51 protein-coding genes and 1 tRNA gene (1 of these 52 running past the window's edge) are annotated in these 55998 nt (G+C 73.3%); 18 read left to right on the top strand and 34 right to left on the bottom strand.

Annotated features, from left to right (window positions below; translation table 11 throughout):
- Positions 1 to 564 carry the 5' portion of a GntR family transcriptional regulator gene (locus H299_RS0129020; RefSeq protein ID WP_027751287.1) on the bottom strand. 195 nt of this gene lie to the left of the window's left edge, so only the first 564 of its 759 coding nucleotides appear in the window; its start codon is at positions 562 to 564; its stop codon lies off the left edge, out of view.
- Between the two features lie 21 nt (positions 565 to 585).
- A complete protein-coding gene (gene hmgA, locus H299_RS0129015) occupies positions 586 to 1914 on the bottom strand; it encodes a homogentisate 1,2-dioxygenase (RefSeq protein ID WP_027751286.1) in 1329 nt (442 codons plus the stop codon).
- Between the two features lie 190 nt (positions 1915 to 2104).
- Between hmgA and H299_RS0129010 the strand changes: the two genes are divergently transcribed.
- Positions 2105 to 2734, top strand: coding sequence for a TetR-type transcription factor C-terminal domain-containing protein (locus tag H299_RS0129010; RefSeq protein WP_037761140.1), 630 nt, complete (start codon positions 2105 to 2107; stop codon positions 2732 to 2734).
- Positions 2735 to 2864: 130 nt separating this feature from the next.
- Here the strand turns inward: H299_RS0129010 and H299_RS0129005 are convergent, their stop codons facing one another.
- Positions 2865 to 3323, bottom strand: coding sequence for a MaoC family dehydratase (locus tag H299_RS0129005; RefSeq protein ID WP_027751284.1), 459 nt, complete (start codon positions 3321 to 3323; stop codon positions 2865 to 2867).
- Positions 3324 to 3467: 144 nt separating this feature from the next.
- Positions 3468 to 3935 carry a hypothetical protein gene (locus H299_RS36850; protein ID WP_051262951.1) on the bottom strand — a complete coding sequence of 156 codons (468 nt, stop codon included), beginning with the start codon at positions 3933 to 3935 and terminating at the stop codon, positions 3468 to 3470.
- 233 nt (positions 3936 to 4168) lie between these two features.
- On the opposite strand from H299_RS36850, the gene H299_RS0128995 reads away from it, so the two are divergent.
- The 3 genes from H299_RS0128995 to H299_RS0128985 all read left to right on the top strand — a co-directional run bounded on the left by H299_RS0128995 (position 4169) and on the right by H299_RS0128985 (position 6637).
- Positions 4169 to 4960, top strand: a complete 792-nt coding sequence (locus H299_RS0128995; RefSeq protein WP_027751283.1) for an SDR family oxidoreductase — start codon at positions 4169 to 4171, stop codon at positions 4958 to 4960.
- Positions 4957 to 5565 (top strand): TetR-type transcription factor C-terminal domain-containing protein, encoded by a 609-nt coding sequence (locus H299_RS0128990; RefSeq protein WP_051262950.1) that lies wholly within the window; start codon positions 4957 to 4959, stop codon positions 5563 to 5565. Before H299_RS0128995 ends, H299_RS0128990 begins: the two co-directional genes overlap by 4 nt.
- A gap of 85 nt (positions 5566 to 5650) precedes the next feature.
- Entirely contained in the window at positions 5651 to 6637 is a 987-nt protein-coding gene (locus H299_RS0128985) for an NADPH:quinone oxidoreductase family protein (RefSeq protein ID WP_027751281.1), read from the top strand.
- 37 nt (positions 6638 to 6674) lie between these two features.
- Here the strand turns inward: H299_RS0128985 and H299_RS0128980 are convergent, their stop codons facing one another.
- The 5 genes from H299_RS0128980 to H299_RS0128960 all read right to left on the bottom strand — a co-directional run bounded on the left by H299_RS0128980 (position 6675) and on the right by H299_RS0128960 (position 10397).
- A complete protein-coding gene (locus tag H299_RS0128980) occupies positions 6675 to 7889 on the bottom strand; it encodes an acyl-CoA dehydrogenase family protein (protein ID WP_027751280.1) in 1215 nt (404 codons plus the stop codon).
- A 6-nt stretch (positions 7890 to 7895) separates the two neighbouring features.
- Positions 7896 to 8918 carry a phosphotransferase family protein gene (locus H299_RS0128975; RefSeq protein WP_027751279.1) on the bottom strand — a complete coding sequence of 341 codons (1023 nt, stop codon included), beginning with the start codon at positions 8916 to 8918 and terminating at the stop codon, positions 7896 to 7898.
- 144 nt (positions 8919 to 9062) lie between these two features.
- Positions 9063 to 9416: a DUF202 domain-containing protein gene (locus H299_RS0128970; RefSeq protein WP_027751278.1), complete on the bottom strand. Its 354-nt coding sequence runs from the start codon at positions 9414 to 9416 to the stop codon at positions 9063 to 9065.
- Positions 9413 to 9811 (bottom strand): DUF202 domain-containing protein, encoded by a 399-nt coding sequence (locus H299_RS0128965; RefSeq protein ID WP_027751277.1) that lies wholly within the window; start codon positions 9809 to 9811, stop codon positions 9413 to 9415. Before H299_RS0128965 ends, H299_RS0128970 begins: the two co-directional genes overlap by 4 nt.
- 28 nt (positions 9812 to 9839) lie before the next feature.
- The gene (locus H299_RS0128960; protein ID WP_027751276.1) at positions 9840 to 10397 is read right to left on the bottom strand and encodes an NUDIX domain-containing protein; all 558 of its coding nucleotides are present in this window, start codon (positions 10395 to 10397) and stop codon (positions 9840 to 9842) included.
- 100 nt (positions 10398 to 10497) lie between these two features.
- Here H299_RS0128960 and H299_RS0128955 point away from each other — a divergent pair, with 100 nt between their 5' ends.
- Positions 10498 to 12168, top strand: coding sequence for an FAD-binding dehydrogenase (locus H299_RS0128955; RefSeq protein WP_027751275.1), 1671 nt, complete (start codon positions 10498 to 10500; stop codon positions 12166 to 12168).
- A gap of 47 nt (positions 12169 to 12215) precedes the next feature.
- Here H299_RS0128955 and H299_RS0128950 read toward each other — a convergent pair whose 3' ends face one another.
- The 9 genes from H299_RS0128950 to H299_RS0128910 all read right to left on the bottom strand — a co-directional run bounded on the left by H299_RS0128950 (position 12216) and on the right by H299_RS0128910 (position 26187).
- Positions 12216 to 13379 carry an NAD(P)-dependent alcohol dehydrogenase gene (locus tag H299_RS0128950; RefSeq protein WP_486587473.1) on the bottom strand — a complete coding sequence of 388 codons (1164 nt, stop codon included), beginning with the start codon at positions 13377 to 13379 and terminating at the stop codon, positions 12216 to 12218.
- The gene (locus H299_RS36845) at positions 13376 to 14917 is read right to left on the bottom strand and encodes an MFS transporter (RefSeq protein ID WP_051262949.1); all 1542 of its coding nucleotides are present in this window, start codon (positions 14915 to 14917) and stop codon (positions 13376 to 13378) included. The genes H299_RS0128950 and H299_RS36845 overlap by 4 nt, the downstream gene beginning before the upstream one ends.
- Positions 14914 to 16302, bottom strand: coding sequence for a class II 3-deoxy-7-phosphoheptulonate synthase (locus tag H299_RS0128940; RefSeq protein WP_051262948.1), 1389 nt, complete (start codon positions 16300 to 16302; stop codon positions 14914 to 14916). Before H299_RS0128940 ends, H299_RS36845 begins: the two co-directional genes overlap by 4 nt.
- Before the next feature lie 38 nt (positions 16303 to 16340).
- Positions 16341 to 18560 carry an anthranilate synthase component I gene (locus tag H299_RS0128935; protein WP_158692405.1) on the bottom strand — a complete coding sequence of 740 codons (2220 nt, stop codon included), beginning with the start codon at positions 18558 to 18560 and terminating at the stop codon, positions 16341 to 16343.
- A 26-nt stretch (positions 18561 to 18586) separates the two neighbouring features.
- On the bottom strand, positions 18587 to 20185 hold the full coding sequence (locus H299_RS0128930) for a class I adenylate-forming enzyme family protein (RefSeq protein ID WP_027751271.1): 1599 nt from the start codon (positions 20183 to 20185) through the stop codon (positions 18587 to 18589).
- Between the two features lie 17 nt (positions 20186 to 20202).
- Positions 20203 to 20655, bottom strand: coding sequence for an acyl-CoA thioesterase (locus H299_RS0128925; RefSeq protein WP_027751270.1), 453 nt, complete (start codon positions 20653 to 20655; stop codon positions 20203 to 20205).
- A complete protein-coding gene (locus H299_RS0128920; protein WP_051262947.1) occupies positions 20645 to 22345 on the bottom strand; it encodes an AMP-binding protein in 1701 nt (566 codons plus the stop codon). The genes H299_RS0128925 and H299_RS0128920 overlap by 11 nt, the downstream gene beginning before the upstream one ends.
- A gap of 1295 nt (positions 22346 to 23640) precedes the next feature.
- Positions 23641 to 24900: a cytochrome P450 gene (locus H299_RS36840; RefSeq protein ID WP_051262946.1), complete on the bottom strand. Its 1260-nt coding sequence runs from the start codon at positions 24898 to 24900 to the stop codon at positions 23641 to 23643.
- A 282-nt stretch (positions 24901 to 25182) separates the two neighbouring features.
- Positions 25183 to 26187: a helix-turn-helix domain-containing protein gene (locus H299_RS0128910; RefSeq protein ID WP_027751268.1), complete on the bottom strand. Its 1005-nt coding sequence runs from the start codon at positions 26185 to 26187 to the stop codon at positions 25183 to 25185.
- A 69-nt stretch (positions 26188 to 26256) separates the two neighbouring features.
- Here H299_RS0128910 and H299_RS0128905 point away from each other — a divergent pair, with 69 nt between their 5' ends.
- Complete coding sequence (locus tag H299_RS0128905; protein WP_027751267.1) at positions 26257 to 27210, top strand: NADP-dependent oxidoreductase; 954 nt, start codon at positions 26257 to 26259, stop codon at positions 27208 to 27210.
- A gap of 67 nt (positions 27211 to 27277) precedes the next feature.
- On the opposite strand, the gene H299_RS40740 is transcribed toward H299_RS0128905, so the two are convergent.
- Positions 27278 to 27403, bottom strand: a complete 126-nt coding sequence (locus H299_RS40740; protein WP_486587472.1) for a hypothetical protein — start codon at positions 27401 to 27403, stop codon at positions 27278 to 27280.
- Between the two features lie 90 nt (positions 27404 to 27493).
- Here H299_RS40740 and H299_RS0128895 point away from each other — a divergent pair, with 90 nt between their 5' ends.
- The gene (locus tag H299_RS0128895; RefSeq protein WP_486587471.1) at positions 27494 to 27988 is read left to right on the top strand and encodes a TrmH family RNA methyltransferase; all 495 of its coding nucleotides are present in this window, start codon (positions 27494 to 27496) and stop codon (positions 27986 to 27988) included.
- A 52-nt stretch (positions 27989 to 28040) separates the two neighbouring features.
- Positions 28041 to 28835, top strand: a complete 795-nt coding sequence (locus tag H299_RS0128890) for an RluA family pseudouridine synthase (protein WP_486587470.1) — start codon at positions 28041 to 28043, stop codon at positions 28833 to 28835.
- Positions 28836 to 28859: 24 nt separating this feature from the next.
- Here the strand turns inward: H299_RS0128890 and H299_RS0128885 are convergent, their stop codons facing one another.
- From H299_RS0128885 to H299_RS0128860, 6 genes are all read right to left on the bottom strand, one after another.
- On the bottom strand, positions 28860 to 29276 hold the full coding sequence (locus tag H299_RS0128885; protein ID WP_027751264.1) for a CBS domain-containing protein: 417 nt from the start codon (positions 29274 to 29276) through the stop codon (positions 28860 to 28862).
- Positions 29277 to 29435: 159 nt separating this feature from the next.
- Positions 29436 to 30326: an SDR family oxidoreductase gene (locus H299_RS0128880; protein WP_027751263.1), complete on the bottom strand. Its 891-nt coding sequence runs from the start codon at positions 30324 to 30326 to the stop codon at positions 29436 to 29438.
- 362 nt (positions 30327 to 30688) lie between these two features.
- Positions 30689 to 31381 carry a response regulator transcription factor gene (locus tag H299_RS0128875; protein WP_027751262.1) on the bottom strand — a complete coding sequence of 231 codons (693 nt, stop codon included), beginning with the start codon at positions 31379 to 31381 and terminating at the stop codon, positions 30689 to 30691.
- Positions 31378 to 32733, bottom strand: a complete 1356-nt coding sequence (locus tag H299_RS36835) for a histidine kinase (protein ID WP_037761296.1) — start codon at positions 32731 to 32733, stop codon at positions 31378 to 31380. The genes H299_RS0128875 and H299_RS36835 overlap by 4 nt, the downstream gene beginning before the upstream one ends.
- Before the next feature lie 7 nt (positions 32734 to 32740).
- Positions 32741 to 34984, bottom strand: coding sequence for an MMPL family transporter (locus tag H299_RS0128865; protein WP_027751261.1), 2244 nt, complete (start codon positions 34982 to 34984; stop codon positions 32741 to 32743).
- 378 nt (positions 34985 to 35362) lie between these two features.
- Positions 35363 to 35447 (bottom strand) — tRNA-Leu (locus H299_RS0128860).
- A 135-nt stretch (positions 35448 to 35582) separates the two neighbouring features.
- On the opposite strand from H299_RS0128860, the gene H299_RS0128855 reads away from it, so the two are divergent.
- The 3 genes from H299_RS0128855 (at position 35583) to H299_RS0128845 (ending at position 38019) form a co-directional block, all read left to right on the top strand.
- A complete protein-coding gene (locus H299_RS0128855) occupies positions 35583 to 36914 on the top strand; it encodes a M20/M25/M40 family metallo-hydrolase (RefSeq protein ID WP_027751260.1) in 1332 nt (443 codons plus the stop codon).
- 195 nt (positions 36915 to 37109) lie between these two features.
- Positions 37110 to 37343, top strand: coding sequence for a chaplin ChpH (gene chpH, locus H299_RS0128850; protein WP_027751259.1), 234 nt, complete (start codon positions 37110 to 37112; stop codon positions 37341 to 37343).
- Between the two features lie 154 nt (positions 37344 to 37497).
- Entirely contained in the window at positions 37498 to 38019 is a 522-nt protein-coding gene (locus tag H299_RS0128845) for a chaplin family protein (protein ID WP_027751258.1), read from the top strand.
- Between the two features lie 130 nt (positions 38020 to 38149).
- Here the strand turns inward: H299_RS0128845 and H299_RS0128840 are convergent, their stop codons facing one another.
- Entirely contained in the window at positions 38150 to 38338 is a 189-nt protein-coding gene (locus tag H299_RS0128840) for a DUF5703 family protein (protein WP_027751257.1), read from the bottom strand.
- 47 nt (positions 38339 to 38385) lie between these two features.
- Here H299_RS0128840 and H299_RS36830 point away from each other — a divergent pair, with 47 nt between their 5' ends.
- Positions 38386 to 39177 (top strand): hypothetical protein, encoded by a 792-nt coding sequence (locus H299_RS36830; protein WP_051262945.1) that lies wholly within the window; start codon positions 38386 to 38388, stop codon positions 39175 to 39177.
- 252 nt (positions 39178 to 39429) lie between these two features.
- Here the strand turns inward: H299_RS36830 and H299_RS36825 are convergent, their stop codons facing one another.
- Positions 39430 to 41460: a helix-hairpin-helix domain-containing protein gene (locus tag H299_RS36825; RefSeq protein ID WP_037761133.1), complete on the bottom strand. Its 2031-nt coding sequence runs from the start codon at positions 41458 to 41460 to the stop codon at positions 39430 to 39432.
- Positions 41457 to 42440 (bottom strand): aldo/keto reductase, encoded by a 984-nt coding sequence (locus H299_RS0128825; RefSeq protein WP_027751256.1) that lies wholly within the window; start codon positions 42438 to 42440, stop codon positions 41457 to 41459. The genes H299_RS36825 and H299_RS0128825 overlap by 4 nt, the downstream gene beginning before the upstream one ends.
- A gap of 75 nt (positions 42441 to 42515) precedes the next feature.
- Here H299_RS0128825 and H299_RS0128820 point away from each other — a divergent pair, with 75 nt between their 5' ends.
- Both H299_RS0128820 and H299_RS0128815 read left to right on the top strand, forming a co-directional pair.
- Positions 42516 to 43565 (top strand): LLM class F420-dependent oxidoreductase, encoded by a 1050-nt coding sequence (locus H299_RS0128820; protein WP_027751255.1) that lies wholly within the window; start codon positions 42516 to 42518, stop codon positions 43563 to 43565.
- 239 nt (positions 43566 to 43804) lie between these two features.
- Positions 43805 to 44593: a ferritin-like domain-containing protein gene (locus H299_RS0128815; RefSeq protein WP_027751254.1), complete on the top strand. Its 789-nt coding sequence runs from the start codon at positions 43805 to 43807 to the stop codon at positions 44591 to 44593.
- A gap of 85 nt (positions 44594 to 44678) precedes the next feature.
- Here H299_RS0128815 and corA read toward each other — a convergent pair whose 3' ends face one another.
- Positions 44679 to 45668: a magnesium/cobalt transporter CorA gene (corA, locus tag H299_RS0128810; protein ID WP_027751253.1), complete on the bottom strand. Its 990-nt coding sequence runs from the start codon at positions 45666 to 45668 to the stop codon at positions 44679 to 44681.
- A gap of 121 nt (positions 45669 to 45789) precedes the next feature.
- Between corA and H299_RS0128805 the strand changes: the two genes are divergently transcribed.
- The 4 genes from H299_RS0128805 to mshC all read left to right on the top strand — a co-directional run bounded on the left by H299_RS0128805 (position 45790) and on the right by mshC (position 49388).
- A complete protein-coding gene (locus H299_RS0128805) occupies positions 45790 to 46503 on the top strand; it encodes a histidine phosphatase family protein (protein WP_027751252.1) in 714 nt (237 codons plus the stop codon).
- Between the two features lie 64 nt (positions 46504 to 46567).
- The gene (locus tag H299_RS0128800) at positions 46568 to 47158 is read left to right on the top strand and encodes a DUF3090 domain-containing protein (RefSeq protein ID WP_027751251.1); all 591 of its coding nucleotides are present in this window, start codon (positions 46568 to 46570) and stop codon (positions 47156 to 47158) included.
- Positions 47122 to 48039, top strand: coding sequence for an SCO1664 family protein (locus tag H299_RS0128795; RefSeq protein WP_486587483.1), 918 nt, complete (start codon positions 47122 to 47124; stop codon positions 48037 to 48039). Before H299_RS0128800 ends, H299_RS0128795 begins: the two co-directional genes overlap by 37 nt.
- Positions 48040 to 48158: 119 nt before the next feature.
- Positions 48159 to 49388 carry a cysteine--1-D-myo-inosityl 2-amino-2-deoxy-alpha-D-glucopyranoside ligase gene (mshC, locus tag H299_RS0128790; protein ID WP_027751249.1) on the top strand — a complete coding sequence of 410 codons (1230 nt, stop codon included), beginning with the start codon at positions 48159 to 48161 and terminating at the stop codon, positions 49386 to 49388.
- A 106-nt stretch (positions 49389 to 49494) separates the two neighbouring features.
- On the opposite strand, the gene H299_RS36820 is transcribed toward mshC, so the two are convergent.
- The 5 genes from H299_RS36820 to H299_RS0128765 form a co-directional block, all read right to left on the bottom strand.
- Positions 49495 to 50715: a PAC2 family protein gene (locus H299_RS36820; protein ID WP_078513125.1), complete on the bottom strand. Its 1221-nt coding sequence runs from the start codon at positions 50713 to 50715 to the stop codon at positions 49495 to 49497.
- Between the two features lie 260 nt (positions 50716 to 50975).
- The gene (locus tag H299_RS0128780) at positions 50976 to 52604 is read right to left on the bottom strand and encodes a glycerol-3-phosphate dehydrogenase/oxidase (RefSeq protein WP_027751248.1); all 1629 of its coding nucleotides are present in this window, start codon (positions 52602 to 52604) and stop codon (positions 50976 to 50978) included.
- Between the two features lie 5 nt (positions 52605 to 52609).
- Positions 52610 to 54133: a glycerol kinase GlpK gene (glpK, locus tag H299_RS0128775; RefSeq protein ID WP_027751247.1), complete on the bottom strand. Its 1524-nt coding sequence runs from the start codon at positions 54131 to 54133 to the stop codon at positions 52610 to 52612.
- Between the two features lie 101 nt (positions 54134 to 54234).
- The gene (locus H299_RS0128770; RefSeq protein WP_027751246.1) at positions 54235 to 55023 is read right to left on the bottom strand and encodes an MIP/aquaporin family protein; all 789 of its coding nucleotides are present in this window, start codon (positions 55021 to 55023) and stop codon (positions 54235 to 54237) included.
- 168 nt (positions 55024 to 55191) lie between these two features.
- Positions 55192 to 55977 carry an IclR family transcriptional regulator gene (locus tag H299_RS0128765; protein ID WP_027751245.1) on the bottom strand — a complete coding sequence of 262 codons (786 nt, stop codon included), beginning with the start codon at positions 55975 to 55977 and terminating at the stop codon, positions 55192 to 55194.
- Positions 55978 to 55998: the final 21 nt, after the last annotated feature.

Raw genomic sequence — 55998 nt, 5'->3', positions numbered from 1 at the left:
CCGGCTGATCCGCACCCCCACCGCGTCCCGCAGCACCTTGGTCATCGGCCAGCCCCGCTCCAGATCGGCGGGGTCCACCCGCTCGGCCACCTGGGGATGGAGCAGGTTGTCCGCCCAGTTCGCCGGCTCGCCGCTCTCCCGGTCCCGGCGCAGCCTGCGGTAGGTCATCGTCTGCGTGACGCCCGGAAAGCAAGGGGCGAGCTCCGGCGGGACGGGGCCGAGGCGGTGGTGCAGCAGCGTCGTCTCCTCGCCGGACTGCTGGGCCACGATGGCGTCCACCGAGCCCAGCACCCGTACCGTGCGGGCCCGGTGCGAGGAGGGCTCGATGAAGGTGCCGCGCCGCCGGTGGCGGCTGATCAGTCCCTCCGCCTCCAGTTCCTTCAGCGCCTGCCGCATGGTCAGCACGCTGACGCCGTAGTGCGCCGCGAGCCGGTCCTCGGTCGGCAGGCGCAGCGGCGCCTCCGGGCCGCGCCCCAGTATCGAGGCGCGCAGCGACTGGGAGACCTGGTACCAGAGCGGGAGCTTCCGGTTCAGGCTGAGCGAATCAGGAGCGAAAACGGTCAAAACGGCTCCGAGGGACTCCGGTTACGAGCGGAAGTGACGTTCGAGACCCTGCCACACCTGGTCGTACCCCTGCTGGAGACGGCTCGTGTCCCTCGCCTGTGCGGTGGCCGTCACCGGCCAGCGGGTCTCGAACATGATAGCGAGGCCGTTGTCCACCTTCTGCGGCTTCAGCTCGGCCGCGCTGGCCCCCTCGAAGGTCTCCCGGTCCGGCCCGTGCGCCGACATCATGTTGTGCAGGGAGCCGCCGCCGGGCACGAAGCCCTCCGCCTTCGCGTCGTACGCGCCCTCGATCAGGCCCATGTACTCGCTCATCACGTTCCGGTGGAAGTAGGGCGGGCGGAAGGTGTCCTCGCCCACCAGCCAGCGCGGCGCGAAGACGACGAAGTCGACGCCCGCCAGCCCCGGCGTGTCCGAGGGGGAGGTGAGCACCGTGAAGATCGACGGGTCGGGGTGGTCGTAGCTGATGCTGCCCAGCACGTTGAAGGTGCGCAGGTCGTAGACGTACGGCACGTGGTTGCCGTGCCAGGCGACGACGTCCAGCGGGGAGTGGTCGTAGGTCGCCGTCCACAGGTTGCCGCAGAACTTGCTGACCACCTCCACCGGCCGCTCCGTGTCCTCGTACGCGGCCACCGGCGCCCGGAAGTCCCGCGGGTTCGCCAGTCCGTTGGCGCCGATCGGCCCTAGGTCGGGGAGGACGAACGGACGGCCGTAGTTCTCGCAGACGTAGCCCCGCACGAAGCCGTCCAGCGGCTCGACCCGGAAGCGCACACCGCGCGGGATCAGCGCGCACTCGCCCGGCTCCGCACGCAGCAGCCCGAACTCCGTGCGCAGCAGCAGGCCGCCGCGCTCGGGCACGATCAGCAGCTCGCCGTCGGCGTCGCTGAAGACGCGGTCGGTCATCGGGGAGTTGGCGGCGTAGAGATGGATGGCCATGCCGGAGCGCTGCGCCGCGTCGCCGTTCCCGCCCAGGGTCCACAGCCCGGCCAGGAAGTCCGTGCCCGCGGGCGGCTCGGGCAGCGGGTCCCAGCGGAGCCGGTTGGGGTCGGGCACCGCCTCGGCGGCGCCGGTGAACGGGGCGCCCGCCAGTGTGCCGTTGTCCCGGCGGGTGAAGCGGGGGTGCGCCGCCGAGGGGCGGATGCGGTAGAGCCAGGAGCGGCGGTTGTGCGCGCGCGGCTCGGTGAAGGCGCTGCCGCTCAGCTGCTCCGCGTACAGGCCCAGGGGGGCGCGCTGCGGCGAGTTCCGGCCCAGGGGGAGGGCGCCGGCGACGGCCTCGCTGCTGTGCTCGTTCCCGAAGCCGGAGAGGTGGGCCAAGCCCTCCGCGGCCTTGCGTGCCTGCTCGGTGCTGCTCATCGACATGCTCCCACCGCTAGATTCCTCTGTAAGACCATAGGAATGACGGGGCGCCACGTCAATGACCGTGCGCGGGAGCCGGGGCGGGGCCCGCACCGGCCGGGCGCGCTCTAAGCGTCTGCTCAGGGGGCGTTGTATGGTAATCGCCCGGTCAGCGGCACGGGCGGAGCCGAGGGAAGCGGGCGAGGAGATGGCGGAGACAGTGGGCGGACCGGCGCAGGAGTCCTTCGAGGGGGTCACCCCGGACGCCGCGCGGCGGCTGCTGCTGGGGGCCGTCGAGGCGTTCGCGGAGCGCGGGTTCCACGCCACCACCACCCGGGACATCGCCGGCCGGGCCGGGATGAGCCCGGCCGCGCTCTACATCCACTACCGGACCAAGGAAGAGCTGCTCTACCAGATCAGCCGGGTCGGCCACGAACGGGCCGTACACATCCTCACCGGCGCCGCCGGGGGCGGGGGCAGCAGCGCGGGCCGGCTCGACGCCGCCGTGCGCAGCTTCGTCCGCTGGCACGCCGAGCACCACACGACGGCGCGCGTCGTGCAGTACGAGCTGTCCGCGCTCGGCCCGGAGCACTACGCCGAGATCGTCGCCATGCGGCGGCGCACCGAGGAGATCCTGCGCGGCATGCTGAGCGACGGGGTCGCGGACGGTGAGTTCACCGTCGAGGACGTGCAGGGCACGGCCCTGGCCGTGCTCTCGCTCTGCGTCGACGTCGCCCGCTGGTTCCGCTCCGGCGGGCCGCGTACGCCGGACGAGATCGGCGCCCTCTACGCCGGGCTCGCGCTGCGCATGGTGGGCGCCGCGCCGCAGGGGCCCTGAGATCTGTCGTCACAATGTCGCCTGCTGTGCGACGCCTGGCACGCGTCCCCTCGGCCCTGGGGAGGCCCCATGCTCGCCGCGTTGTCGGAATCGCCCACGTACGGCCAGGGCGGCGGCCCGGCCGCGGCCGCTACCAGAAGTAGCGGCTGACCGTCTCCGCGACGCACACCGGCTTCTCGCCGCCCTCGCGCTCCACCGTCACCGCCGCCGTCACCTGGACGCCCTCCCCGGCCTCGTGCACGTCCACCAGCCGCGCCCGCGCCCGCAGCCGGGAGCCGACGGGGACCGGGGAGGGGAAGCGCACCTTGTTCACCCCGTAGTTGACCCCCATGCGCGCCTCGACGTGCAGGATCTGGGGGAGCAGCCGGGGCAGCAGGGCGAGGGTGAGGTAGCCGTGCGCGATGGTGGAGCCGAAGGGGCCGCTGCGGGCCCGTTCCGGGTCCACGTGAATCCACTGGTGGTCGCCCGTGGCCTCCGCGAAGCAGTCGATCCGCTCCTGGTCGACCGTGAGCCAGTCGCTGGCGCCCAGCTCCGCGCCGACCGCGGCCCGCAGCTCGTCCGACGAGGTGAATACCCGGGACTCCGCCATCCGCCCAACCTCCCACGCGCTCGTGATCCGGCCACGCGCGGCGGCCGCCAAGGCGCCCGGGGTGCGGGAGCGCACGCCCTGAGCGCCCGCTCAGCATGCGGGGGAGGTGCGGCACTGTCAACGGCGGCGGCCCGGCGGGCCGCGTCAGCCGGGTGAGGCGGCCATGCTCCGGTAGTCCGGCCGGGCCGCGGCCTCCATGGCGCTGATCAGGCGGCGCAGGACCACCGCCAGCCGGGTGTCCGGAGGCGCGGTCGGATCGTCGCACGGAAGGACCGAGCGCCCGCCCCACACCAGCCGGTGCCAGCCGTCGAGTGTGGTCGGCTGTCTGATGCCGTCGTGCTTCTCCCGCCGGCGCCGCTCGGCGACCTCCGACTCCCAGGCCAGCCACACCGAGCGGGCCTCCTCCAGCTCCTCCAGCGCGGCGACCAGCAGTGCCGGGTCGGGCTCCCGCTCCTCCGGAGGGAAACCGGCACTGGTGCACAGGTGGTGCCAGGTGGCACGGTGCCCGTACGGAGCGAAGCGCTCCAGACATTTGCGCAGCGCCTGACGGCGCTGGGAGGGCGTTCTTCCCTCGTCGCGAACCTGCTCGGCGAGCGCTCTGAATCCGGCCATTCTTCCCACCTCCGACGGAGAGGAGCCGACTCGTCGAAGGTGTGACGCACCCGCGGCGGCATCGGCTCCCTCTTGGGGAGCCCACTTCTTGCACAGGGCGAGTTGCCCCACCCTGACAACGGAACACACGGGTCTCCCGTTCCCGGCCGACGACTCTTTCCTCCTGACATACCGACCGGTTAGTCTGCCGCGGGGCCGAACGCTGCGGGGGCCGAACGGGAAGGGCGGGCACAGTGGAGGACCTGAGCGGAGCACGCGTGGTCGTCACCGGAGCGGGCGCGGGCATCGGGGCCGCCCTGGCCCGCCGGTTTGCCGCCGGGGGCGCGCGCGTGGTCGTCAACGACCTGGACGCGGGGCGGGCGGCGGCCGTCGCCGCGGAAGTCGGCGGCACCGCGGTGCCCGGCGACGCCTCGGGCGTGGTGGGCTCGGCCCGCGCGGCGCTCGGCGGCGGCATCGACATCTTCTGCGCCAACGCGGGCATCGCCCCGGAAGGCGGCCCCGAGGCGCCCGAGGAGGTGTGGGACGCCGCCTGGGACGTCAACGTCAAGGCACACGTACGCGCGGCGCACGAACTGCTCCCCGAGTGGCTGGAGCGCGGCAGCGGGCGCTTCATCTCCACCGTCTCCGCCGCCGGGCTGCTCACCATGGTCGGCTCGGCTCCCTACAGCGTCACCAAGCACGCCGCGCTCTCCTTCGCCGAGTGGCTCTCGGTCACCTACCGGCACCGGGGCGTCGAGGTGCACGCCGTCTGCCCGCAGGGCGTCAGGACGGACATGCTGCGCGGCACCGGCGCCCTCGGCGAACTGGTGCTCGCCCCCACGGCCATCGAGCCGGAGGAGGTGGCCGACGCCGTGCTGGAGGCCGTCGCCCAGGGCCGGTTCCTGGTGCTGCCGCACCCCGAGACTGCGGGCCACTACGCTGTCCGGGCCACCGAACCCGATCGCTGGCTGCACGGCATGAACCAGATCCAGCAGAAGGCGGAGCGACACATGCAGCGGAACCCGCGCCCCAAGAAGGCACGGTGAGCGGCGCCGCCCACGCGCTCCCGGCGGCACGGGACCGGCAGCCGGTGCCGCGCAGGCTGCTGGCCGCCGCGACCCGGCTCTTCGCCGAGCAGGGCTACGAGCGCACCTCCGTGCAGGAGATAGTGGAGGCCGCGGGGGTCACCAAGGGCGCGCTCTACCACTACTTCGGCTCCAAGGACGACCTGCTGCACGAGATATACGGGCGGCTGCTGCGGCTCCAGCAGGAGCGGCTGGACGCCTTCGCCCGCGCCGACGCGCCCGTCGAGCAGCGGCTGCGCGAGGCCACCGCCGACGTGGTGGTGACCACCATCGAGAACCTCGACGACGCCATGATCTTCTTCCGCACGATGCACCAGCTCAGCCCGGAGAAGCACAAGCAGGTGCGCACCGAGCGCCGCCGCTACCACGAGCGGTTCCGCGCGCTGGTCGAAGAGGGGCAGCGCAGCGGCGCGTTCAGCACCGAGACCCCCGCCGACCTGGTGGTCGACTACCACTTCGGGTCCGTCCACCACCTCGGCAGCTGGTACCGGCCCGGCGGGCCGCTCACCCCGCGGCAGGTCGCCGACCACCTCGCCGGGCTGCTGCTGCGCGCGCTGCGGCCGTAGGACACACCGGGATGCCGGCCCGCCGGCCCCACCGGAACCCCGGCACCCGCCGGACCACTGGAACCCCACAGGGCGGAGGCCCGCGATGAAGGCATGGCGCGTCCACACGAACGGCGAGCCGCGCGAGGTGATGCGGCTGGAGGACGTCCCCGAACCGGTCCCGGGCCCCGGCGAGCTGCTGGTGCGGGTCCGCGCCGCGAACGTCAACTTCCCCGACGCCCTGCTCTGCCAGGGCAGGTACCAGACCCGGCCGCCGCTGCCCTTCACCCCCGGTGTGGAGGTCTGCGCGGAGGTGCTCGCCGCGGGGGCGGACACCGGCGGAGCACCGGCTCCGGGCACCCGCGTGATCGCCCAGCCGGTGCTGCCCGCGGGCGGCTTCGCCGAACGCGCGCTGGTGCGCGCCGCGGCGACGCGCGCGGCCCCCGCCGACCTGGACGACGCGCAGGCCGCCGCGCTCCACATCGGCTACCAGACCGGCTGGTTCGGCCTGCACCGCCGCGCCCGGCTCCAGCCCGGCGAGACACTGCTGGTGCACGCCGCCGCGGGGGGAGTGGGCAGCGCCGCCGTCCAGCTGGGCAAGGCGGCGGGGGCCCGCGTCATCGGGGTCGTCGGCGGCGCGGAGAAGGCGGCGACCGCCCGCGAGCTGGGCTGCGACCTGGTCGTGGACCGGCGTACGGACGACCTGGTGCCGGTGGTCAAGGAGGCGACCGACGGGCAGGGCGCGGACGTGGTCTACGACCCGGTCGGCGGCGACGCTTACGCCAAGTCCGTCAAGTGCGTGGCCTTCGAGGGGCGCATCGTGGTCGTCGGCTTCGCCAGCGGCGCCATCCCCACCCCCGCGCTCAACCACGCGCTGGTGAAGAACTACACGATCCTCGGCCTGCACTGGGGCCTCTACAACCGCCGGGACCCGGCGGCGGTCGACGCCTGCCACGAGGAGCTGGTCAAGCTCGCCGCCCAGGGCGCGATCCACCCGCTGGTCACCGAGCGGGTGCCGCTGGAGGGCGCGGCGGAGGCCGTCCAGCGGGTGTTCGACGGCGTGACCACGGGCCGGGTCGTGGTCACCCTCTGAACGGACCGCGCCCGCCCGCCCGTCCGGTGGGCGGCGCTCAGGTGTACTTGCGCAGCTCCCGCCGCGCCAGGGAGCGCTGGTGCACCTCGTCCGGCCCGTCGGCGAGCTGGAGCGTACGGGCCGCCGCCCACAGCTGTGCCAGCGGCAGGTCCTGGCTGACGCCGCCCGCGCCGTGCAGCTGCACGGCGCGGTCCAGGATGTCCACGACCGCGCGGGGCGTCGCGATCTTGATCGCCTGGATCTCGGTGTGCGCCCCGCGGTTGCCGACGGTGTCCATCAGCCACGCGGTCTTGAGCACCAGCAGCCGCAGCTGCTCGATCCGCACCCGCGCGTCCGCGATCCACGCCTGTACGACGCCCTGCTCCGCCAGCGGCTTCCCGAACGCGGAGCGCTCCACCGCACGGCGGCACATCAGCTCGACGCCGCGCTCCGCCATGCCGATCAGCCGCATGCAGTGGTGGATGCGGCCGGGACCCAGCCGGGCCTGGGCGATGGCGAATCCGCCGCCCTCCTCGCCGATCAGGTGCGCCGCCGGGACCCGTACGCCGTCGAGGACGACTTCGGCATGGCCGCCGTGCCAGTGGTCCTCGTAGCCGTAGACGCGCATGGCGCGGCGCACCTGGAGGCCGGGGGCATCGCGCGGCACCAGCACCATCGACTGCTGGCGGCGGACGTCGGCGGCGCCCGGGTCGGTCTTGCCCATCACGATGAAGACGCGGCAGTCCGGGTTCATCGCCCCGGAGATGTACCACTTGCGGCCGGTGACGACGTAGCCGTCGCCGTCCCGTTCGATGCGGGTCTCGATGTTGGTGGCGTCCGAGGAGGCCACCTCCGGCTCGGTCATCGCGAACGCCGAGCGGATCTCGCCCGCCAGCAGCGGTTCCAGCCAGCGCTCGCGCTGCTCGGCGGAGCCGAACTCGCTGAGCAGTTCCATGTTCCCGGTGTCCGGGGCCGCGCAGTTCAGCGCCGCCGGTGCCAGCTGCGGGCTGTGGCCGGTGAGTTCGGCCAGCGGAGCGTACTGGAGGTTGGTCAGCCCGGCGCCCAGTTCGCCGTCCGGCAGGAAGAGGTTCCACAGGCCGCGCGCACGGGCCTGTGCCTGCAGCTCACCGACCGCGGGCGGGGTGCGCCAGGGGTCGTCCTGCGCCGCGCGCTGGGCGGCCACGACGGCCTCGGCGGGGTGGACGGAGGCGGTCAGGAAGGCGGCGAGCTGCTCGCGCAGCTCCTCGGTACGCGCGTCGTAGGCGAAGTCCATCGGTGCTCAGTCCTCCCGCAGCGTGGTCAGCCCGCCGTCGACGAAGGCCGGGACGAGGGCGCCGATCCGGTCGAAGCCGGGCCCGACGGTGCGCCCCAGCGTGAAGCGGTGGTGGATGCCCTCGAGGATGACCGCGAGCTTGAAGTAGGCGAACGCCGTGTACCAGCCGATCCGTGACACGTCGCGGTCGGAGCCCGCCGCGTAGCGCGCGACCAGCTCGCCCGGCTCGGGGTGCCCCGGAGCCTCCCGCGTCATGCTCACCGGCGCCCCCGGCAGGTCCCGCAGCCGGCTGTACATCACCAGCAGCCCCAGGTCGGTCAGCGGATCGCCCACGGTGGACATCTCCCAGTCGAGTACCGCCGCGATCCGGTCGTCCGCACCCACCAGCACGTTGTCCAGCCGGAAGTCGCCGTGCACGACGGCGGGGGCGGGCGAGGCCGGCAGCCGGGTGCCCAGTGCCGCGTGCAGGTCGTCGATCCCGGCCAGTTCCCGGCCGCGGGAGGCCTCCAGCTGCTTGCCCCAGCGCCGCAGCTGGCGCTCCAGGAAGCCCTCGGGGCGGCCGAAGCCGGCCAGCCCGACGGCCCCGGGGTCCACCGCGTGCAGGGCCAGCAGGGTCTCCGGGAGGGAGAGCACCAGCGCGCGGGTGCGGGCCGGACCCAGCGCCCCCAGCTCGGCGGCCGTACGGTACACGGTGCCCGCGACCTCCTCCATGAGGTAGAACGGCGCACCCAGCACCGCCTCGTCGGTGCACAGCAGCAGGGCCTCGGGCACCGGCACCGCCGTCCCCCGCAGGGCGCTGATGACGCGGTACTCGCGCGCCATGTCGTGCGCGGTGGCCAGCACATGGCCCAGTGGCGGACGCCGCAGCACCCAGCGGGCGCTGCCGTCGGTCACCCGGTAGGTCAGGTTGGAGCGCCCGCCCTGGATCACCTCGGCGCGCAGCGGCCCGGCGGCCGGCTCCGGCCCCCGCTGCCCGAGGTAGGCGGCCAGCCGCTCCAGGTCGAGCCCCGGCGGGTTGTCCATGCTCATCGGGTACGCGCTCCTCTGCGGGGGACGGGCGGGATGTGCGGGCCCCTCGATCATGCCGACTGGTCGGTATGGCGTCCAGGGCCTCTCACCCGGAGCCTCCCGCCCGGCTCCCGGCTCCCGGCTCCCGGCGTCCGGCGTCCCGCGTCACCACGGCAGCGCCGTCGCGAGCACCGCCACCGCCACCACGCACAGCGCGGCACGTACCACCAGGCCCGCACGCGGAGCGGTCTGCCGGGCCGCGGGAGAGTCCAACTCCCGGACGCGGCGGTGCGCCACGGTCAGGAACGCCAGGAACGCCAGCAGTGCCGCCACGGCGGCGGCCCCCGCCACGGGCCGGGGGCCGTCCGGGTCCATCTCCAGCAGGAGGCCGCGCAGCGCCAGCGCGGTCGTCACCGCGAAGGTGAGCGTCGTGCGCCGCCACGCCAGCCGGGTGCGCTCCCGCTGCGCGCCCCGGTCCGCCGGCGCGCCCGGACCGGGGTCGGGGCGCGCCCCGCTCACGAGCCCGCCCGCCCGGCCAGCACGGCCACCGCCACCAGCAGCGCCGCCAGCGCGGTCGCCAGCCCCAGCAGAGCCGGGAAGCGCGTGGCCGGCAGATCCTCGCCGCGCCGCATGGCCCGCTCGCACCGCGCCCAGTGGTTCACCGCGCGTACGGCGCACAGCGCGCCGCCCGCCAGCAGCGTCACCGCGATCGCCGTCCGTGCGCCCCAGGCCATGCCGGTGAGGAACTGGTCCACCGCGATCCCGCCCGCCACCAGCGCCAGCGCGGTGCGGACCCAGGCCAGGAAGGTGCGCTCGTTGGCGAGCGAGAAGCGGTAGTCGGGCGTACGGCCCTCCTCCCGCAGGCGCGCCGGGGCGAACCACAGCCGCAGGACGGCCGTCAGGCGGTCGATCATGGACTGAGCGTAAGCCGTCCTCGCCGGTTCATCCGGCATCGTGCTCGCGGTGCCAGGCGTCCAGCCTGCGGTGGCACTCCAGCCCGTCCGGCACCACGTCCCAGCCGGGCAGCCGCCGCGCCAGCTCCTCGTCGGTGAGGAAGGCGTGCCACTGCACCTCCTCGGGCTGCGGCCGGACGGGCAGCGGGCAGACCACCTCGTAGACGTTCAGGAACCAGCTGTGCTCCGGCGACTCGTACAGGAAATGGCAGCGCCAGGCGGGCATGGGCAGGCCGCTCACCCCCAGCTCCTCCTCGGCCTCGCGCAGCGCCGCCGTCTCGTAGCTCTCGCCCGCGCCGACGACGCCGCCCACCACCACGTCGTACATCGAGGGGAAGATGAGCTTCACCGGGGTGCGCCGGTGGACGAAGATCCGGCCCTCGGGGTCGCGCACCCGTACGGACACCGAGCGGTGCCGCAGCCGCCGCGCCGTGGCCTCCCCGCGTGGTGCCTGACCCACGACACGGTCCTGCTCGTCGACGATGTCCAGCAGTTCGTCCGCTGCCCGGCCCTGCCCCGCGTCCTGGCCCGTTCCCTCTTCCGTCATGACCGCCATCCAACATCGCGCGCGGGGGTGCCGTTGATGCGGGGTGGAGGTTACTCTCCAGTCACCGGGGCGGCCCCGAGCGGAAAGAGCAGGTGGCGGCATGGCGTACGACGCCGATGTGATCGTGATCGGTGCGGGGCTCGCCGGGCTCGCGGCCACCGCCGAACTCGCCGACGCCGGGCGCAAGGTGATCCTGCTCGAACAGGAGGGGGAGCAGTCCTTCGGCGGCCAGGCCCACTGGTCCTTCGGCGGCCTCTTCCTCGTCGGCTCGCCCGAGCAGCGCAGGCTGCGCATCCGCGACAGCCGCGAACTGGCCTGGCAGGACTGGCTCGGCACGGCCGGCTTCGACCGCCCCGAGGACCACTGGCCGCGCCGCTGGGCGCAGGCGTACGTCGACTTCGCGGCGGGGGAGAAGCGCGCCTGGCTGCGGCAGCAGGGCCTGCGGCTCTTCCCGGTCGTGGGCTGGGCCGAACGCGGCGGGTACGACGCGCGGGGCCACGGCAACTCGGTGCCGCGCTTCCACATCACCTGGGGCACCGGGCCTGGGGTGGTCGAGCCCTTCGCCGCGCGGGTACGGGCGGGCGTCGCGCGCGGCCACGTCCGGCTGTGCTTCCGGCACCGGGTCACCGGGCTCACCCGCAGCGCGGGCGCCGTCGACACCGTCAGCGGCGAACTCCTGGCGCCCAGCGACGCCCCGCGCGGCACGGCCAGCGGCCGGGAGGCCACCGGGGCCTTCGAACTGCGCGCCCAGGCCGTCATCGTCACCTCCGGCGGCATCGGCGGCAACCACGACTTGGTGCGCGCCAACTGGCCCGCGCGGCTGGGCACTCCGCCCCGCCGCCTGCTCTCCGGGGTCCCCGCGCACGTGGACGGTGAACTGCTGGGCGTCGCGGAGGCGGCCGGGGGCCGGATGATCAACCGCGACCGGATGTGGCACTACACCGAGGGCATCGCGAACTGGAACCCGGTCTGGTCCCGGCACGGCATCCGCATCCTGCCCGGCCCCTCGTCCCTGTGGCTCGACGCCACGGGCAAGCGGCTGCCCGTGCCGCTCTTCCCCGGCTTCGACACCCTGGGCACACTCGAACACATCATGCGCACGGGCCACGAGTACACCTGGTTCGTGCTCAGCCAGAAGATCATCGAGAAGGAGTTCACCCTCTCCGGCTCGGAGCAGAACCCCGACCTCACCGGCCGGAACGTGCGCCAGCTACTGGGCCGCGTCCGCCCCGGCGCGCCCGCTCCGGTACGCGCGTTCATGGCGCACGGGGCGGACTTCGTGATCGAACGCGACCTGTCCGCGCTGACCCGCCGGATGAACGAACTCACCGGCGACGGGCTGATCGACGAGAACGCCCTGCGTGACGAGATCACCGCCCGCGACCGCGAGCTGGGCAACCGCTTCAGCAAGGACCTCCAGGTCACCGCCGTGCGCGGGGCCCGCGACTACCTCGGTGACAAGCTCCTGCGCGTCGCCGCCCCGCACCGGCTGCTGGACCCGAAGGCCGGGCCGCTGATCGCCGTACGGCTCAACATCCTCACCCGCAAGACGCTCGGCGGCCTGGAGACCGACCTCTCGTCCCGGGTGCTGACCGACGGCGGGGACGGCCCCGGCGGCGAGCCGCTGCCCGGCGTCTACGCGGCGGGCGAGGCGGCCGGCTTCGGCGGCGGCGGGATGCACGGCTACCGCTCGCTGGAGGGCACCTTCCTGGGCGGCTGCCTCTTCTCGGGACGGACGGCGGGCCGCGCGGCGGCGCAGGCGGTCGGCTGACCCCCTGCGCCGCCCCGCCGGGCCGGGCAGAGCTGTCGGGTTGCCTCTCAGCCGAAGGTGAGCACGGGCTTGACGGCCGCGCCGCTCGCCGAGTCGCGGAAGGCGTCCTCGATCCGGGCGAACGGATACCGGCGCACGAGCCGGTCGAAGGGGAACCGGCCCTGCCGCCACAGGTCGATCAGCTGGGGCACGAACACCTGCGGTACGGCGTCACCCTCGACGATCGTCCGCAGGGTCCAGCCCCGGGTCAGCGACATGCCCGTCTCGAAACTGGTCTCCGTCCCCGGCGCCGCGGCGCCGACCAGGCCGACGGTGCCCCGGATGTCGAGGGAGTCGGCGGCCTGGCGCAGCACCGCGGGCAGCCCGGTCGCCTCCAGCGCGTACGCCACGCCCCGGCCGCCGGTGATCTCCCGGATCTGCTCCACCGGGTCCCCGGCGCGCGGGTCGACGGTGTGGGTGGCCCCCAGGGACCGGGCCAGCTCCAGCCGCGCCTCCAGCACGTCCACGGCGATCACCGTGCCGCAGCCCGCCGCCAGCGCCGCCAGCAGCGCGGACGCGCCCACGGCCCCCGCGCCGAAGACGGCGAGCGAGGAACCGGCAGGCGGCCGGAAGGTGTGGAAGACGGCTCCGGCCCCGGTCAGCACGCCGCAGCCGAGCGGCCCGAGCAGTTCCAGCGGCAGGTCGGGGTCGACCCGTACGGCGCTGCGCTCCGCCACGTTGGCGTGGGTGGCAAACGAGGACTGCCCGAAGAAGCAGGAGGAGACGGGCGTGCCGCCGTCGTGCAGCGTGGTGCTCCCGTCCGGCCGCCGGCCGGAGAAGTTGAGCGCGAAGAGCGTACGGCAGTAACCGGGCGCGCCCGCGCGGCAGTTGTCGCACCGGCCGCAGGAGTTGAAGGAGAGCACCACGTGGTCGCCGGGGCGCACCGAGCGGACCTGCGGCCCGACCTCCTCGACCACCCCGGCGCCCTCGTGGCCCAGCACCGCGGGCAGCGGGGTGGGGTAGACCTGGTCGCGGACGAGGGCGTCGGTGTGGCAGACGCCGGTGGCGGTCATCCGGACCCGTAACTCGTCCGGTGCCAGGTCGGCGAGTTCGAGCACGCGCAGATCGAACGGGGCGTGCGGCGCGGTGGCGACGGCGGCGGTCACCTGCATGGCGTCCTCCTGGGCGGGGCTCGGCGGGGGACGTGCCGAGCGCCACACAGTCTCCGTCATGCCGCCGTCCGTGTCTGCGCTTTCGGCCGCGACGGGGCACCGCGCCGCTGCCACAGGACGGCCACCGACAACAGCAGCAGCAGGGCGGCGGCGCACTGGTAGCCCACCGCCACCGCCTCGGTGAAGCCGCGCACCGCGGCGGCGTGCAGCCGGTCGCTCCGCTCGGCGGCGGCGGCCAGCGCGGCCGAGGTGGAGTGGGACTCACCGGCCAGCTCGGCCGGCAGCCGGCCGGTGAAGCGGACGCTGAGCACCGTGCCGACCCCGGCGACCCCCAGCGCCGCACCCAGCTCGCGCGCCGCGCCGTTGAGCCCGGAGCCCATCCCCGCGCGGTGCGGCGGGAGCGCGGCCAGGATGCCCGCCGAGAGCGACGGCATCGCCATCCCGGAACCGGCCGCCAGCACCATGAGCCAGGTCGTGTACAGGAGATACGGCGTCGCGTGCGTCGCCGTCGACAGGGCCAGCAGCCCGGCGATCAGCAGCAGCAGCCCGCAGCCGACCACCCTGCGCTCACCGAACCGTCGCGCCCAGCCCACGCTGAGCCGGGTGGCGAGGCCCATCCCGACCGCCATCGGCACGATGGCGAAGCCCGTCCGCAGCGGCGAGTACCCCTTGACGTACTGGAGGAACTGGGCGTTGACGAAGAACAGCGTGAACATCCCGAAGAAGACGGCGCCGACCCCGATGGTGCCCGCGCGCACGGCGGGCAGCCGGAAGAGCCGCGGGTCCAGCAGCACCACCCGCGCCCGCAGTTCGTACCGCACGAACAGGGTGAGCAGCAGCGCCGAGGCGGCGAAGGAGCCGAGCACGACGCCCGAGGACCAGCCCAGCTCCGGGCCCTCGATGATGCCGAAGAGCAACGGCACCAGACCGCCCACCAGCAGCGCCGCCCCCACCAGGTCGAGGGAGCCGGAGCCGTGCGGCACGCGCGGCGCCACCGCGGCCGTCACCGCCAGCAGCAGCGCGCTCGCCGGGACGTACGCCCAGAACAGCCCCTGCCAGGAGAACGCCTGGAGGATCAGCGCACCGCCCGCGTAGCCCACGACACCCCCCAGGGCGACGCACGCGCTCCAGCTGGCGATCGCCGACGCCCGCCGCGCGGCGGGCGTCACGTGCACCAGGACGGACATGGACGCGGGCATCGCCAGTGCCGCGCCCGCTCCCGAGACGCCCCGGCCCGCGATGAGTACCGGCACACCGGTGGCCAGCGCGCTGATCAGCGCACCGGCGCCGAAGACGGCGATGCCGGTCAGCAGCATGCCCTTGCGCCCGAACCGGTCGCCGAGCATGCCCGCCGGTATCAGCAGGCAGGCGAAGACGATGACGTAGGCGTCCACGATCCACAGCAGCTCCGCAGAGCTGGGGCGCAGACGCCCGCCCGAGATCTCCGCGATGGCGAGGTTGATCGCCGCGACGAGCGACTGGAGCACCAGGACGCAGGCGCACGTCACCGCCAGCACGGTACGCTGCCGCCGGACCGCCCGACGGCCCGTCGGGAGCGCCTCGGCCGCGGCTCCCGCAGGGTCGGCCGTCGTCGTCATGAGTGCCGCAGGATCTCCGCGGTCAGGTACGCCAGATCGAGCGACTGGCTGTGGTTCAGCCGCGGGTCGCAGGCGCTCTCGTAACGGAAGCCGAGGTCCTCCTCGGTGACCTCCTGGACGGTGCCGCCCACGCACTCGGTCACCGGGGTGCCGGTCAGCTCCAGGTGGATGCCGCCCGGGTGCGTGCCCAGCGCGCGGTGCACCTCGAAGAAACCGGTGATCTCCTCCATGATGGTGTCGAAGTGCCGCGTCTTGCGGCCGTCGGGCGCCGTGTAGGTGTTGCCGTGCATCGGGTCGCACACCCAGACCACCTGGGCTCCGCTGGCCCGCACCTTCTCCACCAGCCGCGGCAGCGCCTCGCGCACCCGGGAGGCGCCCATCCGGCTGATGAAGGTCAGCCGGCCCGGCTGCCGCTCCGGATCGAGCCGCTCGATCAGCGCGGGCACCTCGTCGCAGGTGGCGTTCGGGCCGAGCTTGACCGCGACCGGGTTGCTGATGTGGCGGGCGAACTCGACGTGCGCGCCGTCGATGCGCCGGGTGCGCTCTCCGATCCAGACCATGTGCCCCGCCACGTCGTAGAGCGCGCCGGTACGGCTGTCGATACGGGTCAGGGCGCTCTCGTAGTCGAGGATGAGCGCCTCGTGGCTGGTGAAGAACTCCGTGGGGCGCAGCCGGTCGGGGTCGGCGCCCGAGGCCCGCATGAAGCGCAGCATGCCGTCGATGTCACCGGCCAGGTGCGCGTAGCGCTGCCCGGCGGGGGAGAGGCCGAGGAACTCGCGGTTCCAGCTGTGCACCTGGGCCAGGTCGGCGATGCCCCCGCTGGTGGCGGCGCGCACGAAGTTGAGCGTGGCCGCCGAGTGGTCGTACGCCTGCCGCAGCCGCCCCGGGTCGGGCCGCCGGTCCTGCGCGGTGAAGGCGAGGCCGTTGACGGCGTCACCCCGGTAGGAGGGCAGCGTGACACCGCCCACCGTCTCCTCCAGGCTCGACCGCGGCTTGGCGTACTGCCCCGCGAGGCGGCCGACCTTGACGACGGGCAGCTCCGAGCCGTACGTGAGGATCGCGGCCATCTGCCAGAGCGTCTTGAGCTTGTGACCGATCTGGTCGGCGGTGACGGTGTCGAAGGTCTCGGCGCAGTCGCCGCCCTGGAGCAGGAACGCCTCACCGCGCGCGACGGCGGCCAGGCGGTCCCGGAGCGTGTCGCACTCGGCCGCCGCCACCAGCGGCGGCAGGGCGGTCAGGGCGTCGGTCACCGCGCGCAGCGCGTCGGGATCAGGCCACTTCGGCTGCTGGGCGGCGGGGGCCGCCCGCCAGGTGTCGGCCTTGGGGTCGGGCGGCAGGGTGGTCGGGAAGACGGGGGCGGGCGAGGTGCGGCTGGTGGCGGACATGCGTCACTCCTTCGGGTGTGCTGCGGCTGCCGGGGCGGTCACGAGGAGGCCCCGCTCAGCAGCCGGGGACGGCGGGTCAGGGCCCGCACCGCGTTGTCGATCACGATGTGTCCGGTGCGCCCGCCCAGGGACATCAGGGATTCGGGGTGGAACTGCACGGCGGCCAGCGGGCGTTCGGCGTGCTCCACGGCCATCGGCACCCCGTCGTCGGTCACCGCGGTCATCCGCAGCTTCGGGGGGAGCGCGTCCGCCGGGGCGTACAGCGAGTGGTAGCGGCCGACCTCGAACGACTTGGGCAGGCCCGCCAGCAGCGGCGAGTCCGGGTCGGTCACCCGCACCCGGGACGGCTTGCCGTGCACCGGCTTGTCGAGCACGCTCAGCGTTCCGCCGCAGTGCTCGACCAGGCCCTGGAGACCCAGGCAGACACCGAAGACCGGCAGGTCCAGCCGCTCGGCCAGCTCCAGCGTGCGCCCCAGGCCGAAATCGGCGGGGCGGCCCGGACCGGGCGAGAGCACCACCAGGTCGGGGCGTTCGCGCTCGATGACCGGCAGATGACGGCCGCTGCGGTAGGTGGCGACCTCGGCGCCCGTCTGCCGCAGGTAGTCGGCCAGGCAGTTGACGAAGGAGTCGCGGTGGTCCACCAGCAGTATCCGCAGCCCGGCACCCGACTGGACGCGCACCGGCGCCGCCGGCGCCGCCCGGGGCGGCTCCAGCACGCGCAGCAGCGCCGAGGCCTTCAGCTCGGTCTCGGCCTCCTCGGCCTCGGGCGTGGAGTCGTGCAGCAAGGTGGCCCCCGCCCGTACGGTCGCCACGCCGTCGCGCACGTGGATGGTGCGCAGCGTCAGCACGGTGTCCAGGCTGCCGTCGAAGCCGATGCTGCCGACGGCCCCGCCGTACCAGCGGCGCGGCGAACGCTCCTCGCGCTCCAGGAACTCGACCGCCGCGAGCTTGGGGGCGCCGGTGACGGTGACCGCCCACACGTGGGCCAGGAAGCCGTCCAGCGCGTCGCGGCCGGGGGCGATCTCGCCCTCGACGCGGTCGACGGTGTGGATCAGCGTGGAGTACAGCTCGGTCTGGCGGCGGGCCGTCAGCCGCACCGTGCCCGGCACGCACACCCGCGCCTTGTCGTTGCGGTCGACGTCCGTGCACATCGTCAGCTCGGACTCCTCCTTCACGGAGTCGAGCAGCTCGCGGATGCGCGCCGCGTCCTCCAGCGCGTCCCGCCCGCGCGCCACCGTGCCGCTGATCGGGGAGGACTCCACCACTTCGCGCTCCCGGCCGGGCTCGCCGGTGCGGCGGACGCGGACGAACATCTCGGGCGAGGCGCCGATGAGGTACTCGCCGCCGCCCAGGTTCGCCAGCAGACTGTGCGGTGCCGGGTTGGTCTCCCGCAGCTGCCGGAAGACGGCGGAGGGAGGCTGCGCGCAGCCGCGCCGGAAGGACTGGCCCGGCACCACCTCGAAGAGGTCGCCGGAGGCGAAGTGCGGCATCGCCCGCTCCACCATCCGCGCGTACTCCCCGGGCGCCCGCTCACGCGGCTGGGCCGTTGTGCCGGGAGTGAAGGGCAGACCGGGGGTGGCACGGGAGTGGCCGAGGGTGGTCTCCGCGCCGACCCGGAAGTCGTAGCGGTGCCGGGTGACCTGGTCGGCGGCGAAGTCGAACTCCAGGATCTCGTCCGGCAGGTGCAGCACCATGTCGCGATCGGCCGGGTCGCGGACCTGGTGCAGCTCGATCTGCTCCATCTGGAAGATCAGGTCGTAGCCGAAGGCGCCGTAGAGGCCGAGGAGGGAGTCCTCCCCGGTGGCCAGAGCGGCCTTGAGCGCGCGCAGCGCCGTGAAGACACCGGAGTGGCGCGTGCGGTCCTCCTCGGCGAACCCTTCGCCGGGCGGCGGCACCCGGCCGCTCAGCTCGTCCCGTGAGAGGCCGAGCCCGAGCAGGACACCGGCCAGCGGGGCGCGCAGCGGCGGCAGGAGCAGCCGGCCGCGCGCGTTGAGCGCTCGCAGGGTCAGCACGCCGCCCGCGACGGTCAGCTCCAGCGGCGGGTCCGTGTATCCCACGGCGCGGTCCGGGCCACGGTAGAGCAGCATGCCCCGGTGCTGGTCGAGGGCGCTCTCCAGGGACGTACGGGCCGCCGCGGCACGGACGTCGAGCGCTTCGCTCACGCGCAGGACACCCACGCCCGCCGGGGTGCCCCAGCGGGCCTCGGCGGCTGCCTGGGCCGGGTAGGGGCGGACAGGAACGATCGGTAACGAGGACAACTCTCCCCCAGGGGGCTCCGGACGGGTCACGACTGGTTGGAGTACGCCTCGCGCATGGTGCGCTTGAGCGCCTTGCCGGTGAGGCCTGAGTGGTCGCCGGGCGCCTGGAGCACCATGCGCGTGATCCTCGGCAGACCCCGGGTGTGCAGCGCCGCGTTGATCCGGCGGTGCAGGGAGGCGAGGTCCGCCTCCGTGAGGGCGTCCGCCGGCTCGACGCTGAGGACGAGGGGGGCGTCCGCGCCGTCCTGGGCGGGGGCCCGGCCGGTGGCGGCCTCGGTGGCGTCGGTCGTGGCGACCAGCGAGCAGTCGAAGATCTCCGGGAACTGCGTGAGGATCAGCTCCTCGGTCTCCGTGCTGTACACGGTGCCTCCACCGGTGGTGATGCTGTCGGAGGCACGGTCGACGTGGTAGTAGAGGCCGTCGTGATCGCGGTAGGCCAGGTCACCGGTCAGCCAGTAGCCGCGCACCCGGTTCCGCTCGCTCAGCAGCGTGTTGTTCCAGTAACCAGAGGTGACGGTAGGCGACTTCAGGGCCAGCCGACCCACGGTCATCGGTCCCACCGGCTGGTCGGTCTGGTCGAATATCTCCACGTCGATCCAGTCGAACGGCGACCCGATGCATCGTCCGTAGCGGTCGCTGGTCGGGGTGTGGACGGTACGGAACATCGCGAAGCCGAACTCCGAGGAGCCGAAGTTGTCGATGAACAGGGAGCCGCGTCGCAGCCGCCCGGCGCGGTCGGTGTGCGTGCCCTGGCGCACCAGCTTCCTGATGTGCTGCTCGTGGTTGGCGTCGCCGGTGCACATCCAGCGGGACACCGAGTCCAGGTCGCGGGAGTCCAGATCCACCCGGCACAGGTCCACGAAGGTCTTCGGGAAGCCCCCCACCAGATTCGGCCGGAACCGCTCGATCGCCTCGGCCAGCTGCTCCGGCTCGCGCCGGGTGGCCAGCAGCACCGTCGCCCCGCGCACCAGCGAGGACATCAGCACGGAGACCGCCGAGGCGTGGCTCTGCGGCAGCGCGGAGAGGATGCGCGCGCCGAGATCCGCGCCGGCCTGCTTGCGGACCCCGAAGAAGAAGCCCTCGTGGTTGAACTGCACCGCCTTGGGCACGCCCGTCGTCCCGGAGGTGTGCGCGATCAGGGTCGGGTCGTGGCGGGTGTGGGTGAAGGCGCGGAACGGCAGGTCGGCATGCGGGTCACGCTCGTAGAAGCGCATCCGGGGATGCTCTCCGGGCAGCCGCTCGCGGTCCGAGACGACCGCGACGGCGCCGACGCCCGCCATGAAGCGGGTGGCGATCTCGGTGGACAGCCCGCTGTTGAGGAAGACGGGGATGGCACCGATCTTGTTCAGCGCGACGTAGTGCACGAGGTAGCGCACGCTCTCGTCCAGGAAGACGGCGACCGGGTCCTTGGGCCGGATGCCGTCCTGCCAGTAGCCACTGGCTATCGCGTCGGCGAGGTCGTCCAGCTCGGGCAGCGTGAGGCAGGTGAGGACGCGGCCGTCGCGGGTGGTGTACGGCTGGTCCAGCTCGATGACGACACTCTCGGCGAGCGCCGCGTCCGCGCGCGCCAGCGGGAAGAAGTTGCCCGCGCCCAGTGCCTCGTTCTCCAGTAGGGCTGTCTGCATCGCTTCTCGTTCCTTCCTCATACGTCACCGGAGGGCGCCACGCATCGCTCCATCGCGGTGCGGATGTCCTCGGGCACGGGCAGCGAATGGTGGGCGGTCAGCGAGGTGAAGACGAGGACCGCGCGCACGCGCACCCGGATATCGCCTTCGGCCACGCCCTTGCACGTGTACCGCAGCTCGAAGGAGCTGGTGCCGATGCGTTGCAGCCGCACGCTGAAGCGGACCCGGTCCCCGACCCGGCTCGGGCCCAGGAAGTCGCATTCCAGCCGCACGGTGGGAACCCCGATGTGCCGCTTGGTGAAAAGCGCCCCGTAGTCGATGCCGAGGTGCTCCTCGAACCAGTCCTCGAGCACTTCGTTGACCATGAAGAGGTACTGCGGGTAGAAGACGATGCCCGCCGGGTCGCAGTGCTGGAAACGGATGAGCCGTTCCACCGTGAACTCGTCCGGCTCCGGAGAATCAGCGGACATCGGCGGTCACCGTGTTCCTGGCTGCCTCGTCGGCGTCGCGCAGCCGGAACCGCTGGAGCTTTCCGGTGCCGCCCCGGGGCAGCTCGGAGCAGAATTCCACCGCACGCGGGTACTTGTAGGGGGCGATCGTGCGCTTGGCGAACTTCTGGAGTTCGGATACGAGCGCCGGGCCGGGCGTGCGGCCCTTCGCGAGCACCACGAACGCCTTGACTATGGTGCCGCGTTCGCTGTCGGGAACTCCGACCGCCGCGCACTCGCGTACCGCGGGATGGGCCAGCAGGGCGTCCTCCACCTCGGCGGGCGAGATATTGTAGCCCGCCGAGATGATCATGTCGTCGGTGCGCGCGTGGTAGTAGAAGTAGCCGTCCTCGTCCACCCAGCCGGAGTCGCCGGTCAGGTTCCAGCCGCCTTGGACCCAGTCACGCTGCCGCTCGTCGGCGAGATAGCGGCAGCCCGTCGGGCCCTTCACCGCCAGGCGCCCCACCTGGCCCGGAGGCAGCGGCGCACCCCGCTCGTCCCAGACGGCCGACTCGTAGCCCGGCAGCGGGCGGCCGATGGCGCCCGGCCGGTCCGGTGCCTCGCTGCCGGGCATGGAGATGAAGATGTGCAGCATCTCCGTCGCGCCGATGCCGTCGGTCAGGTCGATGCCGGTGCGCCCCTTCCACAGCTTGCGGGTGGCGGTGGGCAGCGCCTCCCCGGCGGAGACGCAGGCCCGCAGCGACGACAGATCGCAGTCGTGCGCCTCGGCCGCCACCATGCGGTAGGCGGTGGGGCCGCTGAAGCAGACCGTGGCGCGGAAGTCGGCGACGGCACGGGCGAGCGCGGCCGGCGACCCCTCGGCCAGGAGCACCGTCGACGCACCGGCGTACAGGGGGAAGAGCAGCAGCCCGCCCAGGCCGTAGGTGAAGGCGAGGGGCGGCAGGCCGATGAAGCGGTCCTGCTCGGTCACCTTCAGCACGTGTCTGGGGAAGGTGTTGCAGATCGCCAGCACGTCCCGGTGGGTGTGGACCGAGGCCTTGGGCGAGCCGGTGGTGCCGGAGGTGAAGGCGATCATGCACGGATCGGTACGCGCGGTGTCGACCGGCGCGAACCGGGCCGGCTTGGCGGCCATCGCGGCCTCCAGGCCGGTGTCCGGGGCGCCGTGGAAGTACAGCGGCACCGGACGAGATCCCTCCGGCAGGTGCTCCAGCACCCCGGCCAGGTCCTGGGCAAGGGACCGCTCGCACAGCACGTGGTCGATGCGGGCCTTGTCCAGGACGTAGGAGATCTCCTTGGGCCGCAGCAGCGGCAGCGTGGTCACCACGACGCCGCCCGCCTTGACGACCGCGAGCCAGATCGCCGCCAGCATCGGGCTGTTGGCGCCCCGCAGCATGACGCGGTTCCCGGGGACCAGCCCCAGGTCGTCCCGCAGCACGTGGGCGACCCGGGAGACGGTCTCGTCCAGGTCCTGGTAGGTCCAGCGGGTGCCGTCCGGCGAGATGACGGCGAGGCGCTCCCCGGCGTCCTCTCCCGCTGCCCAGCGGTCGACGAACTCGGCGGCGCAGTTGACCCGTGCGGGGAAGTCCAGCTCGGGCAGCGAGGAGCGCAGGTCGGGCTGTTCGTCGGGCGGGGGCAGATGGTCGAGCACGAACGTGTCCGTGTGCGCGGTGTACGCGTCTGGGCGGGTGTGCGCCCGGGGGGCGTCAGCCATGATCGGCCTTTCTCGGTAGGGACGGCGGCGCGCACGGAGGCGGGCGCACCGCAGCCCTGGCACCGCCATCGGCTCCGGGCCGTGGCAGCCCGGACCCGCTGGGGTCGCTTGACGGGTGGTGGAGTTCAGCGTGGAGGTTCAGCGGAGCCGCTGAAGGGAGCAGGCCCCTGCGGTAGGCCGCACGGATCTGCCCGTGGGTACGGGTGCGGGGGAACCGCCGCCCTGGCGATGCCTGATGCGGCGGACACCGCGGGCGGGGAAGCGGAGCGTGGCGTGCGCGTACGCGGGCGTGCCGGACGACCGCGGTGGGCGGCGGCGCTCCGCGAGGAGACGCCGACGGCGCGGTGGCGTGGCGCGGCGTGGTGGCCGTGCGGGGCGGTGATGTGGGGGTGGTGTCGGGCGCTGGGGTCGTGCGTCGGGGCAGTCATGCGGGCTGCGCGGGCGGGTCGCGGTGGGTCGCGGTGCTGCGGTGCGGGGGCTGCGGTACGGGTTGCGGAGTGCGGTCCGCTCAGCCGTCGAGCGAGCGCCCGGTGCGGTGGCGACAGGGCTGCAGCCACTCCGCCCGGGCGGCCCCCGAACGCGTCAGCCGCCGACCGGTGCCGGCCGACGGCTGTGGGAGTTCTCCGGCGGCGAGGGCGGAAATGCTGGGGCGCCGGCCGGCTCGCGAGCAGGCCGACGGTAAAGCGACGACGCGCGCGGTCGGTCTTCTGCGGTACACGGACAACCCCCCTTGAACGCGCCCCACGTGAGGCACTGGTGACTTCGTGTAGTGACCCTAAGGCTTACGGTTGCGGTCACGTAAGGGTGTTCAGGTCGATTCCGGGCAGAGCGTGCACACCGTGATGCGCGGCGCCCGGGAGAGTGCGCTCACTTCCCGACGCTTACCGCAATTGCGGTAAGAAGCGAAAGCCCGCGCCCCTGTCCGACTGCGGTGATTCCGCGGTTGCACGGCCGAGCGGAAACGGTTCGCCGCGCCGCCACCAACCCGGATTCTGATTCAGGGGCCGTGTAAATGGAGTATCGCGTCTCCAACCTACCATGGTAGTCCCAGAGTTCTGCAGTGGATTTCCGCCGCCTCCGGGACGCGCGGCAGGAATCCGCCGCGGTAATCCCGGCCTCCCATTCCTGTTCGCCGGCCGGGCGGCGCCCGCCTTTCCGCGTACGGCCGCCGGGCCGCCTGGAGGCACTTCATCAAAGTGAGAGCGCTCCCAGGTTTTCCGTCGTTCACCCTGTGCACGGAAAGAGCCCCCGACCCCCCGCGCACGCCCGTGTCCGCCGGGGAGCGGCCCGGCGCCTCAGGGCCGGGCGGCCGGTGCCGCAGAGGCGTCCGGGGTGCCCGGCGCCACGGGGGTGAAGCGCACCGGCAGCGAGTGCAGGCCCCGGGTGAAGAGGCCCTGCTCGGCGGGGACACCCCCGCCCCGGAGGCTGAGGTCCGGCATGGCGTCCAGCAGTTGGTTGGCGCCGATCTCGACCTCCGCCTTGGCCAGCAGGGCGCCGACGCAGAAGTGCCGCCCCAGCGCGAAGGCGAGGTGGTCGGCGGCGGCGGTGAAGGCCGAGCGGGTCGGCAGGTCGCCGCGGAAGATGTCGAACACCTCCGGGTCGCGAAAGCGCCGCTCGTCCCGGTTGGCCGCCCCGATCAGGCAGTTGACGGTGGAACCCGCCGGAATCACCCCGCCGGACAGCTCCACGTCCTCGGCGGTCTCCCGCATGATCATGTGGACCGGGGGCGTGTAGCGCAGGGTCTCCGCGAGCGCCTGCGCGAGCAGCGTGCGGTCCTCCCGTACGGCGGCCAGCTGGTCGGGATGGGCCAGCAGGTTGCCGAACAGGCCCGAGACGGCCTTGTCGGTGGTCTCGCCCCCTGCGGCGAACAGGATGCTGACGAACGCCTTGATGTCCTCGTCGCTCATCCTGGTGCCGTCGATCTCGGCCGCGCAGAGGGTGGACAGGAGATCGTCCCCCGGGTTCTCCCGGCGCTCCCGGATGACCGGGATCATGTACGCGGCCAGCTCGTCGCGCGTGCGGTGGCCGGCCGCGACGACCTCGGGGTCCTGGGCGAGGTTGCTGAAGAACGCCACGATCGCCGTGTACCACCTGTGGAAGCGGGCGTGTTCGCCCTTGTCCAGGCCCAGCAGGTCGACGATGACGTTGATGGGGAAGCGGGTGGCGAAGTCGCCGACCAGGTCCGCCGTACCGCGCTCGCGTATCGGATCGATCAGCTCACGGGCGTTGCGCGCGATGACCGGGAGGAACTTCTCCTCCAGCATCCGCCCCCGGAAGGCGGGCGCCACCAGCGCCCGGCGCACGGCGTGTTCGCGCCCGCTCAGCTGGATCAGGGTGCGCCCGTGCACCGGCTCGAGCTGCCAGTCGTAGTTGCGGGTCGTGAAGACGTCGTCGCGGAAGGCGCGCCGGACATCCTCGTAGCGGGAGACGAGGTAGCTGGCGGTGGCCTCGTGCCACAGCAGCGGGAAGTCGTCCCGCAGGATGCGGTAGCCGGCGTAAGGGTCCGCCGCGAACCGGGGGGAGAGGATGTCGGGTGCTTCTCGGACCGTGGACATGGCCTCTCCCGGCTGGCTCGCGGCGGTTCCCACTGACCGGCCTCACGGTAGGAACCGCGCGCCGCCGGGTCCATACGGCCGCCGTCCTCCGCCGGGGCACAGGGGGGCGCCCGGTCGCACGGCACGGAGCGCGGCCTGCCGGACACTCCCCGGCGGCCGCACTCTGGTGGGGGCCATGCCTCGGCCCTGGGGCCGGGAGATCGAGCCGGGACGGAGCGGGCGAAGCGGGCGCGGCGCACCGGACGCCGCACGTCCCGCCCTGCGGGCGGACGGCGCCAGCGCTCAGACACGGCGAGCGGACCGCCCCGGGGAGCCGTCACCCGCGCGCACCGTGGCGCGGAAGGTGCGGCGGTAGGCCAGCGGCGAGACGCCGATCGCGGCGTGCAGGTGCTGCCGCAGGGACGCCGCGGTCGCGAACCCCACCTGCCCCGCGATCTGGTCCACCGGCAGATCGCTGGACTCCAGCAGCTGCCGCGCCCGGGCGACGCGCTGCCGGATCAACCACCGCCCGGGGCTCTCGCCCACCTCCTCGCCGAACCGGCGGGCGAACGTCCGCACGCTCGTGTGCGCGTGACCGGCCAGGTCGGCCAGCGTCAGCGGCAGCTGGAGGTGCTCCAGCGCCCACTGCCGGGTGGCGGCGGTGCCGCTCACGCCCGGGTCGGGCATCGGCTGTTCGATGTACTGCGCCTGGCCGCCCTCCCGCCAGGGCGGCACCACGCACTGCCGTGCCACCTTGTTGGCGACCTCGCTGCCGTGGTCCTCGCGTACGACGTGCAGGCACACGTCCACACCCGAGGCCGCCCCGGCCGAGGTGAGCACCCCGTCGTCGTCGACGAAGAGCACGCTCGGATCGAGCGCCACCTGCGGGAAGAGGCGCCCGAAGAGCCCGGCCAGTTCCCAGTGCGTGGTGGCCCGGCGGCCGTCCAGCAGACCGGCCGCCGCGAGCACGAAAGCACCCGTGCAGATGGAAACGATGCGGGTGCCGCGCGGGACGGCCGCGAGCGCGGCGGCCACCGCCCCGGGCAGCTCCCGGCTCAGCAGGGACGGGCCGAACGGCGGAATCACCACGGTGCCGGCCGTGCGGAGCGCCTCCGGGCCGTGCGCGACGGTGATCGAGAAGTCGGAGTGGGTGGGCACGGGACGGCCGTCGGCCGAACAGGTGAGGATCTCGTACCGGCCGCCCGCGGAGCCGAAGATCCGCTCGGGAATCCCCAACTCGAAGGGATACACGCCGTCGAGAGCGAGGACGACCACACGATGTGCGGCACGGGACATGGCACGAGGCATGGCACGATCCTATCGAATATTGACCATCATGCCATTTTCCTCCCCGCCGGACGGCGGCACTGTGGGTCCATGACCACAACGAACACGATGCGTGCGATCAGTCAGGACGTCCTCGGCGGACCCGAGGTGCTCAAGGAGGTGGCGCTGCCGCGCCCGGAGCCGCTGGTGAGCCAGTTGCTGGTCCGCGTGCACGCGGCAGGGCTCAACCCGACGGACTGGAAGCACCGGGCAGGGGGACACTTCCTCGGAGAGCCGCCGTTCGTGCTCGGCTGGGACGTCTCCGGGGTGGTCGAGGCGACCGGGCCCGGGGTGGCGCTCTTCCGGCCGGGCGACGAGGTGTTCGGCATGCTGCCCTACCCGTACGGCGCGGGCGCGCACGCCGAGTACGTCACAGCACCCGCCCGGTCGTTCGCGCGCAAACCGTCCGGGATCGACCACGTGGGGGCCGGGGCGCTGCCGCTGGCGGCGCTGACCGCCTGGCAGGCGCTGGTGGACACCGCCGGGGTGCGGACCGGGCAGCGCGTGCTCATCCACGCGGCGGCGGGCGGAGTCGGCCATCTGGCTGTGCAGATCGCCAAGGCACGCGGCGCGTACGTCATCGGCACCGCCAGTGAGGGCAAGCACGAGGTGCTGCGCGACCTGGGGGCCGATGAGCTGATCGACTACCGGGAGACCGACTTCGCCGAGGCCGCCGGTGAGGTGGACGTCGTGCTGGACACCATCGGCGGCGACGACTACCGCACCCGCTCACTCAGTACGTTGCGCCCCGGAGGCATCCTCGTCTCCATCCTCCCGAGCGGGCAGCCGCAGCTCGCGGCGGCGGCCGAGCGGCTCGGCGTACGGGCGGAGGTGATGATCGTCGAGGCCGACCACGCCGGGATGAACGCGATCGCGGGCCTCGCCGCCGACGGGCGGCTGCGCCCGGTGATCGCCCAGACCTTCCCGCTGGCTGCGGCGGCCGAGGCGCACGCGCTGGGCGAGACCGGCCGCACCGCCGGCAAGCTGGTGCTCGAGGTGCGCTGAGCCGCGGCGGGTCAGCCGCCGGCCGGGGCGGCGGAGCCCAGTTGGCGGGCGACCTCGGCCGGGTGCGTCAGCTGGGGACAGTGCCCGGCCCCGGCGACCCCGGCCACCAGGCGGCCGGGGTCCGGTGGACTTCCCGGTCGCCGAGCTTCCGGGTGCCGGACGCGGCCGCGGTGAGGTGGGTCCGTGAGGTCATGGGCACGATGCTCGCCGGGCCGTTCCCGTGCGTGGTGGACGCCGCTGACCGGGAATGGGGCGCCGGAGACTACCTGTACACTAAACTGCCATGTTTGATCACCTTAGACATCGGCCACCGTCGACACTGGAAAGGGAGCGCGAGTTGGTGCTCGCTTGCGCTCCTCTGCGCAGCCGTGTCAATTTGTCAACTATCGTGCGAACTGCGGGTTGCTGCGGGGTCGAGACGGTATTCGCCTGCGGAAACGGGAAAGTCGACTCCCGTGTCGCACGCGACAGCACTGACCATGTCGAGGTGAAGGCACGCCGCACGCTTCCGCCCGTACTCAAGGAACTCGGCCTCAGCGGATACCGGGTGATCGGTCTGGAGCAGACGACCAATTCGCACAACCTGCACGAATTCGCCTTTCCGCGAAAGACGGTACTGGCGATCGGGAACGAGCGGCTGGGCCTCACCGAGGAAGAGCTGAAATTCGTCGACGACTGTGTCGAGATCCCCGTGTGGGGCATGCCGCACAGCTACAACGTCGCGACCGCCACGGCGATGGCGATGTACGAGTACTGCAAGCAGTATCCGCACGGCTGAACCCCTCGGCCGAGCGACGGGCCTCAGCGCGACGCCTGAAACGACGAGAGACATGAAGATGACACTGCCCAGTTGGCGGGAAATCCGCGACGCCTCGGTTCTCCTGGAGAACGAGGCGATCCTGGTGCTGGACAAGCCGGCCGGTATCTCCGTGATGGGTGAGCGCCACGGTACCGATATCGTCGAGTTGGCCGAAGAAGCGGGGGAGCGGCTCTTTCCGGCACACCGGGTGGACAAGGTCACCTCCGGTGTCGTCCTCTTCGCAAAGGAACTGGCCGCGCACGGAGGGCTGACCCGGCAGTTCAACAAGCGGACCGCCGACAAGGCGTATCTGGTGGTGACAAAGACCGCCGGGCTCCCCGAGTACGGCGTGATCGACCTGCCGCTCAGCGTCGGCCGTAAGAACAGGGTGCGAATCGCCGCACCGCGCGAGGCCATTCGGAACGATGCCCGGGAAAGCCGCTGGTGGGTCGCTGAGGATGATATTCTGAGCGCCAAGAACTACCCGTCGATTACTCGCTTCTGGACGCTGTGGAGCGACGGCGAACACTCCGTGCTCCTGGCTCGGCCGGTCACCGGACGGCGCCACCAGATCCGCGTGCATCTCGCCTGGATCGGCCACCCGATCCTGGGCGACCCCCTCTTCGACAAAGCAGCCGAGGCGGCGGGCCTGCGGACCCATCTGCACTCCTGGCGACTCGGTTTCGACGCCTCCTGGGGCGACGGCGGCCGGGTGGACGTGACGGCGGACCCGGACGACGGATTCTGGCAGCCGCTGGCCCCCTCCCTCCCCGCCGAGGCGACCGCCCGCCTGCTGAGCGAGGGCGCCCGACTCCTCACCCCGTAGCACCGCTCCCACCGCCGAGCGGCGTCAGGAAGCGGAGAGGGCTTCGAGGAGTTGTCCTGTCTCGGGGTGGGGGAGGGTGCGGGCGACGTCGGCGACGGCGACCATGCCGACGAGCTGGTCCCCGTCGATGACGGGCAGCCGGCGGACCTGGTGCTGGGTCATGGTCGCCAGCACCTCTTCCGCGCTGTCGTCGGCGCCGATGGTGACGGCCTCGGCCTGGTTGAGGCTGCCCGCGGGCATCTCGGCGGGGTCGCGTCCGGCGCCGAGGACCTTGACGACCAGGTCGCGGTCGGTGACCACACCCTTGAGCTTGTTGTCACGCCCGCAGATGGGGAGCGCTCCGACATCCAGCTCCTTCATCATCCGGGCGGCGTCGGCGGCGCTCTCGTCGGTGCGGACGCACTGGGCGCCGCCGCTCATGATGTCGCGTGCGGTGGTCATGGTGGTCATCCCTCCTGGACATGTGCAGACGGGCCGGCGGAGCCCCCGGGTGAGCAGCTCCTACCGTCCGCGGAGTTCTGGAAGTCCTCGCCCGGGTACCACAGCTTCCCGCTCGTACACACGGGTGGGCGGGCGTGCGGGACTGAGGCGGCGCCCGCGTCAGGGAAGGGGCGTGCCGCCGGTGGCATTGACGACCTCGGCCGTGATGTAGCCGGCCTGGGGTGAGGCGAGGAAGACGTAGCAGGGGGCCATCTCGGCGGGCTGGGCGGGCCGGCCGAGGGGAGACTGCTTGCCGAACTCGGCCGTGTCCGGGAGCGTCGCGGGGATCAGCGGCGTCCAGACCGGGCCGGGTGCCACGGCGTTGACCCGGATGCCGTCCCCGGCCACCATCTGCGCGAGCCCCTGCGTGAAGGTGACGATGGCGCCTTTGGTCATCGCGTAGTCGAGCAGGTGCGGGCTGGGCTTGTACGCCTGTACGGAGGCGGAGTTGATGATGCTGCCGCCCCGGGGGATGAACGGCAGCGCCGCCTTGCAGAGCCAGAACATGGCGTAGAGATTGGTGCGCACGACCCGGTCGAACTGCTCGGTGGAGATGGCGCTGATGCCGTCGGGCTGGGACATCTGGTATGCCGCGTTGTTGACGAGGAGATCGATGCGGCCGAACTCCGCGACGGTCCGCCGGACGAGTTCCTGGCACTGCGCCTCCTCGCGGATGTCGCACGCGACAGCGACCGCCTCCCGCCCCGCCTCCTCGACCAGTCGCACCGTCTCCCGCGCGTCCTCCTTTTCCGCCTCCAGATGGCTGAACAGGACGTCGGCGCCTTCGCGCGCGTAGGCCAGGGCGACGGCCCGGCCGATGCCGGAGTCGCCGCCCGTGATCAGTGCTTTGCGGTCGGTGAGCAGCCCGTGGCCCTCGTAGGAGTCCTCGCCGTGGTCCGGCGGCGGGTCCATCGGCCCGGTCCAGCCCGGGTGCGTCTGGTCCTGCTGGGGGAACTCGGGTTGCGGATGCTTGCTCACCGGGTCCTGGGGCTTCCGCTTGTCGTGAGTCATGAGGTACCTCCTGCCGACTGTCGATGAAAGGCGGGCAGTCATCTGTTCCCGGAACGGGAGCGGCGAATCCGGCTTCACTCTCTGAGAGCGCAACGTAGAAGGCGAGGCTCCGGCCTGCGCGGTATCTACGGCCGGGGCGGCCGTGCACGGCCGCCCCGGCCACGGTGTCTGCGGTCCACAGAAGGACACGCCGCGTACGAACGCGGCATGCGCGAGTTCGTCACCATGAACCAGCCCTGGTCGGTACGGGGGCCGCCACGCTCTCCCCCACCACCGCGCGCGCCCTGGAACAGCGCGACGCCAGGCTGCGCGACCGGCCCACTCGGCCCTCACGCTGCCCGGGTCCGCCCCGAAGCCGCGGCCTACGGCAGGCGGTCGGGGCCGCCGTCCGGGAAGGCCTGGGCCAGGCCCGTCCGGTAGGCGATGACGACCAGCTGCGCCCGGTCGCGGGCGTCCAGCTTCGTCATGGCGCGCTGCACGTGGGCGCGGACGGTGAAGGGGCTGAGGAACATCCGCTCGGCGATCTCCTGGTTGGACAGGCCGGTCGCGACCAGGGCCACCATCTCGCGTTCGCGCGGGGTGAGCACGGCCAGCCGCTCGGGCTGGTGGAGCGGGGCCTCGTCCGGCGTGGCCAGGAAACGGGCGACGAGGGAGCGGGTCGCGGCAGGGGAGAGCAGCGTGTCGCCGCCGCCGATCGTCCGCACGGCGTCCAGCAGGTCCTCGGCCCCGATGCCCTTGCCGATGAAGCCGCCCGCCCCGGCGCGCAGCGCCTGAGCGACGTGACTGTCGGTCTCGTACGTGGTGAGGATCAGGATGCGGCTGGCACGCAGGTCCGGGTCCGCGCAGATCTCCGACGTGGCGGTGAGACCGTCCACCTCGGGCATCCGGATGTCCATGATCACCACGTCCGGACGCAGCTCCCGGGTGAGCCTCACCGCCTCCCTGCCGTCTGCGGCCTCGCCGACCACGGTGATGTCGTCGGCGCTGTCGAGCAGCAGCCGGAAGGCGCCGCGCAGCAGAGCCTGGTCGTCGGCCAGCAGCACCCGCAGTGTCACGGCGCACCCCCGGCGTCGGTGCCCGCGGTGCCGCAGTCCGCCGCGCCGCCGCTCGCGGCGCTTCCCTCCGCCGCCTCGCCTGTTGCTCCGTCAGCCATCCGCTTCTCGTCGCCCGTTGCTCCGTCAGCCGCCCGCGCCGTGTCCCTGGCGGGCGGCAGGGGCAGCTGGGTGGAGACGAGGAAGCCTCCCTCCGGGCGCCGGCCCGCCGAGAGGGTTCCCCCGGCCGCGGTGGCACGTTCACGCATTCCGATCAGACCATAGCCCGGCGCACGCTCCGGCGGCGCGCCCGGACCCGTACGGGCGCCTCCGCCTCCGCCCCCGTCCCGGCCGTCGTCGGCGACGGCCACGGTCACACGGTCGCGGCCCCATGCGAGGGACACCCGGGCGCTGCCGGTACCGGCGTGCTTGGCCACGTTGGTCAGAGCCTCCTGGACGATGCGGTAGGCGGTCAGGTCCACCCCCGGCGGCAGCGGCCTGACCGTGCCCTCCTGGTGTACGGACACCTCCAGGCCCGCGCGGCGGAAGGACTCGAGGAGCGTGGGCAGCCGGGCCAGCCCGGGCGCCGGTTCCGCCGGCGCGCCGGCGTCCCCGGACTGGCGCAGCAGCCCGACCGTGGCCCGCAGTTCGTCGAGCGCGCCGCTGGTGGTCTCGACAAGCTCCCGCAGACTCTTGCGGGTCTGCTCCGGGCGGGTGTCGAAGAGGTGGGCGGCGACCGTGGCCTGCGCGTTGGCCAGGGTGATCTGATGGGCCACCAGGTCGTGCAGTTCCCGGGCGATGCGCACCCGCTCCTCGGCCACCCTCCGGCGCGCCTCGCCCTCCCGGCTCTTCTCGGCCCGCCGGGCCCGCTCCTCCACGGCCGCCAGGTAGGCCCGCCGGTTCTGCACCGAGTGCCCGAGCACACCGGCCACCAGCGGGAACGCCGCCACCGCGCCCATCCTGCTCGCGTCCTTCCACGAGAGGGCGCCCAGCAAGGGGGTGAAGGCGACCAGCAGCGCCACGGAGGTGAGCGTCACCGCGCTCGCCGCGTGCCGCCGGGTGCGCACGGTGAGCGAGTAGGCGCTGATCACCGCGGGCGCCACCACCAAGGGGCTCAGCAGGAGACCCAGCAGCGGCACCAGCACGGCACTCGCCGTCGTGACCGCCAGGGCGGCCAGGGGCGCCCGGTGCCGCACCGGCAGCACGGCGCACGACACCACGGCGATGACGTAGGCGGCGGCGGGCGGCGCCGCCAGCGTCCTGCCGTCGTCCTGAAGCATGCCGCCGAGCAGGCACAGCGCGAACGCCGTCGCCGTGACCGCTCCCTCCCGCCACCACGTGCCGCGTGCCCGCGGGCCGCCGCCGGTGCCTGCCACGGCCGCCTCAGGCCCGGCCGGCGGGGAGCCGCCGCGCCGCCGCGTCCGGCCCCGTCGCCTGGGCCGGCACATGCCCCTCCAGCGCCTCACCCTCGACATCCACGTTCGGGATCACACGCTCGAGGATACGAGGCAGCCACCAGGCTCGGCGGCCCAGCAGCGCCAGGACCGCGGGCACGATCGCCATCCGGACCACGAAGGCGTCGAAGGCGACGGCGGCGGCCAGGCCGACGCCCATCGTCTGGATGGTGGGGCTGCTCATCCCGATGAATCCGGCGAACACGCTGATCATGATGACCGCCGCCGCGGCCACCACGCGTCCGCTGTGCCGGAAGCCGGTGACGATCGCCTCGCCGGGCGACGCGCCGCGGACGTACGCCTCCCGCATCCGGGTGAGGAGGAAGACCTCGTAGTCCATGGCGAGGCCGAACACGATGCCGATGACGAGGATCGGCATCAGCGACATGACCGGCCCGGTCTGCTCGATGCCCAGCAGGTCCGCCGCCCAGCCCCACTGGAAGACGGCGACGAGGACGCCGAAGGCGGCACCCACCGACAGCAGGAAGCCGAGCGCGGCCTTGACCGGGACCAGGACCGAGCGGAAGACCACCGTCAGCAGGAGCACCGCCAGGCCGATGACCACCGTCAGGTAGGGGAGGAGGGCGTCGGACATGGCCTCGGAGATGTCGATGTTCATCGCGGTGGTGCCGGTCACCAGGATTCCGGCGCCCGTGCCGGCCTCGACGCCGGAGACCGCGTCCCGGATCGAGTGCACCAGGTCCTTGGTCTCGCCGCTGTTCGGCGCGCTCCGCGGGACTGCGGTGATCACGGCCGTGTCCTTGTTCCGGCTGAGCACCGGATCACCGACCGACTCGACCCCCTCCACCTTCCGTACCGTCCTTACGGCCGCGTCCGTGGCGGCGCGGGCGTCCGCGGACCCCGAGGTGTCCACGACCACGGTCAGCGGGCCGTTGAAGCCGGGGCCGAAGCCTTCCGACAGCAGGTCGTAGGCGCGGCGCTCGGTGGTCTCCACCGGCTTGGACTCGTCCCCGGGCAGCCCGAGTTCGAGGCTCAGCGCCGGCAGGGCGACGGCGCCCAGGCCCAGTCCGGCGACCATCAGCACGGGCACCGGCCGACGCAGCACGAACCGCGCCCAGCGCGTGCCCAGTCCACCGCGGCCGGCCGCGGCGGGCACCGGATGGGGGCCCGGGCCCGCCGCGCGGGCGGCCTTGCGGACACGGCGGGAGAGGACCCGGCGGCCGAAGAAGCCGAACAGCGCGGGGACCAGGGTCAGTGCGACGAGTACGGCAAGGGCCACGGCCCCGGCGCCGCCCATGCCCATCCTGGTGAGTTCGGGGATACCGACGACCCCCAGCCCGGCCAGCGCGATGAAGACGGTCGCGCCCGCGAAGACGACGGCGGACCCGGCCGTGCCGACCGCCCGGCCGGCGGCCTCTTCCGGCTCGCATCCCCGGGCGCGCTCGTCGCGGAAGCGGGAGGTGATGAAGAGCGCGTAGTCGATGCCGACCGCCAGCCCCAGCATCAGCGCCAGGATGGCGACGGTGGACGACAGGCCCAGCGGCACGGCCAGCGCGGAGACCAGGCCGAAGGCGATGGCCACGCCCACGACGGCGGTCAGCAGTGAGAGCCCGGCCGCGACCAGCGACCCGAGGGCGACGATCAGCACCACCGCGGCCACCGCCACGCCGATGATCTCCGTCGTACCGCCCGGTTCCTCCTCCGACTCCAGGGCCGAGCCGCCGATCTCCACGGTCAGCCCCGCGTCCCGGGCCGCTTTCGCGGCGTCCTCCAGGGCGCTCTTGGCCGGCCCGGTCAGGTCGACGGCGTCCGCGGTGTAGGTGACCGTGGAGTAGGCGATCGTGCCGTCCTCGCTGACGGCCCCCGTCTCGTAGGGGTCCGTGGCCGACGCGACCTGCTCGCCCCCGTCCAGCGAGCCGAGCGAGTCCTCGACGGCCGCCTTGTGCTCCTGGGCCGTCACCCGCTGCCCGTCCGGCGCCTGGAAGACCAGGCGGGCCTCGGCGCCCTGGGAGTTGCTCTGCGGGAAGCGCTCGTCCAGCAGGTCGAACGCCTCCTGCGACTCGGTCCCGGGCATCGAGAGGTCCTCTTCCTCCCCGGCGGGCGCCACGGCGGCGGCGACCACGGCCAGCACCAGGGCACCCAGCCAGAGACCGGCCACCAGCCGGCGGCGCCGGAAGGCCCACCGTCCGATCCGGTAGAGAGAAGTCGCCACTTGTCGATCACTCCAGACACCGCTAGGAAAAGAGGGAAGGCGCGTGCATCACGCGCCTTCCACACTTCCTGCCGGCGCCCCGCGGGGCATCGTCCCCCGCTGCCGACTTCACCTGGTGCGCCCGGACCAGCCGCCCGCCCCTTCTGGTGCCGGCGCACCAGAGCACGCGAGCGGGCCGGGTCCGGAGCGGCCCGGGTCCGGACGCGGCATCCTCCTGGCCGACGTGCGCAGAGGGGTTAGCACGAGCGCCGGATGCGCCCCAGCGGCACCGCCGCAGGACGAGGGGCACCGGAACCCGGGGCGCACGCCGGTCCGCGCCCGGAAACAGCTTGTGCGGGCCGAGGCTTGCCTCGGCCCGCACAAGGGGAAATACGTCTGTGTCCGAGGGGGGACTTGAACCCCCACGCCCTGTAAAGGGCACTAGCACCTCAAGCTAGCGCGTCTGCCATTCCGCCACCCGGACGAGTGGTCATCACGCGGCGCAGCGCCGTCGTGACGGGGTCAACTTTAGCACCGGCGAAGCGGTGGTCGATCACCCGCCTTGGGCGCGCGCGTCAGGAAGCGGGAGGATGGCACTCCCGCCACACGAGGAGGCAGCGTGAGCCAGCCGAGCCCGAGCCCGAAGACGCACCCCACAGGTGAGGACGAGGTCGTCGACCTCTGCCGGGACCTGATCCGCATCGACACCAGCAACTACGGCGGCAACGAGTCGACCGGCGAGCGGGCCGCCGCCGAGTACGTGGCCGAGAAGCTCGCCGAGGTGGGCCTGGAGCCGCAGATCTTCGAGTCGCACCCCGGCCGCGCCTCCACCGTCGCGCGGATCGAGGGCGAGGACCCTTCGCGCCCGGCGCTGCTCATCCACGGGCACACCGACGTGGTGCCCGCGAACGCCGAGGACTGGACCTACCACCCCTTCTCCGGCGAGATCGCCGACGGCTGCGTGTGGGGCCGGGGCGCGGTCGACATGAAGGACATGGACGCGATGACCCTCGCCGTCGTCCGCGAGCGGCTGCGCACCGGCCGCAAACCGCCGCGGGACGTCGTGCTGGCCTTCCTCGGGGACGAAGAGGCGGGCGGCATCTACGGCGCGCGGCACCTGGTGGACAACCACCCCGGGCTCTTCGAGGGCGTCACCGAGGCCATCGGCGAGGTCGGCGGCTTCTCCTTCACGGTCAACGAGAACCTGCGGCTCTACCTGATCGAGTCCGCCCAGAAGGGCATGCACTGGATGCGGCTCACCGTCGACGGCACCGCCGGGCACGGCTCGATGACGAACAAGGACAACGCCATCACCGAGCTGTGCGAGGCGGTCGGGCGGCTGGGGCGCCACGAGTTCCCCGTCCGCGTGACCAAGACCGTGCGGTCCTTCCTGGACGAGCTGTCCGACGCGCTCGGCACCGAGCTGGACCCGGAGGACATGGAGGAGACGCTCGCCAAGCTCGGCGGCATCGCGAAGATCATCGGCGCGACGCTGCACAACACCGCCGCCCCCACCCAGCTCGGCGCGGGCTACAAGGTCAACGTCATCCCCGGCCAGGCCACCGCCCACGTCGACGGGCGCTTCCTGCCCGGGTACGAGGAGGAGTTCCTCGCCGACCTGGACCGGGTGCTGGGCCCGCGCGTGCGGCGCGAGGACGTGCACGCGGACAAGGCCATGGAGACCAGCTTCGACGGCGCGCTGGTGGAGGCGATGCGGTCCTCGCTGCTGGCCGAGGACCCGGTGGCCCGCGCGGTGCCGTACATGCTCTCCGGCGGGACGGACGCCAAGTCCTTCGACGACCTGGGCATCCGCTGCTTCGGCTTCGCGCCGCTGAAACTTCCCCCCGAGCTGGACTTCGCGGGGATGTTCCACGGCGTGGACGAGCGGGTACCGGTGGACGGGCTCACGTTCGGTGTACGGGTGCTGGACCGCTTCCTCGACCAGTGCTGACCGGTTCCCTGTCTCTTGCTGTTCGCCCTTGACCTGCGTTGACCTGCACTGATCCGACCCTCACATAATCGGGCGCATGTCCGGCAGTAGTCAGGAAGAGTGAATGCGCCTGTCCACTCGTAGCCGGATTACCTCGTCCTCGTTACAGGTGATGCGATCCGCGGTCTGGGATCGCATTGCCAACGAGGAGGAATAATGATCAAGAAGGTCGTCGCCACCGCGGCTGCCGCCGGCGGACTGCTGCTCGCCGGTGCCGGCATGGCTGCTGCCGACTCCGGGGCCCAGGGTGCCGCTGTGCACTCCCCGGGCGTGCTGTCGGGCAACGTCGTGCAGGCTCCGGTTCACGTGCCCGTGAACGCCTGCGGCAACACCGTCTCGGTGATCGGAGTGCTGAACCCCACGTTCGGCAACGTCTGCGTCAACGCCTGACATTGCGTATCACCCCCGTGAGGGGGGCAGTGCCGACGGCCCCGGAGTGCGTCTCACGTACTCGGGGCCGCTCGGCCCCTGGGCGAGCAGGTGTGACGGCGAGTCCGCCGGCCCTCGCTCGAAATTCACAAGGAATGAAGGCAGGGAACAAACCATGCGACAGGTCACCAAGAAGGGCCTGCTCACCGTGGCCGCGGCCGGCGGAGTGCTGGCGCTGTCGGGCGGCTCGGCGTTCGCCGACTCGGGTGCCGAGGGCGGCTCGGCACACTCGCCGGGCGTGCTGTCCGGAAACACCGCCCAGGTGCCGGTGCACATCCCGGTGAACGCGTGCGGCAACACCGTAGACGTGGTCGGAGTGCTCAACCCGACGTTCGGCAACGAGTGCGCCAACGTCTCGAAGCCCGCGCCGAAGACGGAGAAGCCGAAGGCTGAGAAGCCCAAGGCCGAGAAGCCGGAGGCGCCGGCCGCGAAGCCGAAGCCGCAGGAGCAGCCCAAGGAGCACGTCAAGGCTCCGCCTCAGCCCGAGCCGCAGACCGTGGCCGAGCCCAAGGTGGAGGCCGAACTCGCCGAAACCGGCGGCGGCAAGGACCTGGGCCTCGGGCTGTCGCTCGGCGCCGGCCTGCTGATCGGCGGCACGGTGCTCTACCGCCGCGCCCGCGTCTCGCGCCAGGGCTGAGCAGCCGGCCGAAGGAGCGGGCCGGGCTCACCGGCACAGCACGCAGCGGGTCCCGCGAGGCGGGGCCCGCTCCGTGCTGTCCGGCCGCCGTCCCCCGGTCACCGAGGGCCCCGGCGCACACACGGAACGCTCACCAGGTCGCGCGTACCTGACGGATGATCCGGCGGCGCAGCCGTACCCGGCGGCTGCCGTCGGGGTAGAGGCGGGTGCGGTCCAACTCCCAGTGCCCGTACTCGGCATGGTCGGTCAGCAACCGCGTGGCAGCCCCGCGGGACACCCCGCGCGGGACGTACAGATCGCGAAATTCATATTCCGGCATCTCATCTATTGTGCGGGCAGGGCCCGACTGCGGATAGCGTCTGCACTATGTCTGATGCTGCGCAGCCTTCCGCTGCCGACGTACGCGCTGCCGCCGAGGCTGTCAAAGCCGCCCTGGACCGGCACCTGGAGGCCGTGGAGCGGCGCGCCGGTGAAGCCGGCGAATCCGGGGACGCTCCCGGCGGTGACGGGGACGCCGCCGTCTACGCCGCGTTCGACGAGCTGGCCGCCGCCGGTGAGGCGTACGACGAGCTGCTGTACGAGGCGTACGACGAGGTCACCCCGTTCGAGATCCCGGGGGGTGACACCATGCCGGACTACACCGGTCCGGACGAACCGAGGGCGCTGACGGTCTTCGTGCGGCGGGACTACACCGTCACCGAGCCGCACCGGCTGCTCTCCCAGGCGCAGCGGGTGACCGACCTCGACCCCGACTCGGCGGACGAGGACGACGGCTTCGCCGGCGGCTCGGCGGGCCGGAGCGTGCACGCCGCCCTCGGGGTGCTCTTCGGGGAGTACGAACCGGACGAGATCGCCACCCGGCACAAGGAGTTCGGGCTGGAGGAGGGCGACGCCACGCTCTGGGTCTCGGCCGGGGCCCAGCCGGCGGAACCGGGGGAGTGGCTCGCCGCGCCCTTCGACCAGGCCGACCCCGAGCGCGTCATCTGCCGCTTCGACGTCAGCACCGTCTTCGACGGGGACGACGTCGAACTCGACCTCGGCCCGGACCGCGGCGCCGTCGCGGTCACCCGAGCCGACCCGGACCTCGACGAGGACCCGGAGGACGGCGAGGACCCGGAGGACGAGACGGATGAGGCGGACGGCGACGCCAGGGTCTAGGGAGCGCCTGTGACGGCACTCCCCGGCGACACCCCCTGCCTCGTGCCCGGCACATGGCGCCTGGCCTGGGGAGGTCCCGTCTCGCTGCGTTCTGGGAGCCCTCCGCGTACGCCCGGCGGGGGGCCTCCACCTCGCGGGTGTGCGCGGCTTCCGGTGGCGGGGGAAGGAGCCGGGACGGAGCGGGTGAGGTGAGCGCGGTGCACCGGACGCCGTACGCCCGGCGGGCGGACGGCGCCACGTGCCAGCCGTGACCTAGCCCGCGCTCACCGGCGCCGCCGCGGCGCGGACGGCCGCGCCGAGCAGCGTGCGCAACCGCGTCGTACGGGGCGGGGCGGTGACCCCGGCGACGGCCCGCGGCAGCGCCTCGTCCGCTCCGTGCACCACCGACAGGTGCCGTTCGGCGCGGCCGAAGGCCGTGTAGACCCACTCACGGGTCAGCGCCCCGGCCGCGTCGCCCGGCAGCACCACGACCGCGGCGGGCCAGCGCATCCCGGCGGCCTGGTGCGCCGTCACCGCCCAGCCGTGCCGCAGCGATCCGGCGACCTGATCGCGCGGCACGACGACGCTGCCGCCCGCACATTCCAGCCGCAGCCCGGTCTCGTCCGCGGAGACGACGGTGCCCAGCACCGCTCGGCCCGGGGCGGCGGAGTGGAGCACGCGGTCACCGGGGTCGAACCCGCCGAACCGGCCGGGGCCCGGATGCAGGCGCTCCTTGAGCGCGGCGTTGAGCGCCCGCGTGCCCGCGCCGCCGCCGTGTCCCGGGGTGATCACCTGGGTCTCGGACGCGGGGATGCCGATCGCGCGGGGCACGGAGTCGGCCACCAGCTGCGCCGTCCGGTGCACCGCGTCGCCCGCGTCCCGCACCGGGACGATGACGACCTCCCGCTCGGGGGCCTCGACCTGGTTCAGCTCGCCGACGCCGATGCCGGAGACCAGTTCGCCCAGCGGCCCGGGGTCGGGCGTGCGGGAGGCCACCTGCGGGCACACGCGGGCGCCCAGCACGTCGGCGAAGACCTGGCCGGGCCCGGCGCCGCCCAGCAGCAGCGGATCTCCGCTGAGCACCAGCCGGGCGCCGTCCGGCACGGATTCCACCAGTGCCGCCGCCGCCTCGGCGCCCAGCTGCGGGGCGTCCAGCACGACGAGCAGGTCGAGGGCGCGTGCGCCGTCCTCGCCGGTGCCGGGGCCCTCCCGGCCGCTGAGCAGCCCGGCCACCGTCACGGCCGCGGTGTCGCCTGCCGGGGCGTCCGCCGCCGCGTCGCCGCCCCCCGTCGCGGCGTCCGCCGCCGGGCCGCCGGAGGCCGCGGCGATCAGCTCCGCCACCCGCTGCCGCCCGTCCGCGCTGTGCGCGGCGGCGTACGCGCGCAGCCCCAGCGACCGGGCCGCCGCCACCAGCGCCGCGGGCTCGGCCCGCGCCGCCTCACCGCCGGTGTGGGTCACCAGGCCGTGCCCCGCGACGGCACGCACCAGCTCTGCGGCGGACGGCGATCCGGCCCCGGCCGCGGCCCGCTCCCACCGCTCCGCACCCGCTGCCTCCGGCGCCGCGAACGTGCTGACCAGGCGCGCCAGGCCGTCGGCCGTGCTCTCCTCCGCCAGGGCGTAGCGGTCCAGCCCGACGAGCAGCCGGACGGGGCGCGCGTCCTCGCCCTCCCCGCTGCCGCCGTCCGCCGCCGGGGCGGGGCCGGCCGGGGCGGCGGCGCCGCGCGCGGCCACCTCCTCCAGCGCGTCCTCGAAGATCAGCACCTCGCCGGTGTCGGCCGCCACGCGGAGCGCCTCGCCGGGGTCGGGGACGCCGTGCCCGGCCAGCCCTTCGGTCAGGGCGCCCGGCTCCATCGCCGTGTGCCCCTGGAGGGCCGCCCGCTCCAGCAGCCATCCGGCCAGTGCCTGCGTACGGCGCTCGTCGCCGGGCCCGCACTCCTCGCCCAGCAGTGCGCGGGCGAAGGCGTCGGCCTGCTCAGGCAGCACGCCGGGCACCGCCAGCAGCTGCCACGGATCGCCCCGCAGCACCTCCTCGGCCCGCTCGCCCAGCGCCGCGACCGCGGCGGCCTCCAGCCCCTGGGGTGCGCCGCCGCCGGCGAGCAGCGCCCGCAGGCCCTCCGGCGCCACGGGCGCGGCAGGGGACTGCTCCGGGCCCGGCGCGGGCCCCGCGGCGGGCGCCCCCGCGGGCCGGGCCGCCCGCGCGGCGCCGGGCGCGGGACCGGTGAAGAAGGACGCCGCGGGGCGCTCCCCGCTCTCCACGGCCCGCACGGCCGCGAGGAGTTCGGCTGCCTTGTCCTGGCTCGTCACAGCTCGCTCCAGTCCTGGTCGGGATAGCGGTGCACCGGGGCCGACACGTCGTCGAGCGCCTGGCAGATCTCCTCCGGAAGACTAAGGCCCTCCACTGACAGCGCCTCCGTGAGCTGCTGCGACGTACGGGCGCCGAGGATCGGCGCGGTGACGCCGGGCCGGTCCCGCACCCAGGCGAGCGCCACCTGGAGCGGGGTCGCGGCCAGTCCGTCGGCGGCGATGGCCACCGCGTCCACGATCCGGCCCGCCGCCTCGTCCAGGTAGGGGGCGACGAACGGCGCGAACTGCTCCGAGGCGCCCCGCGATCCGGCCGGTACGGCGTACCGGTACTTGCCGGTCAGCACGCCGCGGCCGAGCGGCGAGGAGGGCAGCAGCCCGAGGCCGAGGTCGGCGGCGGCCGGCAGCACCTCGCGCTCGATGCCGCGCTGGAGCAGCGAGTACTCCATCTGCGTGCTCGCCAGCCGGGTACGCGTCCCGGGTGCGGCGAGCTGCCAGGTGGCCGCCTTGGCCAGCTGCCAGCCGCTGAAGTTGGAGACGCCGACATAGCGGGCCCGGCCGCTGCCGACCGCGATGTCCAGGGCTTGCAGGGTCTCGTCCGTCGGGGTGACCGGGTCGAACGCGTGCACCTGCCACAGGTCGACGTGGTCGGTGCCCAGGCGCTGCAGGGAGGCGTCGAGGGCGCCCAGCAGGTGGCCGCGCGAGGAGTCGAAGCGGCGGTCGGGGTCGGGCACGCTGCCCGCCTTGGTCGCGATCACCAGATCCCGGCGGGGCACCAGCCCGTCCAGCAGCCGCCCGAGCAGGTACTCGGCGCCGCCGTCGGCGTACACGTCGGCGGTGTCCACCAGCGAACCGCCCGCCTCCCAGAAGGTCTTCAGCTGGTCGGCGGCGTCCTGCTCCCCGGAGTCCCGCGCCCAGGTGAGGGTGCCGAGTCCGATCCGGGATACGCGCAGGCCGGTACGGCCCAGGTGCCTGTGCTCCATGGGCGTTGAGCGTACTTGCGGCGGCGCGCTAGAGTCCCGTGGACAAGGACGTTACTGATCAGTAAGGGGGCCGGTATGCGGCTCGGTATCAACCTCGGCTACTGGGGTGCCGGGATGGACGCGGACAACCTCGCCGTCGCCCGGGAGGCGGACCGCCTCGGCTACTCCGTCTGCTGGGCGGCCGAGGCGTACGGCTCCGACGCGCCGACCGTCCTGTCCTGGGTGGCGGCGCAGACCGAGCGGATCGACGTCGGCGCGGGCATCTTCCAGATTCCGGCGCGCACGCCCGCCATGACCGCCATGACCGCGGCCACCCTCGACTCGCTCTCCGGTGGCCGGTTCCGGCTGGGGCTGGGTGTCTCGGGACCGCAGGTCTCCGAGGGCTGGTACGGAGTGAAGTTCGACCGGCCCCTCGCCCGCACCCGCGAGTACGTGGAGATCGTCCGCAAGGCCATGTCCCGCGAGCGGCTCACCCACCAGGGCGAGCACTGGACGCTGCCGCTGCCCGGCGGACCGGGCAAGCCCATCAAGCTGACCGTGCACCCCGTACGGGAGCGCGTTCCGCTCTACATCGCCGCGATCGGCCCGAAGAACCTGGAGCAGACCGGCGAGATCGCCGAGGGCGCCCTCCTGGTCCTCTTCTCGCCCGAGCACGCCGAGGAGACCGCCCTGGCGCCCGTGCGCGCGGGCCGGGCCAAGGCGGGCGAGGGGCTGGAGGGCTTCGACATCTGCCCCACCGTCCCGATGGCGCTCGGCGACGACGTGGACGCCTTGGCCGACGTCTTCCGCCCCTACACCGCGCTGTACGTGGGCGGCATGGGCAGCCGCAAGCAGAACTTCTACAACCGGCTCGCCCAGCGCATGGGCTACGAGGAGGCCGCCGCCGAGATCCAGGACAAGTACCTGGCGGGGGACAAGGACGGCGCGGCGGCCGCCGTGCCGCGCGAACTGATCGACTCCACCACCCTCATCGGCCCGGTGGAGCGGATCGCCGAGCGCATGCAGGCGTACGCCGACGCCGGTGTGGGCACGCTGTCCCTCGCGCCCGCCGGGTTCACCCTCGAGGAGCGGCTGGCCTCGCTGCGCGCGGGCGTGACCGCGATGGAGCGCGCCTCGCTGGCCTGAGGCCGCACCCGACCGTTGCCCCGGACCGGTGCCCCCGGCCCGCACACTCTCCCCGCAGGCGGCCTCGTCCGCGACAGGACGAGGCCGCCGCGCCTGTACCCCTGTCCCGCGGCGCGGCTTTTCCACCGAACGGCCCAGTCGCCGCGCCCACCTGTTGCCGCCCCGCCCGCGCCGCCCTTGACTCGGATACGACCTGGGCGAGGTCGCAACCGGCAATGGCGTGCACGGAGGTGGCAGCGATGCTCTCGGCCCGAAGCCTGTTCCAGGAGATCGTCGACAACGACGACTCCTTCCGTCTCTTCTGCTCCATCGCGGCCAGCGGAGAGGCCCAGGGAGGGTGGGAGAACGGCCGGATCGCGGCCCTCGTCCCCGAGCACCGCCGCGCCCTGGCGCCCAAGGTCGCGCGGCACGGCGCGGACGAGGACAAGCACGGCAGGCTCTTCCAGGCGCTGCTGCGCAAGCGCGGCCTGACGCCGGTCGAGGTCCCCCGGGAACTGGACTACACGATGCTGCTGGAGCGGGCGGGCATCGGGCTGGCGCACGACAAACTCCGCCGCGACGTGCCGCTGACCGAGCACGACCTCGTCACCTACCTGGCACACAGCCGGGTCACCGAGCAGCGCGCCTCCGACCAGATGGCCATGCTCCACAAGCACTTCGCCACCCACCCGGAGGTCGGCAGAGCCGTACGGATGATCTCCCACGACGAGGACAACCACCTCGCCTACTGCCACGAGGAACTCCTCGCACTCGCCGCCGAGGGCTACGGACCGCAGATCCGGCGGACGCTGCGCGAGTGCGCCACCGAGGAGGTCGGTGTCTACCGGGACGTCAGCCTCGGCGTGATGGAGCGGATGGGGCACATCCTGGGCTGGCCGCGGGCGAAGTCGGCGCTGCTGGCGGCCGGAATCCACTCGGTCCACGGCTACGAGCGGCTCGGCGGCTGGCGGCGGATGGTCAGCCTCCGGATGCCCGAGCGGCGTGACCCGCTGGGCGGCGCGAGCGCGCCCGAGACCCGGCTCGCCTGACGGCCCGCCCTGCCTGACGGCGCCCTGCCCCACGGTGCCTGCCCCGGCCGGGGCGGGGCAGGCACCGCAGGGCACGCGCCTCCCGTCACAGCCAGCCGCGCCGTTTGAAGAGGCGGAACAGCAGCAGGCAGGCCCCGCCGATCAGCACGATCACCGCGGGATACGCCCACGGCCAGTTCAGCTCGGGCATGTGCCTGAAGTTCATGCCGTAGACGCCGGCGATCATCGTCGGGATGGCGAACATCGCGGCCCAGGCGGAGATCTTCCGCATGTCGTCGTTCTGCCGGACCCCCATCTGCGCCAGGTACGCGGCCAGGATGTCCGAAAGCAGCCGGTCCAGACCCTCCACCTGCTCGTTGGCCCGGGTCAGATGGTCGCTGACGTCCCGGAAGAAGGGCCGTGAGCGCTCCGGCACGAACGGCACCCCCGCCGCCAGCCGCTCCATCGGCTCCGCCAGCGGACCGGTGGCCCGGCGGAACTCCAGCACCTGCCGCTTGAAGGCGTAGATCCGCTCCGCTACCCGGGCCTGGCCGGGGCCGCCGGGGGTGAAGACCTCCTCCTCCAGTTCGTCCAGGTCCACGTGCAGCTCCGCGGCGACCTCCGTGTAGTGGTCCACGACGGCGTCGCTGACCGCGTACATCACGGCCGTGGGTCCGTGCTGGAGCACCTGCGGCTCCTGCTCCAGCCGCTCGCGCACCGCACCGAGCGGGTTGGTTTCGCCGTGCCGGACGGTGATCACGAACGAGTCGCCGAGGAAGACCATCAGCTCGCCGGCCGAGACCGAGCCGAGGCTGTCGTCGTAGCTCACCGGCTTCAGGACCAGGAACAGCGAGTCCTCGTACCGCTCCAGCTTCGGGCGCTGGTGCGCGCCGAGCGCGTCCTCCACGGCGAGCGGATGGAGCCGGAAGGAGCGGCTGACATGGGCGAACTCCTCCGGCGTCGGTTCGTGCAGGCCGACCCACAAGAAGGCGTTCCCCGTCTGGCGGGCCTCGTCGAGCGCGGCGGAGAACTCGGCGGGGCGCTCCACACGGCGCCCGTCGCGGTACAGGGCACAGTCGACGATCACGGTGGGCATTCTTCCCTGCCTCGCCGTCCGCACAACCCCGGCGCCGCCGCCGCGACCCCCGCGCCCCGGCGTACGAAGGGGGCACACGCCCGCGGACGGCCGCTCCCGCCCACGCCGTAGGCTGGCGGACATGCCCACGCTTCTCCTGGTACGCCACGGCCGATCCACCGCGAACACCGCCGGTCTGCTGGCCGGCTGGACCCCCGAGGTGCCGCTCGACGAGCACGGCCGCGGGCAGGCGGCGGCGCTCCCCGGACGGCTTGCCGGGGTGCCGCTCACGGCCCTCGTCAGCAGCCCGCTGCAACGCTGCCAGGAGACGCTGGCGCCGCTGTCCGCCGCCCGCCCGGAGCTTCCCGTGCACACGGACGACCGCGTCGGCGAGTGCGACTACGGCGACTGGACGGGCCGCAAGCTTGCCGAGCTGGCCGAGGAACCGCTGATGGCGACCGTGCAGCAGCACCCCTCCGCCGCGGTCTTCCCCGGCGGCGAGTCGATGCGCGCCATGCAGCACCGCGCGGTGGAGGCCGTACGCGAGTGGAACGCCCGGATCGAGGCGGAGCACGGCGCGAACGCCGTCTACGCCGTGTTCTCGCACGGGGACATCATCAAGTCGCTGGTCGCCGACGCGCTGGGCATGCACCTCGACCTCTTCCAGCGCGTCGCGGTCGGCCCCTGCTCGGTCACCGCCATCCGCTACACGCCGCTGCGCCCCTTCCTGATGAGGCTCGGTGACACCGGCGAGCTGGACTCCCTGGCGCCGCCGGAGCCCAGCGAGGGGGAGCACCGGGACGCCGCCGCCGAACCGGCCGCCGGCAGCAGCGCGGCGGTGGGGGGCGGCGCGTAGGCACGGTGATCAGCACGCGCAGTAGGCTGCCAGTGAAGCCGCCGCCGACTCAATGGAGCAGGACGTGTCCCGTCAGGTGTTCCTCTACGATCCGCCGGACCGATTCGTGGCCGGCACGGTCGGACTGCCGGGCCGCCGTACCTTCTTCCTGCAAGCCTCCGCCACCGGCCGGACGACCAGCGTGGCACTGGAGAAGGCTCAGGTGGAAGCCCTCGCCGAGCGGATCGACGAACTGCTGGACGAGGTGGTGCGCCGCTCCGGCGGCAACGCCCCTGTCCCGGCCGTGACCCCCGCCGAGGTCGAGGACATGGCCCCGCTGGAGTCCCCGGTGGAGGAGGAGTTCCGGGTCGGCACCATGGCGCTGGCCTGGGACGGCGAGGCCGCGCGCATGGTCGTCGAGGCGCAGGCCCTGGTCGAGCTGGAGGCGGAGTCCGAGGAGGACCTCGCCGACGCCGAGGAGCGACTCCTCCAGGACGACGAGAACGGCCCGCCGATGCTGCGGGTGCGGATAAGCGGCACGATGGCCCGCTCCTTTGCGAAGCGCGCCCTCGAAGTGGTCAACGCCGGACGCCCGCCGTGCCCCCTGTGCAGCCTCCCGCTCGACCCGGACGGCCACGTCTGTCCGCGCCAGAACGGATACCGGCGCGGGGAATGAACCATGGTGCGGAGGGCGGGGACGGTGTGCCGGACGCGGCGCAGGTGCGGGAGCTGCTGGAGCGCGGCACTCTCTCGGTGCTCGGCCGGATCACGGAGGCGTCCAACGCCGTCCTGTTCGGCGAGGTGGAGCACCGGGGCCGCACCCTGCGGTGCGTCTACAAGCCGGTCGCCGGGGAGCGCCCGCTGTGGGACTTCCCCGAAGGCACGCTGGCCCAGCGCGAGGTCGCGGCCTACGCGGTCTCCGAGGCCACCGGCTGGGGGCTGGTCCCGGAGACGGTGCTGCGCGAGGGGCCGTACGGCGAGGGCATGTGCCAGCGGTGGATCGGCCCGGTGCCCGGCGAGGAGGCGGACGGGGACGACGCGGACGGCGCCGCCGAGGGTGACGGTGGCGGCCACGGGGAGCTGCTCGCCCTGGTCGACGAGGCCGAGCCCGGCCCGGGCTGGAAGGCGATCGGCCGCGCGGACGTCGGCGCCGGGCGCACCGCCCTCCTCGTGCACGCCGACGATCAGCGGCTACGCCGGCTCGCCGTCCTCGACGCGGTGATCAACAACGGCGACCGCAAGGGCGGCCACCTGCTGACCACCCCCGACGGCAGACTCCACGCCATCGACCACGGCGTCACCTTCCACTCCGACGACCGCCTGCGCACGCTGCTGTGGGGCTGGGCGGGCGAGCCGCTCACCGCCGAGGCGCTGGGCGTCCTGCGGCAGCTGGCGTCGGGCCTGGCGCCGGGCGCGGCGCTCGCCACCCGACTGGGCGAGCTGATCACCGCGGCCGAGCTGGAGGCCCTGCGCAAGCGCGCCGAGGCGCTGCTCTCCTCGGGGCGGCACCCGCTGCCCAGCGGCGACTGGCCCGCCATCCCCTGGCCGCCGGTGTAACTCCCTCACCCCTCCGCCGGTGCCGCTCCGGCGGGGGAGGGGGAGCCGGGGGATCGCCGTTCCGGCCAATTCCGCGGTCCCGCTCGTACCCGGAACAGCCGTGCGGTTACGCTCAAGGCATGTATGCCTGGCCCGCTTCCGAGGTCCCCGCTCTGCCTGGTCAAGGCCGCGACCTCAGGATTCACGACACCGCGACCGGAGGGCCGGTGACCGTCAGCCCCGGTCCCACGGCCCGTCTCTATGTCTGTGGCATCACGCCCTACGACGCCACCCATCTGGGGCACGCGGCCACCTACAACGCTTTCGACCTCGTGCAGCGGGTCTGGCTGGACACCCAGCGGCAGGTTCTCTACATACAGAACGTCACCGACATCGACGACCCGCTGCTGGAGCGGGCCGTCGAGACCGGTGAGGACTGGACCGCGCTCGCCGAGCGCGAGACCGAGCTCTTCCGCGAGGACATGACCGCCCTGCGGATGCTTCCCCCGCAGCACTACATCGGCGCGGTCGAGTCCATCCCCGGCATCGTCCCGCTCGTCGAACGGCTGCGCGACATGGGAGCGGCCTACGAACTCGCCGGCGACACCTACTTCTCCGTCGAGTCGGACCCGCACTTCGGCACGGTCTCCCAGCTGGACGCGGAAACGATGCGCCTGCTCTCCGCCGAACGCGGCGGCGACCCGGAGCGCGTCGGCAAGAAGAACCCGCTCGACCCGATGCTGTGGACCGCGGCGCGGCCCGGCGAGCCGAGCTGGGACGGAGGTTCGCTCGGGCGCGGCCGGCCCGGGTGGCACATCGAGTGCGTCGCCATCGCCCTCGAACAGCTGGGCATGGGCTTCGACGTGCAGGGCGGCGGCTCCGACCTCGTCTTCCCGCACCACGAGATGGGGGCCTCGCACGCCCAGGCGCTCACCGGCGAGTACCCGTTCGCCCGGACGTACGTGCACGCGGGCATGGTGGCGCTGAACGGCGAGAAGATGTCCAAGTCCAAGGGCAACCTGGTCTTCGTCTCCGCGCTGCGTCGCGCGGGCACCGACCCCGCCGCCATCCGGCTGGCCCTCCTCGCACACCACTACCGCGCGGACTGGGAGTACACCGAGGCGGTGCTGGAAGAGGCCGAGGAGCGGCTCGCCCGCTGGCGTGCCGCCGTCTCCCGCCCCGACGGGCCCTCGGCCGACGCACTGGTGGAGGAGATCCGCGAGGCGCTCGCCGACGACCTGGACGCACCGGCGGCGCTGGCCGCCGTGGACCGCTGGGCCGCCGCCCAGCAGGCCGGTGGCGGCACGGACGAGGGCGCGCCCGGCCTGGCCTCGCGCGCGGTCGACGCGCTGCTGGGGGTGGCGCTGTGAGCCGTGCCGGACTCCTCGGGTAGGCCGCGGCCGGACCGCGGCTGAGGACATGGCCAGCGCCCGGGGCCCGGCGGACCAGCCGGGCCCCAGGCCGGTCGGCCGCCGGTCAGCCCTCGCTGCCGCTGGCGCCGCCTTCGCCGGTGTCCTCGCCGTCGTCGCCCTGGCCGCCCCGGTCACCGCCGCCCTCGTCGGGGCCCGCGCCGCCGTCGGCCCCAGGGTCCGACGGCGGCGCGGGCCGCTTCCTCCGGGGCGGCTTCGCCCGTCTGCCCGGCTCCGCCGCGTCACCACCCGCTTCCGCGTCCGCGGAGTCGTCCGCGCCCGCGCCGTCCGGCTGCCGCGCGCCGCCCCCGGTGCCGCCCGCCGCGTCGCTTTCCGCGGCATGCGGCCTGGCGGGCCGGGCACGGCCGCTGCCCGGCTCGCGCAGATACGGCGAACCGCCCTCCGGGCTCCCCGCCGCGTGCCCGGGGCCCGGGCCGCCGTCCCGGCGCCGCAGATAGCGCTCGAACTCCTTGGCGATGGCCTCGCCCGAGGCCTCCGGCAGCTCCGCGGTGTCCCGCGCCTCCTCCAGCGACTGGACGTACTCCGCGACCTCGCTGTCCTCCGCCGCGAGCTGGTCGACCCCCAGCTGCCACGCACGCGCGTCCTCCGGCAGCTCACCCAGCGGGATGCGCAGCTCCAGCAGGTCCTCGAGCCGGTTGAGCAGCGCCAGAGTCGCCTTGGGATTGGGCGGCTGCGAGACGTAGTGCGGCACCGAGGCCCACAGGCTCACCGCCGGCACGCCCGCGTGCGTGCACGCCTCCTGGAGAATGCCGACGATGCCGGTCGGCCCCTCGTACCGGGACTCCTCCAGGCTCATCGTGCGCGCCAGGTCGGAATCGGAGGTCATGCCCGTGACCGGTACCGGACGGGTGTGCGGGGTGTCACCGAGCAGCGCGCCCATGATCACCACCATCTCGACGCCCAGCTCGTGGGCGAAGCCCAGCACCTCGTTGCAGAACGAGCGCCAGCGCATGCTCGGCTCGATGCCGCGCACCAGCACGAGGTCCCGTGGTCTGCCCTTGCCGTCGGAGTCGCCGACCCGGACCACCGAGAGGCGCGTCGTCGGCCAGGTCACCTTCCGGGAACCGCCGTCCAGCCACATGTGCGGACGGTTCACCTGGAAGTCGTAGTAGTCCTCGGCGTCGAGCGCCGCGAACACCTCGCCCTTCCATTCCCGTTCGAGATGGCCGACCGCTGTGGAGGCGGCGTCGCCGGCGTCGTTCCAGCCTTCGAACGCGGCCACCATGACCGGATCGACCAGCTCGGGAACCCCCTCCAGCTCGATCACCCAGCGCCTCCTTCCGGCCGCTGCGGAGCGCTGCGCCCCGCACCGGCTGCCGTTCCAGATCCGTGCGGCCACCAGCCTACGGCGTGACGCTGCCCCTGCCGCAGCTTCCGCAAGCGCTCCGGCACGCACCAGTCCCGGCGGTACGCCCGCCCGCGGCCCGGGCCTCCCCCGCCGGCGCGGACACTCGTACGGCAGGTCACCCCCTGGAGGGAGCGGCCTGCCGTACGGGGCCGGGGCCGGGCCCGGTGCGCGGAGCCGGCTCAGGCCTCGTGGCCCGCGTCCCCCGCGAGCATCGCCGCGACCCGGCCGCGGACCTCCTCGGTGTCCAGGCCGCGGATGGTCAGCGTGGTCCGGCGCCGCAGCACGTCCTCCGGGGTCTGCGCCCACTCCTGGTCGCGGGCGTAGGCCACCTGTGCCCAGATCTCCGGCCCGTCCGGGTGGATGCGCTCGCCGAGCGCCGGGTCCTGCTTGACCAGGCGGGCGATGTCGAAGGCCAGCGAGCCGTAGTGGGTGGCCAGCTGACGAGCCGTCAGCGGGTCCATCCCGGCGTCCGCCTCGCGGTCCGCCAGCAACCGGTGGGTCACCGCGTCCGGGTGGGACAGGCCCGGCAGCGGGGCGTGCCGGATCAGCGACTTCACCGGTACGGGCCCCCCGCCGGCCCCCGCCGGGGCCGCCCCGGAGGCGCTCGCCAGCTTGGCCACCACCGTGCGGCCGATGTGCCGGTAGGTCGTCCACTTGCCGCCCGCCACCGACAGCATGCCGCCCCGGCCCTCGGAGACGACCGTCTCCCGCTTGGCCGACTTCACGTCGCCCGGTCCGCCGGGCAGCACCCGCAGCCCGGCGAAGGCGTAACTCACCAGCTCGCGGGAGAGGTGCTCGTCGCGGATGGAGACGGACGCCTCGTCCAGGATCTGCCGGATGTCCGCCTCGGTGGCCGCGACGTCGCCGGGATCGCCCTCGTACGCCTCGTCGGTGGTGCCCAGCAGCAGCTGGTCCTCCCACGGCAGCGCGAGCGTGATGCGGTACTTGTCGACGGGGGTGGCCATCGCCGCCCGCCAGGGCGCTCTCCGCTTCAGCACCAGGTGCGCGCCCTTGGACAGGCGGATGCTGGGGGCCGCGCCCGGGTCCTCCATCCGGCGCAGGTGGTCGACCCAGGGGCCCGTCGCGTTCAGCACCAGACGGGCGTCCACACCGAACTCGGTGCCGTCCAGCCGGTCGCGCAGCTCCGCGCCGGTCACCCGGCCGCGACGCGTGCGCAGCCCGGTGACCTCGGCATGGTTGAGCACGGCCGCGCCCGACTCCACGGCCGCGCGCACCGTCATGACGGCCATCCGGGAGTCGTTCATCTGGTGGTCGCCGTAGGCCGCGACGGCGCGCAGGTTCTCCGTACGCAGCGCCGGGTTGTCCGCCAGCGCCTTCGAGGTCGCCACGATCCGCCCGACGCCGTCGCCGAAGGCGGACAGCGCCGAGTAGGCGAAGACACCCGCGCCCAGCTTGGCCGCGCCGTGCGGGCCGCCCCGGTAGACGGGCAGGTAGAACATCAGCGGGTTGACCAGGTGCGGTGCGACGTTCCTGGCCAGCACCCGCCGCTCGTGGTGGTTCTCCGCGACCAGCCGGACCGAGCCGGTCTGCAGGTAGCGCAGGCCGCCGTGCACCAGCTTGGAGGAGGCGGAGGAGGTGGCGCCGGCGAAGTCGCCGGCGTCCACCATCGCCACCCGCAGCCCCGACTGCGCCGCATGCCAGGCGACCGAGGTCCCCAGGATGCCGCCGCCGATGACCAGCAGATCGTAGGTCGCCTGCGCGAGCCGCTCTCTGGTCTCGGCGCGGCCCGGACGGGCGCCGGCAGCCGGGTGCGTCCCGGGGGAGGGGACGCTCTGCAGGGTGTTCATGCTGATCAGTTCTCCTCTTCGATCCAGCCCATGGTCCGCTCGACGGCCTTGAGCCAGTTCTTGTACTCGCGGTCACGCTGGACCGCTTCCATCCGGGGGGTCCACTCGGCGGCGCGCTTCCAGTTGACGCGCAGCGCCTCGGTGTCGGGCCAGAAGCCGACGGCCAGGCCGGCGGCGTAGGCGGCGCCGAGACAGGTCGTCTCGGCGACCAGGGGGCGCACCACCGGGGCGTCCAGGAAGTCCGAGATGGCCTGCATCAGCAGGTTGTTGGAGGTCATGCCGCCGTCGACCTTGAGCGAGGTCAGCTCGACGCCGGAGTCCTTCTGCATGGCGTCGACGATTTCGCGGGTCTGCCAGGCGGTCGCCTCCAGTACGGCGCGGGCGATGTGCGCCTTGGTCACGTAGCGCGTCAGCCCGGTGATCACGCCGCGCGCGTCGGAGCGCCAGTAGGGCGCGAAGAGACCGGAGAAGGCGGGCACGAAGTAGGCGCCGCCGTTGTCCTCCACCGAGCTGGCGAGGGTCTCGATCTCGGCGGCGCTGTTGATCAGCCCCATCTGGTCGCGCATCCACTGCACCAGCGCGCCGGTGACCGCGATGGAGCCCTCCAGCGCGTACACCGGCTTCTGGTTCCCGATGCGGTAACCGACCGTCGTCAGCAGCCCGTTGTACGAGTTGACGGCCTGCTCACCGGTGTTGAGGAGGAGGAAGGTGCCGGTGCCGTAGGTCGACTTGGCCTCGCCCGGCGAGAAGCACGTCTGCCCGAAGAGCGCGGCCTGCTGGTCGCCCAGCGCGGAGGCGACCGGCACGCCGGCGAGCGCGCCGGTGGCCTCGCCGTAGACCTCGGCGGAGGAGCGGATCTCGGGCAGCACCGACATCGGCACGCCCATCGACTCGCAGATCTTGGGGTCCCACTGCAGCGAGTGGAGGTTCATCAGCATCGTGCGCGAGGCGTTGGTGACGTCCGTGACGTGCACGCCGCCGTTCGTGCCGCCAGTGAGGTTCCAGATGACCCAGGAGTCCATGGTGCCGAAGAGCAGATCGCCGCGCTCGGCGCGGTCCCGCAGCCCGGGGACGTTGTCGAGCAGCCAGCGGATCTTGGGCCCGGCGAAGTAGGCGGCCAGCGGCAGGCCCGTTTCGCGGCGGAAGCGGTCCTGGCCGACGTTGCGGCCCAGCTCCTTGCAGAGCGCGTCGGTGCGGGTGTCCTGCCAGACCAGGGCGTTGTGCACGGGCTCACCCGTCGCCTTGTCCCACAGCAGGGTGGTCTCGCGCTGGTTGGTGATCCCGAGCGCCTTGACGTCCTCGCGGGTGATGCCCGCCTTGGCCAGGGCACCGGCGACGACCTCCTGGACGTTCGTCCAGATCTCGGCGGCGTCGTGCTCGACCCAGCCCGGCTTGGGGAGGATCTGCTCGTGCTCCTTCTGGTCGACCGACACGATCCGGCCGTCCTTGTCGAAGACGATGCACCGGCTGGAGGTGGTGCCCTGGTCGATGGCCGCGATGAACGGTCCGGTGGAGTGGGTGTCGGTCATGCGATGCTCCGTTGCATACAGGGGGTGGTGGGGCGGTCCTCGGGGCTCTGCGGGTCTGCGAGGGACTACGGGCCTACGGGCCGGCGGCGCGCCGGTTCGGCTCAGGCGAACGCGAGGTTGTAGAGGCCGCCGGCTATCACGCCGCCGAGCAGCGGCCCCGCGACCGGTATCCAGGCGTACGACCAGTCGGAGCTGCCCTTGTTCGGCAGCGGGAGCGCCGCGTGCACGATGCGGGGGCCGAGGTCGCGGGCCGGGTTGATGGCGTACCCCGTCGGGCCGCCCAGCGAGAGGCCGATGCCGACGACGACCAGGGCGGTGATCAGCACGCCGAGCGGACCGAGGCCCTTGCCGGAGTCGTTGAGGCCCTGGGTGAGGATGGCGAGCACCAGGACGATCGTGGCGATGGTCTCGGTGGCGACGTTCTGCACGCTGTTCCGGATCTCCGGAGCGGTGGAGAAGACGCCGAGGACCGGACCGGGCTGCTGCGCCGGGACGCCCTTCGCGAAGTCCTGGGTGCCCGGCTCGCCGACGACCTCGGGGTCGGTGAGATGCGCGTGGAACTGCCCGTAGTAGACCACCCACACCAGCAGCGCGCCGAGGATGGCGCCGGTCATCTGGGACAGGAGGTAGAGCGGCACGTCGCCCCACTCGGTGCCGCCCTCCACCGCGAGACCGACGGTGACCGCGGGGTTGAGGTGGGCGCCCGAGACGCCGGCCGCGATGTAGGCGCCGGTGAGCACGGCCATGCCCCAGCCGAAGGCGATGGCGACCCAGCCTGCCTGGTACGCCTTCGAACGCTTGAAAGTGACGGCGGCGCAGACGCCACCGCCGAGGAGGATCAGCACCGCGGTGCCGATGACCTCGCCGATGAAGATGTCGGAGCTGGACACCCGCGACTCCTTTGTCCTTCGTCCAGAGGGAAGGCGGACCGGTTCTCGTCCGGTGTTCGACAATGTCGACCGCTGGACGGCAGTTTTTCCCTTGTGGGGGATCTCGTCAAGGGGGTGAGCGGCAGGTTCTGCCTGGTGCTCCGATATGGGCGGATTGTCCTCTACACCCTAGAAGCGACCGGCTCCGAGATCGCGCGACACGGCGCGCGCGCAGTCCCGTACGGCCGCGACCAGGCGCGGGCGGATGCTCTCGGGGCCCTCCGCGCCGCCGGGCTCCTCGCACACCCGCTCCACCGCGCCGGTGATGCCGACCGCGCCCACTGGCATCCGCCGCCGGTCGTGGATGGGCGCGGCGATGGACGCCAGACCCTCCCAGGTCTCCTCCACGTCCGTCGACCAGCCGCGCGCCCGGGTCAGGTCCAGCACGTCCTCCAGTTCGGCGAGCCCGGTACGGGTGGCCTCGGTGAACGCCTCCCGCTCGGCCTCCGCCGCCTCGCCGTGCGCCACCGGGTCGTACGCCGCGAGCACCTTGCCCAGCGCCGTGCTGTGCAGCGGCTGCATCGCCCCGACCTCCAGCACCTGCCGGCTGTCGTCCGGCCGGAAGACGTGATGCACGATCAGCACGCCCTGCTGGTGCAGGACTCCCAGATAGACGCTCTCTCCGCTGGAGCGCGCCAGGTCGTCCGTCCACACCAGGGCCCTGGCGCGCAGCTCGTGCACGTCGAGGTAGCTGTTGCCCAGGCGGAGCAGCTCCGCGCCCAGGGTGTACTTCCCCGTCGCCTCGTCCTGCTCGACGAACCCCTCCTGCTGGAGGGTGCGGATCAGGCCGTGCGTCGTACCCTTGGCGAGACCCAGCGTCGAGGCGATCTCGGAGAGGCCCAACCGCCGCTCACCACCGGCCAGCAGCCGCAGCGCCGCCGCCGCCCGCTCGAGCGACTGGATGGTCCGGGCCATCGGGAAACCTCCGTCACCTGC

This window comes from Streptomyces sp. CNH287, assembly GCF_000424825.1.
The sequence above is the reverse complement of the archived record's forward strand: the minus strand, read 5'-3'. Positions and strand labels throughout refer to the sequence as shown.

Bases quoted from the DNA above. Each gene is read 5' to 3' on its own strand.
- H299_RS0128955 (WP_027751275.1), top strand. From the start codon at position 10,498: ATGGCGTACGACGCCGATGTGATCGTGATCGGTGCGGGGCTCGCCGGG.
- H299_RS0128885 (WP_027751264.1), bottom strand. From the start codon at position 29,276: ATGACCACCGCACGCGACATCATGAGCGGCGGCGCCCAGTGCGTCCGC.
- H299_RS0128895 (WP_486587471.1), top strand. From the start codon at position 27,494: ATGTTTGATCACCTTAGACATCGGCCACCGTCGACACTGGAAAGGGAG.
- chpH (WP_027751259.1), top strand. From the start codon at position 37,110: ATGATCAAGAAGGTCGTCGCCACCGCGGCTGCCGCCGGCGGACTGCTG.
- H299_RS0128910 (WP_027751268.1), bottom strand. From the start codon at position 26,187: ATGCCTCGTGCCATGTCCCGTGCCGCACATCGTGTGGTCGTCCTCGCT.
- H299_RS0129010 (WP_037761140.1), top strand. From the start codon at position 2,105: ATGGCGGAGACAGTGGGCGGACCGGCGCAGGAGTCCTTCGAGGGGGTC.
- H299_RS0128815 (WP_027751254.1), top strand. From the start codon at position 43,805: ATGCTCTCGGCCCGAAGCCTGTTCCAGGAGATCGTCGACAACGACGAC.
- H299_RS0128805 (WP_027751252.1), top strand. From the start codon at position 45,790: ATGCCCACGCTTCTCCTGGTACGCCACGGCCGATCCACCGCGAACACC.
- glpK (WP_027751247.1), bottom strand. From the start codon at position 54,133: ATGACCGACACCCACTCCACCGGACCGTTCATCGCGGCCATCGACCAG.
- H299_RS36830 (WP_051262945.1), top strand. From the start codon at position 38,386: ATGTCTGATGCTGCGCAGCCTTCCGCTGCCGACGTACGCGCTGCCGCC.
- H299_RS0128950 (WP_486587473.1), bottom strand. From the start codon at position 13,379: ATGACGGAGACTGTGTGGCGCTCGGCACGTCCCCCGCCGAGCCCCGCC.
- H299_RS0128905 (WP_027751267.1), top strand. From the start codon at position 26,257: ATGACCACAACGAACACGATGCGTGCGATCAGTCAGGACGTCCTCGGC.
- H299_RS40740 (WP_486587472.1), bottom strand. From the start codon at position 27,403: ATGACCTCACGGACCCACCTCACCGCGGCCGCGTCCGGCACCCGGAAG.
- H299_RS0128840 (WP_027751257.1), bottom strand. From the start codon at position 38,338: ATGCCGGAATATGAATTTCGCGATCTGTACGTCCCGCGCGGGGTGTCC.
- H299_RS0128985 (WP_027751281.1), top strand. From the start codon at position 5,651: ATGAAGGCATGGCGCGTCCACACGAACGGCGAGCCGCGCGAGGTGATG.
- H299_RS36845 (WP_051262949.1), bottom strand. From the start codon at position 14,917: ATGACGACGACGGCCGACCCTGCGGGAGCCGCGGCCGAGGCGCTCCCG.
- H299_RS0128975 (WP_027751279.1), bottom strand. From the start codon at position 8,918: ATGAGCATGGACAACCCGCCGGGGCTCGACCTGGAGCGGCTGGCCGCC.
- H299_RS0128920 (WP_051262947.1), bottom strand. From the start codon at position 22,345: ATGGCTGACGCCCCCCGGGCGCACACCCGCCCAGACGCGTACACCGCG.
- H299_RS0128960 (WP_027751276.1), bottom strand. From the start codon at position 10,397: ATGACGGAAGAGGGAACGGGCCAGGACGCGGGGCAGGGCCGGGCAGCG.
- H299_RS0128845 (WP_027751258.1), top strand. From the start codon at position 37,498: ATGCGACAGGTCACCAAGAAGGGCCTGCTCACCGTGGCCGCGGCCGGC.
- H299_RS0128980 (WP_027751280.1), bottom strand. From the start codon at position 7,889: ATGGACTTCGCCTACGACGCGCGTACCGAGGAGCTGCGCGAGCAGCTC.
- H299_RS36840 (WP_051262946.1), bottom strand. From the start codon at position 24,900: ATGTCCACGGTCCGAGAAGCACCCGACATCCTCTCCCCCCGGTTCGCG.
- H299_RS0128965 (WP_027751277.1), bottom strand. From the start codon at position 9,811: ATGATCGACCGCCTGACGGCCGTCCTGCGGCTGTGGTTCGCCCCGGCG.
- hmgA (WP_027751286.1), bottom strand. From the start codon at position 1,914: ATGAGCAGCACCGAGCAGGCACGCAAGGCCGCGGAGGGCTTGGCCCAC.
- H299_RS0128820 (WP_027751255.1), top strand. From the start codon at position 42,516: ATGCGGCTCGGTATCAACCTCGGCTACTGGGGTGCCGGGATGGACGCG.
- H299_RS0128930 (WP_027751271.1), bottom strand. From the start codon at position 20,185: ATGCAGACAGCCCTACTGGAGAACGAGGCACTGGGCGCGGGCAACTTC.
- H299_RS0128940 (WP_051262948.1), bottom strand. From the start codon at position 16,302: ATGTCCGCCACCAGCCGCACCTCGCCCGCCCCCGTCTTCCCGACCACC.
- H299_RS36850 (WP_051262951.1), bottom strand. From the start codon at position 3,935: ATGGCCGGATTCAGAGCGCTCGCCGAGCAGGTTCGCGACGAGGGAAGA.
- mshC (WP_027751249.1), top strand. From the start codon at position 48,159: ATGTATGCCTGGCCCGCTTCCGAGGTCCCCGCTCTGCCTGGTCAAGGC.
- H299_RS0128765 (WP_027751245.1), bottom strand. From the start codon at position 55,977: ATGGCCCGGACCATCCAGTCGCTCGAGCGGGCGGCGGCGGCGCTGCGG.
- H299_RS0128925 (WP_027751270.1), bottom strand. From the start codon at position 20,655: ATGTCCGCTGATTCTCCGGAGCCGGACGAGTTCACGGTGGAACGGCTC.
- H299_RS0128780 (WP_027751248.1), bottom strand. From the start codon at position 52,604: ATGAACACCCTGCAGAGCGTCCCCTCCCCCGGGACGCACCCGGCTGCC.
- corA (WP_027751253.1), bottom strand. From the start codon at position 45,668: ATGCCCACCGTGATCGTCGACTGTGCCCTGTACCGCGACGGGCGCCGT.
- H299_RS0128880 (WP_027751263.1), bottom strand. From the start codon at position 30,326: ATGACTCACGACAAGCGGAAGCCCCAGGACCCGGTGAGCAAGCATCCG.
- H299_RS0128825 (WP_027751256.1), bottom strand. From the start codon at position 42,440: ATGGAGCACAGGCACCTGGGCCGTACCGGCCTGCGCGTATCCCGGATC.
- H299_RS0128890 (WP_486587470.1), top strand. From the start codon at position 28,041: ATGAAGATGACACTGCCCAGTTGGCGGGAAATCCGCGACGCCTCGGTT.
- H299_RS0129005 (WP_027751284.1), bottom strand. From the start codon at position 3,323: ATGGCGGAGTCCCGGGTATTCACCTCGTCGGACGAGCTGCGGGCCGCG.